The organism is Paraburkholderia unamae, from assembly GCF_003096875.1.
Lineage (GTDB): Bacteria > Pseudomonadota > Gammaproteobacteria > Burkholderiales > Burkholderiaceae > Paraburkholderia > Paraburkholderia unamae.
Genome location: NZ_QEOB01000010.1, coordinates 114204 through 170770, shown reverse-complemented (window position 1 = coordinate 170770; position 56567 = coordinate 114204). Strand labels below are relative to the sequence as shown.

Annotated in this window: 57 protein-coding genes (2 of these 57 cut by a window edge); 32 read left to right on the top strand and 25 right to left on the bottom strand. The window is 65.8% G+C overall.

From position 1 onward, the window contains the following. The 5 genes from C7402_RS21680 to C7402_RS21660 form a co-directional block, all read left to right on the top strand. Window positions 1-534, top strand: partial view of a pirin family protein gene (locus C7402_RS21680; RefSeq protein ID WP_116612041.1) — the 3' portion only. The gene continues 165 nt to the left of window position 1, outside the view; 534 of the gene's 699 nt are visible here — the last part of the coding sequence; its start codon lies beyond the left edge, outside the window; it ends in the stop codon at window positions 532-534. A gap of 54 nt (window positions 535-588) precedes the next feature. After that, window positions 589-1011: a DoxX family protein gene (locus C7402_RS21675; protein ID WP_112171681.1), complete on the top strand. Its 423-nt coding sequence runs from the start codon at window positions 589-591 to the stop codon at window positions 1009-1011. Window positions 1012-1117: 106 nt separating this feature from the next. Next, on the top strand, window positions 1118-1483 hold the full coding sequence (locus tag C7402_RS21670; protein ID WP_116612040.1) for a nuclear transport factor 2 family protein: 366 nt from the start codon (window positions 1118-1120) through the stop codon (window positions 1481-1483). Window positions 1484-1548: 65 nt separating this feature from the next. Next, entirely contained in the window at window positions 1549-2148 is a 600-nt protein-coding gene (gene wrbA, locus C7402_RS21665; RefSeq protein WP_116612039.1) for an NAD(P)H:quinone oxidoreductase, read from the top strand. Window positions 2149-2268: 120 nt separating this feature from the next. Continuing rightward, on the top strand, window positions 2269-2484 hold the full coding sequence (locus C7402_RS21660; RefSeq protein ID WP_112171684.1) for a DUF3820 family protein: 216 nt from the start codon (window positions 2269-2271) through the stop codon (window positions 2482-2484). A gap of 315 nt (window positions 2485-2799) precedes the next feature. On the opposite strand, the gene C7402_RS21655 is transcribed toward C7402_RS21660, so the two are convergent. Genes C7402_RS21655 through C7402_RS21630 form a run of 6 tightly spaced genes read right to left on the bottom strand, consistent with a single transcriptional unit; the run spans window position 2800 to window position 7826 of the window. Beyond that, the gene (locus tag C7402_RS21655; RefSeq protein WP_116612038.1) at window positions 2800-3132 is read right to left on the bottom strand and encodes a 4Fe-4S binding protein; all 333 of its coding nucleotides are present in this window, start codon (window positions 3130-3132) and stop codon (window positions 2800-2802) included. Between the two features lie 13 nt (window positions 3133-3145). Further along, window positions 3146-4702, bottom strand: coding sequence for an FAD-dependent oxidoreductase (locus C7402_RS21650; protein WP_112171686.1), 1557 nt, complete (start codon window positions 4700-4702; stop codon window positions 3146-3148). After that, window positions 4699-5562 (bottom strand): ABC transporter permease subunit, encoded by an 864-nt coding sequence (locus C7402_RS21645; RefSeq protein WP_116612037.1) that lies wholly within the window; start codon window positions 5560-5562, stop codon window positions 4699-4701. Before C7402_RS21645 ends, C7402_RS21650 begins: the two co-directional genes overlap by 4 nt. Then, the gene (locus C7402_RS21640; protein ID WP_425273794.1) at window positions 5559-6344 is read right to left on the bottom strand and encodes a taurine ABC transporter ATP-binding protein; all 786 of its coding nucleotides are present in this window, start codon (window positions 6342-6344) and stop codon (window positions 5559-5561) included. The genes C7402_RS21645 and C7402_RS21640 overlap by 4 nt, the downstream gene beginning before the upstream one ends. 15 nt (window positions 6345-6359) lie before the next feature. Continuing rightward, entirely contained in the window at window positions 6360-7367 is a 1008-nt protein-coding gene (gene tauA / locus C7402_RS21635; RefSeq protein WP_116612035.1) for a taurine ABC transporter substrate-binding protein, read from the bottom strand. A gap of 51 nt (window positions 7368-7418) precedes the next feature. After that, window positions 7419-7826, bottom strand: a complete 408-nt coding sequence (locus tag C7402_RS21630; RefSeq protein WP_116612034.1) for a RidA family protein — start codon at window positions 7824-7826, stop codon at window positions 7419-7421. Between the two features lie 120 nt (window positions 7827-7946). On the opposite strand from C7402_RS21630, the gene C7402_RS21625 reads away from it, so the two are divergent. The 14 genes from C7402_RS21625 (at window position 7947) to C7402_RS21560 (ending at window position 21648) form a co-directional block, all read left to right on the top strand. Then, the gene (locus C7402_RS21625; RefSeq protein ID WP_116612033.1) at window positions 7947-8765 is read left to right on the top strand and encodes a GntR family transcriptional regulator; all 819 of its coding nucleotides are present in this window, start codon (window positions 7947-7949) and stop codon (window positions 8763-8765) included. A gap of 433 nt (window positions 8766-9198) precedes the next feature. Further along, window positions 9199-9741, top strand: a complete 543-nt coding sequence (locus C7402_RS21620) for an ANTAR domain-containing response regulator (RefSeq protein WP_224043116.1) — start codon at window positions 9199-9201, stop codon at window positions 9739-9741. Between the two features lie 416 nt (window positions 9742-10157). After that, complete coding sequence (gene urtC / locus C7402_RS21615) at window positions 10158-11330, top strand: urea ABC transporter permease subunit UrtC (protein ID WP_112171693.1); 1173 nt, start codon at window positions 10158-10160, stop codon at window positions 11328-11330. After that, window positions 11327-12064: an urea ABC transporter ATP-binding protein UrtD gene (urtD, locus tag C7402_RS21610; RefSeq protein ID WP_116612031.1), complete on the top strand. Its 738-nt coding sequence runs from the start codon at window positions 11327-11329 to the stop codon at window positions 12062-12064. The genes urtC and urtD overlap by 4 nt, the downstream gene beginning before the upstream one ends. A 2-nt stretch (window positions 12065-12066) precedes the next feature. Next, window positions 12067-12756: an urea ABC transporter ATP-binding subunit UrtE gene (gene urtE / locus C7402_RS21605; RefSeq protein ID WP_112171695.1), complete on the top strand. Its 690-nt coding sequence runs from the start codon at window positions 12067-12069 to the stop codon at window positions 12754-12756. Between the two features lie 72 nt (window positions 12757-12828). Then, window positions 12829-13869, top strand: coding sequence for an aliphatic amidase (locus tag C7402_RS21600; protein WP_112171696.1), 1041 nt, complete (start codon window positions 12829-12831; stop codon window positions 13867-13869). Between the two features lie 6 nt (window positions 13870-13875). Next, window positions 13876-14409, top strand: a complete 534-nt coding sequence (gene ureE / locus C7402_RS21595; protein WP_116612030.1) for an urease accessory protein UreE — start codon at window positions 13876-13878, stop codon at window positions 14407-14409. Beyond that, complete coding sequence (locus C7402_RS21590) at window positions 14351-15079, top strand: urease accessory protein UreF (protein ID WP_165841946.1); 729 nt, start codon at window positions 14351-14353, stop codon at window positions 15077-15079. Before ureE ends, C7402_RS21590 begins: the two co-directional genes overlap by 59 nt. 37 nt (window positions 15080-15116) lie before the next feature. Further along, window positions 15117-15815: an urease subunit beta gene (locus C7402_RS21585; RefSeq protein WP_116612028.1), complete on the top strand. Its 699-nt coding sequence runs from the start codon at window positions 15117-15119 to the stop codon at window positions 15813-15815. Between the two features lie 9 nt (window positions 15816-15824). Further along, window positions 15825-17528, top strand: coding sequence for an urease subunit alpha (gene ureC / locus C7402_RS21580; RefSeq protein WP_279635568.1), 1704 nt, complete (start codon window positions 15825-15827; stop codon window positions 17526-17528). 51 nt (window positions 17529-17579) lie between these two features. Continuing rightward, a complete protein-coding gene (gene ureG, locus C7402_RS21575; protein WP_341869254.1) occupies window positions 17580-18245 on the top strand; it encodes an urease accessory protein UreG in 666 nt (221 codons plus the stop codon). Continuing rightward, window positions 18235-19149 (top strand): urease accessory protein UreD, encoded by a 915-nt coding sequence (locus C7402_RS21570; protein ID WP_165841945.1) that lies wholly within the window; start codon window positions 18235-18237, stop codon window positions 19147-19149. Before ureG ends, C7402_RS21570 begins: the two co-directional genes overlap by 11 nt. Continuing rightward, window positions 19146-19976: a CbbQ/NirQ/NorQ/GpvN family protein gene (locus C7402_RS21565; RefSeq protein ID WP_116612025.1), complete on the top strand. Its 831-nt coding sequence runs from the start codon at window positions 19146-19148 to the stop codon at window positions 19974-19976. The genes C7402_RS21570 and C7402_RS21565 overlap by 4 nt, the downstream gene beginning before the upstream one ends. Window position 19977: 1 nt before the next feature. After that, window positions 19978-21648: a nitric oxide reductase activation protein NorD gene (locus C7402_RS21560; protein ID WP_116612024.1), complete on the top strand. Its 1671-nt coding sequence runs from the start codon at window positions 19978-19980 to the stop codon at window positions 21646-21648. Here the strand turns inward: C7402_RS21560 and C7402_RS21555 are convergent. The 8 genes from C7402_RS21555 to C7402_RS46345 form a co-directional block, all read right to left on the bottom strand. After that, window positions 21638-21937, bottom strand: a complete 300-nt coding sequence (locus C7402_RS21555) for a hypothetical protein (protein WP_112171705.1) — start codon at window positions 21935-21937, stop codon at window positions 21638-21640. The genes C7402_RS21560 and C7402_RS21555 overlap by 11 nt on opposite strands. A 34-nt stretch (window positions 21938-21971) precedes the next feature. After that, the gene (locus tag C7402_RS21550) at window positions 21972-22616 is read right to left on the bottom strand and encodes a tetratricopeptide repeat protein (RefSeq protein ID WP_116612023.1); all 645 of its coding nucleotides are present in this window, start codon (window positions 22614-22616) and stop codon (window positions 21972-21974) included. Next, entirely contained in the window at window positions 22613-23578 is a 966-nt protein-coding gene (locus tag C7402_RS21545; RefSeq protein ID WP_116612022.1) for a Rieske (2Fe-2S) protein, read from the bottom strand. Before C7402_RS21545 ends, C7402_RS21550 begins: the two co-directional genes overlap by 4 nt. 18 nt (window positions 23579-23596) lie before the next feature. Beyond that, the gene (locus C7402_RS21540; RefSeq protein ID WP_116612021.1) at window positions 23597-25993 is read right to left on the bottom strand and encodes a N,N-dimethylformamidase beta subunit family domain-containing protein; all 2397 of its coding nucleotides are present in this window, start codon (window positions 25991-25993) and stop codon (window positions 23597-23599) included. Between the two features lie 98 nt (window positions 25994-26091). Then, a complete protein-coding gene (locus C7402_RS21535) occupies window positions 26092-26532 on the bottom strand; it encodes a N,N-dimethylformamidase alpha subunit family protein (RefSeq protein WP_112171709.1) in 441 nt (146 codons plus the stop codon). Between the two features lie 388 nt (window positions 26533-26920). Further along, the gene (locus C7402_RS21530; protein ID WP_116612020.1) at window positions 26921-27520 is read right to left on the bottom strand and encodes an ANTAR domain-containing response regulator; all 600 of its coding nucleotides are present in this window, start codon (window positions 27518-27520) and stop codon (window positions 26921-26923) included. After that, window positions 27517-28692, bottom strand: coding sequence for a transporter substrate-binding domain-containing protein (locus C7402_RS21525; protein WP_112171711.1), 1176 nt, complete (start codon window positions 28690-28692; stop codon window positions 27517-27519). Before C7402_RS21525 ends, C7402_RS21530 begins: the two co-directional genes overlap by 4 nt. Further along, complete coding sequence (locus tag C7402_RS46345; protein ID WP_133254520.1) at window positions 28665-29102, bottom strand: hypothetical protein; 438 nt, start codon at window positions 29100-29102, stop codon at window positions 28665-28667. Before C7402_RS46345 ends, C7402_RS21525 begins: the two co-directional genes overlap by 28 nt. Here C7402_RS46345 and urtA point away from each other — a divergent pair. The 3 genes from urtA (at window position 29101) to C7402_RS21510 (ending at window position 32887) form a co-directional block, all read left to right on the top strand. After that, the gene (gene urtA, locus C7402_RS21520) at window positions 29101-30294 is read left to right on the top strand and encodes an urea ABC transporter substrate-binding protein (RefSeq protein WP_112171712.1); all 1194 of its coding nucleotides are present in this window, start codon (window positions 29101-29103) and stop codon (window positions 30292-30294) included. The genes C7402_RS46345 and urtA overlap by 2 nt on opposite strands. A gap of 74 nt (window positions 30295-30368) precedes the next feature. Beyond that, entirely contained in the window at window positions 30369-31271 is a 903-nt protein-coding gene (gene urtB, locus C7402_RS21515; protein WP_112171841.1) for an urea ABC transporter permease subunit UrtB, read from the top strand. 62 nt (window positions 31272-31333) lie between these two features. After that, complete coding sequence (locus C7402_RS21510; protein WP_116612019.1) at window positions 31334-32887, top strand: amidase; 1554 nt, start codon at window positions 31334-31336, stop codon at window positions 32885-32887. Between the two features lie 80 nt (window positions 32888-32967). Here C7402_RS21510 and C7402_RS21505 read toward each other — a convergent pair whose 3' ends face one another. Next, on the bottom strand, window positions 32968-33615 hold the full coding sequence (locus C7402_RS21505; protein WP_116612018.1) for a glutathione S-transferase family protein: 648 nt from the start codon (window positions 33613-33615) through the stop codon (window positions 32968-32970). Window positions 33616-33709: 94 nt separating this feature from the next. Next, window positions 33710-34606 carry a LysR family transcriptional regulator gene (locus C7402_RS21500; protein WP_116612017.1) on the bottom strand — a complete coding sequence of 299 codons (897 nt, stop codon included), beginning with the start codon at window positions 34604-34606 and terminating at the stop codon, window positions 33710-33712. Between the two features lie 98 nt (window positions 34607-34704). On the opposite strand from C7402_RS21500, the gene C7402_RS21495 reads away from it, so the two are divergent. Genes C7402_RS21495 through C7402_RS21485 form a run of 3 tightly spaced genes read left to right on the top strand, consistent with a single transcriptional unit; the run spans window position 34705 to window position 37702 of the window. Then, the gene (locus C7402_RS21495) at window positions 34705-36009 is read left to right on the top strand and encodes a CitMHS family transporter (protein ID WP_116612016.1); all 1305 of its coding nucleotides are present in this window, start codon (window positions 34705-34707) and stop codon (window positions 36007-36009) included. An 18-nt stretch (window positions 36010-36027) separates the two neighbouring features. Further along, window positions 36028-37401, top strand: coding sequence for an acyclic terpene utilization AtuA family protein (locus tag C7402_RS21490; RefSeq protein ID WP_116612015.1), 1374 nt, complete (start codon window positions 36028-36030; stop codon window positions 37399-37401). Further along, on the top strand, window positions 37388-37702 hold the full coding sequence (locus C7402_RS21485) for an AtuA-related protein (RefSeq protein WP_116612014.1): 315 nt from the start codon (window positions 37388-37390) through the stop codon (window positions 37700-37702). The genes C7402_RS21490 and C7402_RS21485 overlap by 14 nt, the downstream gene beginning before the upstream one ends. Before the next feature lie 10 nt (window positions 37703-37712). Here C7402_RS21485 and C7402_RS21480 read toward each other — a convergent pair whose 3' ends face one another. After that, on the bottom strand, window positions 37713-38615 hold the full coding sequence (locus tag C7402_RS21480) for a LysR substrate-binding domain-containing protein (protein ID WP_116612013.1): 903 nt from the start codon (window positions 38613-38615) through the stop codon (window positions 37713-37715). A gap of 186 nt (window positions 38616-38801) precedes the next feature. Here C7402_RS21480 and C7402_RS21475 point away from each other — a divergent pair, with 186 nt between their 5' ends. The 5 genes from C7402_RS21475 to pdxR all read left to right on the top strand — a co-directional run bounded on the left by C7402_RS21475 (window position 38802) and on the right by pdxR (window position 44618). Further along, complete coding sequence (locus tag C7402_RS21475) at window positions 38802-39698, top strand: transketolase (RefSeq protein WP_116612012.1); 897 nt, start codon at window positions 38802-38804, stop codon at window positions 39696-39698. Continuing rightward, window positions 39695-40696: a transketolase family protein gene (locus C7402_RS21470; protein ID WP_116612011.1), complete on the top strand. Its 1002-nt coding sequence runs from the start codon at window positions 39695-39697 to the stop codon at window positions 40694-40696. The genes C7402_RS21475 and C7402_RS21470 overlap by 4 nt, the downstream gene beginning before the upstream one ends. 19 nt (window positions 40697-40715) lie before the next feature. After that, window positions 40716-41561, top strand: a complete 846-nt coding sequence (locus C7402_RS21465; RefSeq protein ID WP_116612010.1) for an NAD(P)-dependent oxidoreductase — start codon at window positions 40716-40718, stop codon at window positions 41559-41561. Between the two features lie 114 nt (window positions 41562-41675). Continuing rightward, a complete protein-coding gene (locus tag C7402_RS21460; RefSeq protein ID WP_116612009.1) occupies window positions 41676-42983 on the top strand; it encodes an MFS transporter in 1308 nt (435 codons plus the stop codon). 132 nt (window positions 42984-43115) lie between these two features. Beyond that, a complete protein-coding gene (pdxR, locus tag C7402_RS21455) occupies window positions 43116-44618 on the top strand; it encodes a MocR-like pyridoxine biosynthesis transcription factor PdxR (protein ID WP_244314898.1) in 1503 nt (500 codons plus the stop codon). Here pdxR and C7402_RS21450 read toward each other — a convergent pair. From C7402_RS21450 to C7402_RS21435, 4 genes are all read right to left on the bottom strand, one after another. Continuing rightward, entirely contained in the window at window positions 44602-45966 is a 1365-nt protein-coding gene (locus C7402_RS21450) for a spinster family MFS transporter (RefSeq protein WP_116612008.1), read from the bottom strand. The two genes, pdxR and C7402_RS21450, sit on opposite strands and share 17 nt — an antisense overlap. Before the next feature lie 28 nt (window positions 45967-45994). Continuing rightward, complete coding sequence (locus tag C7402_RS21445) at window positions 45995-47494, bottom strand: amidase (protein ID WP_116612007.1); 1500 nt, start codon at window positions 47492-47494, stop codon at window positions 45995-45997. A gap of 64 nt (window positions 47495-47558) precedes the next feature. Further along, window positions 47559-48998, bottom strand: coding sequence for a carbohydrate porin (locus tag C7402_RS21440; RefSeq protein ID WP_116612006.1), 1440 nt, complete (start codon window positions 48996-48998; stop codon window positions 47559-47561). A 308-nt stretch (window positions 48999-49306) separates the two neighbouring features. Next, entirely contained in the window at window positions 49307-50731 is a 1425-nt protein-coding gene (locus C7402_RS21435; RefSeq protein ID WP_116612180.1) for an NAD(P)/FAD-dependent oxidoreductase, read from the bottom strand. 259 nt (window positions 50732-50990) lie between these two features. On the opposite strand from C7402_RS21435, the gene C7402_RS21430 reads away from it, so the two are divergent. Together C7402_RS21430 and C7402_RS21425 are read left to right on the top strand one after the other, a co-directional pair. Continuing rightward, the gene (locus C7402_RS21430) at window positions 50991-51374 is read left to right on the top strand and encodes a nuclear transport factor 2 family protein (RefSeq protein WP_116612005.1); all 384 of its coding nucleotides are present in this window, start codon (window positions 50991-50993) and stop codon (window positions 51372-51374) included. Then, window positions 51371-52261, top strand: coding sequence for an EamA family transporter (locus tag C7402_RS21425; protein WP_116612004.1), 891 nt, complete (start codon window positions 51371-51373; stop codon window positions 52259-52261). Before C7402_RS21430 ends, C7402_RS21425 begins: the two co-directional genes overlap by 4 nt. Window positions 52262-52297: 36 nt before the next feature. Here the strand turns inward: C7402_RS21425 and C7402_RS21420 are convergent, their stop codons facing one another. The 4 genes in view from C7402_RS21420 to C7402_RS21405 are tightly spaced (at most 32 nt apart) and all read right to left on the bottom strand, a layout consistent with a single transcriptional unit that may run on beyond the window. After that, window positions 52298-53686, bottom strand: a complete 1389-nt coding sequence (locus tag C7402_RS21420) for an LLM class flavin-dependent oxidoreductase (RefSeq protein WP_116612003.1) — start codon at window positions 53684-53686, stop codon at window positions 52298-52300. Continuing rightward, window positions 53683-55407: a dipeptide ABC transporter ATP-binding protein gene (locus C7402_RS21415; protein ID WP_116612002.1), complete on the bottom strand. Its 1725-nt coding sequence runs from the start codon at window positions 55405-55407 to the stop codon at window positions 53683-53685. The genes C7402_RS21420 and C7402_RS21415 overlap by 4 nt, the downstream gene beginning before the upstream one ends. Window positions 55408-55431: 24 nt before the next feature. Beyond that, window positions 55432-56364 (bottom strand): ABC transporter permease, encoded by a 933-nt coding sequence (locus C7402_RS21410; RefSeq protein ID WP_116612001.1) that lies wholly within the window; start codon window positions 56362-56364, stop codon window positions 55432-55434. Window positions 56365-56396: 32 nt separating this feature from the next. After that, window positions 56397-56567 carry the end of an ABC transporter permease gene (locus C7402_RS21405; protein WP_116612000.1) on the bottom strand. The gene runs 777 nt beyond the window's last position, so only the last 171 of its 948 coding nucleotides appear in the window; its start codon lies off the right edge, out of view; its stop codon occupies window positions 56397-56399.

Below are 56567 nucleotides of genomic sequence, written 5' to 3'. Positions count from 1 at the left end.
ATGCACGGGCATCGCGACATGGAAATCGTCACCTACGTGCGCCAGGGCGTTCTCGGTCATCGGGACACGCTCGGCTCCGAAGGCACGATCCGCGCGGGCGACGTGCAGGTCATGAGCGCGGGCACGGGCATCCGCCACGCGGAGGTCAACCAGGGCGACGAGCCGCTCAAGGTCTATCAGATCTGGCTGCGCCCGCGCGAAGCCGGGGGCAAACCGGCATGGGACACGAAGCCGTTTCCGGCGCACGACCGCTCCGGGCGCTTCGTCGTGCTCGCGAGCGGTTTTCCCGGCGACGCAGGCGCGCTGCCGATCCAGGCGGACGCACGTTTGCTCGGCGCGACGCTGGAGGCGGGCGAGCGCTTGCGCCACGCGTTGCCGATATCGCATCGCGCGTATCTCGTGGTCGCCTCGGGACGCATCGAGGTGAACGGCGAGCGCATGGACGCGCTGGACGGCGTCGCGATCTCGAACACGCACGCGCTTGAGATCAGCGCTATCGAAGATTCTGAACTGGTGATGGTGGACGCCGGTTGAGCGTTTCTCTTTTCATTTTCCACCACCGGGTTGTATTCATTTCTGGAGAATTTCATGGATCGTTACAAGTTTCTGCCCTTGCTCGGGCGTGTCCTGATCGGCGCCCCGTTCCTGATGAGCGGGCTGGGCAAACTGGCCGCGCATGCCGCGACCGTCGGGTATATCGCGTCGGCCGGGCTGCCGGTTCCGTCGCTCGCCTACGTCGTCGCGGTGCTGGTGGAGGTGGGCGGCGGCCTGCTGTTGATGTCGGGCTATCGTGCGCGCTTCGTGGCGGTGGCGCTGGCGGTGTTCTCGGTGATGACCGCGATCTCCTTTCACCACAACTTCGCCGACCAGAACCAGATGATTCACTTCCTGAAGAACGTGATGATGGCGGGCGGCCTGCTTCAGATCGCGTACTTCGGCGCGGGTGCGTTCAGTCTGGACGCGCGACGCGAACGCGCGCTCCCGCATGCGGCCGCGTTGAGCGCGGGCTGAGGCGACGCAGGCCGGGAGCGTGCCGGTTCGGCTTGCCGGAGTCGATCGATTGATCAGGATTGGGAAATAAATGTCAGGCGATAACACATCGCAAAGGGAGCCCGTCATGGACGAACGGATTCACGACCTGCTGTATCGCAATCTTCAGGAGGTTTTTGGCGAGGGCGACGCCGCGCGACGTCGCGCGGCCATCGAGGCGCTTTATACCGAAGACTGTGTGCTCCATGTGCCTCCGGGCGAATACACCGGGCACGACGCGCTCGACAAGTTTGCTGGAGCGCTTCGCGCGACGCACCCGCATTTTGCCTACACGCCGCACAGCAAGGCTCAGGCGCTCCAGAACGCAGGCCGCCTGGCATGGGGCTCGGGACCGCGCGGCGAGGCGCCCGAGTACACGGGCGTGGATATGATTATCGTTCGGGACGGAAAAATTGCGGCACTCTATGTGTTGCTGGATTCCACGCCTTCCTGACTACATTATGTTGTCCATGGCTTTTTAACGGCGGTCTCGCCGCCTGCGTGTAAAAGGAGAGGGAAATGTCGAAAGTCCTGGTGCTGTATTACTCAACGTACGGACACGTCGAAGCGCTGGCGGACGCCGTGGCCGAAGGGGCGCGATTGACCGGCGCCACGGTCGATGTGAAGCGGGTGCCGGAAACGGTGCCGGAGGAGGTGGCCAAAGGCGGCCACTTCAAGCTCGACCAGAAGGCGCCGGTTGCGAGCGTCAATGATCTCGCCGACTACGACGCGATCGTGATTGGCACACCGACCCGTTTCGGCCGTATCTCGTCGCAGATGGCGGCGTTTCTCGATCAGGCGGGCGGCCTGTGGATGCGCGGCGTGCTGAACGGCAAGGTTGGCGGCGCCTTCACCTCGACGGCCACCCAGCACGGCGGGCAGGAAATGACACTGTTCTCGGTCATCACGAACCTGCTGCACTTCGGCATGACGATCGTCGGGCTGCCGTATAGCCACCAGGGGCAGATGACGCTGGACGAGATTGTCGGCGGCGCGCCCTATGGCGCGACGACCATCGCCGGGGGGCAAGGTCAGCGGCAGCCGAGCGTCATCGAACTGGAGGGCGCACGTCATCAGGGCGAACTCATTGCGAAAACCGCCAACAAGCTGTTTGGTTGAGCTTCGATGCGCTAATCGTTGTGTTGGCGTGTGAACGGGACGCTCGCATGCTCGGCGAGCGCCGTCCCGTGCGCGGGTGCCGGGCTTTCCGGTGTGGGAAACCGTGCAACAATATGCGACATGCAACTTCCAGACCTTGAACGCCTCGTCACCCTGGCCATGCCCTTCGGCAAATACAAGGGCCGGCTCATTGCCGACCTGCCAGGGCATTACCTCAACTGGTTTGCCCGCGAAGGCTTTCCGCAGGGCGATATCGGCCGGCTGCTCGCGCTGATGCACGAGCTGGATCATAACGGGCTGAGGGAACTGCTCGAGCCGTTGCGCAAGCGCGGATAGGAGCGGGGCAGACGCACGCTTCGAGAGCAACCGTGCGTGAGTTTTGAACCGCCTTGAATTGAACGTCGCGCTCCAAGCCGTCTTTCAGACAAAGACGGTCGAGCGCCTCGGCAGCCGACGGCCCGCCCGTCAAAGCCGGGCGGAATCCGTTCGGTTTGCTAAATGATGAGCGACGACCTCACTCACTTATCGATGTCGTAATCGAAGTATTTCTTTTGCAGCGGGTCATACGTCCCATCTTTGCGGATCGCTGCGATTGCAGTGTCGATGCTCTCGGCGGCCGTGCTGGCCGCCGAGAGCACGAGCCTCAAAGCCTCAAGTCACCCCAATCTCAAACAACCGATGTGTCTCATCGCGTTCCGTACCGCCGGCGCGCGCCCGCACCCAGCCGAGCGAACGGCCGTAGCCGCCGAGCGACCCGCCTCGCACGAGTTGCGCTTCGTCCACGGCAACGTGCGCGTCCGCGAACGGGTGCACATACAGCGCGTCAGCCGGGCAATACAGCTCGCACATGAAGCAGGTCTGGCAGGCGTCGGGGCGTGCGATGACGGGAATGCCTCCCTTCACCGCATCGAAGACGTTGGTCGGGCAGACATCCACGCAGCGGTCGCAGGCGGTGCAGCGCGATTCACTAAGGAGTTCGATCAAAACAGTCGTCCGGTCAGTTGGCGGCGGATTCGGCAACGGCACGCCAGCGCACCGCAGGTTCCTGCACGCCGCCGATCAGCAGGCGGCGGGCGTCGTCGCTGCATAACGGAAAGTCCTCGCGCCGGTGCAGGCCTCGTGTCTCGCGCCGCGCCAGCGCGCTCGTGTACGACAGCTTCGCCACGTAAAGCAAGGCGCGGGCGCTGCGGCGAGCGGCAAGCGACGTGTCGACGTCGGGACGCGCAACGAGCGCATGGTCGATGGTGCGCAACGCGGCGGCAAGCCGCCGTTCGCTGCGAAACAACTGCACGGCGATCGGGCGCACCTCGCGTTCGAGCGTCTCGGCGGCGGCGTGCGGATCGCTCGTCGCGAGTTGCGCATAGTGAGCATCGAAGTCGATAGCGCGGGTTTCGCCAAGCGTCTTCGCGAAGCGGCTGGCCGCCTCGCCCGTCCAGCTTCCCGTGGCAATGGCCCACGCCCCGTTCGGCGAGCCGCCGCCCGTGCGCGCCCCGACGATCGCTTCGCGCGATGCCGCATCGCCCGCCGCATAGAGGCCGGGCACATCGGTGCGTCCATCGGTATCGACGAGACGAATGCCGCCGGTGCCGCGCACCGTGCCTTCGAGCCGCAGGCCGACAGGAAAGCGCGTGCGGAACGGGTCGATGCCCATCCGGTCGTACGGCAGGAAGGCATTGGCCTGGCCCGAGCGCAGCCAGCGTTCGATGTCGGGTGTCGCGCGGTCGAACACGGCGAACACGGGCTCGTTGACCAGCGTTCTCGCCACGGGAATAAAGGCGTCTTCCTCGTCGATATGAACCGGCCTGCCGTCGCGCGTCGAATAACTCGCCCACACGAACGGCAGCCCCTTCGTGACCGACGAGAACGCCGCCGTGAGCCCGTACTGGCTGGAGAATTCCATCCCCGAAAAGAGCGCGCCTGCTTCCGCCGCCGCAAGATGGCCGTCGCCCGTGCAGACGTTGGTGCCGAGCGCGCCGCCCAGAAACGCGCAGCCGCCGGTTGCGATCACGCAGGCGTTCGCGCTCACGTGCCAGCGCGACCCATCGCGACGCACGCCGAACGCGCCCGTCACGCGGCCTTCGCGCTCGTCGCGCACGAGCCCGAGCAGCGGCGCGTGGTCCAGAATCGTGACGCCGGCGCGTTTGATCTGCTGACGCATGAAACGCATGTAGTCGGGACCGCGCAACGTGGCGCGGTTGGGCGTGCCGTCGTCCTTGCGCGCAAAGGGATAGCCGAGGGTTTCGAGCCGCTGCAACTGGCGCGCGGAGGTTTCGAGCACGCGCGAGGTCCACGACAGTTCGCTCAGTGCGCCGCCGCTGCGATAGCGCTCCTCGAAATGGCGCGCATGGTCCTCGGGGTCCGGCACGTACCAGACGTTGTTGTTCGACGCGGCCGCGGCGCCCGACGTGCCGCAATAGCCCTTGTCCGCGAGCACGACCGTCGCGCCGCTGCGTGCCGCCGTCAACGCGGCCCACGTGCCCGCCGGACCGCCGCCCGCGATGAATACGTCGGCGCGCAAGGCGATGTCGTTCGCCGGATCGTGTGATGCGCTCATGCGTGTCCATCCCATGGCACGAGTGCCTTTTGTACGCGCCGCAGACCCCATTCGATCGAGGCCGCGATCAGCGCGATCACGATGATGCCCATGATGACCACGTCGGTCTCCAGAAATTGTCCGGCGGACTGGATCATGAAGCCGAGTCCGCGCGTGGCCGCAATGAGTTCGGCCGCGACGAGCACCGACCAGCCCACGCCCAGTCCGATGCGGATGCCCGTGAGCACGTCCGGCGCGGCGGAAGGCACCACGACGTAGCGCACGATCTGCCAGCGCGTGGCGCCCAGGGCTCTGGCGCCGCGAATGCGTCCGGGCTTCACCCGGCGCACGCCCTGTTGCGTTGCGATCGTGAGCGGCGCGAAGATCGCGAGCCAGATGAGCAGCACTTTCGACGGCTCGCCGATGCCGCACCAGATCACGATGAGCGGCAGATAAGCCAGCGGCGGAATAGGCCGGTAGAACTCGATCAGCGGATCGACGATCGCCTGCGCGACGCGGTTCATGCCCGTGAGAATGCCCACGGGGATCGCCGTGACGATCGCGAGCAACAGCGCCGCGAGCATGCGATCCAGGCTCGCGAGCGTGTGCTGGAGCAGGGTGGCGTTGCTGGAGCCGTCGGTGGCCACCGTCACGAACTTCTGCGCGACGGCCGCGGGCGACGGCAGGAACACGGGGCTCACGAGTTGCAGGCGCGCGGCGAGCGCCCATGCCGCGATCAACACGACCACGGTGGCCGCGCTGATGCGGCGCGATCCTGCGAAGGCGCCGCGCGGCGCTCGCGGCACGCGGTGCGCGCCGGTGGGCGCCGCGGCCTGCGCCAAAGCGGACGGCGCGCGCGCCGGATGATCCGCTGCATTCATATCTTTTCTCCCTCGTCGGCGAAGAACGCGGTTTCGAGTTCGTCGCGCAGGCGCCCGAACGCCGGATCGTTACGGATTGACCGCGCGCTTTCCCCCGCCGCGAAACGCTGCCCGAAATCGAGCGCGCACACCGACTCGATGCGGCCCGGACCGCCTCGCATCAGCACCAGGTCGGTCGCCATGAAAAGCGCTTCTGTGATGTCGTGCGTGATCATCAGCATGCCCTTGTCGTAACGCGTCCAAAGCTGCAACAGATACTCCTGCATGCGCTGGCGCGTGAACGCATCGAGTGCGCCGAGCGGTTCGTCGAGCAGCAGGTAGCGCGGGTCCACGGCCAGCGAGCGCGCGAGGCTCACGCGCTGGCGCATGCCGCCCGAGATCTTCCACAGCGGGTAATTCGCGTAGCTGGCGAGACCGGTCAGCGCGAGCAGCGAGTCGACCTTCTCGCGTTGCGCGTCGCGCGGCACGCCGCGAAGCTGCAAGCCGAATGCGATGTTCTGGGCGACGTTCTGCCAGGGCAGCAACGCGTCGTCCTGCGAGACGACGCCGCGATCCGCGCCCGGTCCCGTAATGGCGACGCCATCCAGCGTGACCTTGCCCGCCGTGGGCGCGATGAACCCCGCGATCACGTTGAGCAGCGTGGTCTTGCCGCATCCCGAAGGACCGAGCACGACCGTGAAACTGCCGTCGCGCAGATCGAGATCGATATTCGAGAGCACTGTGTGGTGCGCCGGGCCGGCTTCAAAGTCGACGCAAACGGATTCGACGCGGATCATCGCTATGTCTTTCGCCTGTGCTTACTGTTTGATCGCCTGCTGCACATAGGCGGCAGTGACGGTCGGACGATAGTCGGGCAGCAGCGTGTCGAGGCGCTTCTGGCTCTTGAGGAACTTCGACGTGTCCGCGAGCGCGGTTGCCGTGCCGCCGCCGAGCAGCGTGCTGCCGGGTTGCTCCGCGAGCAGCGGATACGTTGTACCGTGCAGCAGCGGCGGCACGTCGGCCGGGTCCGAGCCGCTCACGCGCGCGATCGCCGCCACTTCCGGCGAATTCGCCGTCCAGTTCGCGCCGTTCTTGCGGTAGTCCTCGTTCACCTGACCCGTCACCCTGGCGAAGCTCACCAGAAAGTCGGGATGCGCCTGGGCGAAGTCCTTGCGCGCGACCCACGCGAGGAACGTGGGCGCGCCCCACTTGCGCACCTCGGCCGAGGTGGTGAAGATCTTGCCGGTCTTCTGGATCTTGCCGAGCGCGGGCTCCCACACATACGCGCCGTCGATGTCGCCGCGCTGCCATGCGGCCGCGATCTCGGGCGGCGCGAGGTTGAGGATCGTTACGCGATCCTCAGGAATATTCCAGTGCTTCAGCGCGGCGAGCAGGCTGTAGTGGGTGGTCGAGACGAACGGCACGGCGATCTTCTTGCCGATCAGGTCCTGCGGCGTATTGATGTTGCTGCCGTTGCGCACGACGAAGGCTTCGGCGGAGCCGATTTCCGCCGCGACGAAGAACGTTTCGATCGGCAGGCCGCGCGTGACCCCGGCGGCCAGCGGACTGCTGCCCGTGAAGCCGACCTGCACGTCGCCCGAAGCCATCGCGGCGATCACGTCGGCGCCCGTGTTGAATTTGCGCCAGTTGATCTGGTAGCCGCTGTCCTTCTCGTAGCGTCCGCTGGCCTGCGCGATCTTGGATGGCTCGATGTCGGTCTGATAACCGATGGTGACCGTCTTGTCGGCCGCGTGCGCAGGCGACAAGCCAATGAGCGCCGTGGCAAACAGCGGAGCGACGAGTCGAGCGAAAAGCCGTGTATTCATTGCATGAATTCCTGATGGATAGGCAAAGGCCGTTTGAGCGCGGGGCAGCCCTCAGCGCGCGGAGTACAACACGACATCGATCTCGACACGCGCGTCGCGGCCCAGTTGTGCAACGCCGATCGTGGTGCGCGCGGGCAGCCGCGCCGCGTCGCCGAAGTGGGCGTCATAAACGCGGTTGAACCCGGTGTAGTCGCCGTTGAAATCGCGCAGGTAGATGCGCACGAAGACCGTATCGGCCAGCGTAAAACCCGCGTGCCCGACGATCTGCACGATGTTGCGAAAGCACAGTTGCGCCTGGGCCTCGATGCTTTCTGGCAAGGGCTTTTCCGGCGTGTCGGGATCGACGGGAAGCTGGCCGGTCACATAAAGCCATCCGTTGGCTTCCACCGCATGGCTATAGCGCGCGGACGGCGGCGGCGGGGCGGCGGCGGGCGACTGATGAAACACGATGGCAGACATGACTTTCCGGCTCCCCGAGCGGCTTGAATGCGGCGTTACGGTGACGTCGTTGTTATAACAACGCGACGATGAGGCGAGTATAGATTTGCCTCTTTTGGCCCCCAAGCGATCACTTCTGACATGCTTATCTGGCCATCGGGTTTGGATGTTTGGCACAATGGAACACGCATTCCTGTATTGCCCCTTTCACCTGCTTACCTATTGATGACACGAACCCGAAAATCGACCGGCCCGCTTTATGAGCACGTTAGCGAGACCTTGCATGCGCGGATTCTCGACGGCACCTATGCACCCGGCGCGCGTTTGCCAACCGAGCATGCGCTGTGCGAGGCGTATGGCGTCAGCCGCATCACGGTGCGCCAGGCGTTGGAGCGACTGCGCCAGGAAGGACTGGTCGAGAAGGTCCACGGGCAGGGCACCTTCGTGCGCAGGTCGCGCGCGGCGCAGAATATCGGTGCGCTGCAAAGCTTCTCGGAAGCCATGACGCCGCTCGGACACCGCGTGTCGAACCGGGTCGAGAGCGCGCGGTTCGTGTGCGTCAACAGCGAGTTGACGCGCCGTCTTCAATTGGGCCAGGCAACCCAGGTGGCGGAAATCCAGCGTGTACGCATGCTAGACGGGGCAGCGGTGTCGTTCGAAGTGACGTACGCCGCGCGCGAAGTGGGCGAGACGTTGATCGCCGCGGATCTCGACGCTCGCGACATCTTTCATGTGATCGAGGACAGCGGTGTGCGAATCGGTCACGCCGATCTGTCGATTCGTTCGATGCCTGCCAGCGAAGCGGTTGCAGCGGCGTTAGGCGTGGAACCCGGCAGTGCATTGCTCGGAATCGAGCGACTCGTGTACGACCGTGACGGTGCGCCGGTGCTTTTCGAGGCGCTGAGCTATCGCGGCGATGCGTTCCAGTATCAGTTGCGGATCGATCGCGCGAAGCGCTAGCCGTTGCGTGCCGCTTCGCGTTGGCATACGAACCGATCATCACATTGCTTATGCTAGATCATTAGCGTAAACAGCGGTTCGCGGGGCCTTTCGCAAGTCGTCGCCATACCCCGAATTAGTGTTGCGTCCGATTTACGTCCTGTGCATACTACGCGCTGATCGAACGGGGCGCTTCGCCCGCGCCCGAGAGGTCGATTTCACAACGATCTCGCGCAATTCCGCGGTTTTGTACTGCCATCGAATCGGAAGCGGAAAGCGTCGCGCAGCCTCGCAGCATGTTTGAAGCATGCCGCCGAGGCCACATCGAACGAACCGCGGCCGGTTGTCGGCGCTTTGCGCCACTTGCAGTTCGTCCTGAGGTGCACCGATGAAGCGCCATCCTTCGCCAAACACGTCTCAAGGTCTCCGTGATATACGCTCGCTGAAAGCGGTCGTGGTGCATCCGCTGGATCAGGACGGCGAGGAGTTGATGGCGCAGCTTCGGCGCATCGGCAGCCGCGTATGCCGCTTCTGGCCCGCGCCCGATGCGTTGCCCGAAGGCACCGACATCGTCTTCATGGCAATCCGGCCCGAAACGATTTCGAAAGCGTTGCCCTGGCTCGAAGGGCCAGCCGCGCATCCCGTGATACCCGTCGTCAGTTACGAGAACCCGATCTTCATCGAGATCGTGATCAAGCTGAATGCGTACTGTGCCGTGCCGTCGCCGGTTCGGTCGTCGGGCGTGTTGACGGCGATTGCGGTATCGCTGCATCAGCACAAGAGCCGCGTCGCGCTGGAGCGCTACGCGCAACGCGTGACCGAGAAGTTCGCGGATCAGCGCAAAATTCAGCGCGCGAAATCGATATTGATGGAAACGCGCAATCTGACCGAGCCCGAAGCGCACGATCTGTTGCGCACGCGCGCGATGGGTCAGCGGCAATCGCTCGAAGCCGTATCGGACACGATCATCAAGGCGCACGAAGCGTTGAACTTCTGATGGGAAGCGGTGGCCCGTGCTGTTCGCAAAGGATGCACCGTGCACGATAAGTGTGCTTCGTATCGCCATGATGGGGAGCGCGGGATTTGATTGACGGCGTGATTGACCACGCAAACCCATGCGGTATGGCGTTCAGCCAATTGGCACAGCTTTTGCGTCTAACCCGTTACTCATGTGAGATGTGAGGCTACGCAGCCTCGCACTTGCAGTTGCATTCCGTCGTACACGACAAAGGCGTCGTGGGCGACACAGGCCACACAAGCCCGACAGCCAGACTCGCTCTGGCTTCGGGCTTTTTTTTCGCCCGCGCTCAGGCAGGCACCCACAGACATGCGGGGCACGGGCGTCGCACGACGTTGATTCATCTGATCCGAAGGAATCGATATGGACTCTTTGCAACGAGGCATCGCGGCGACATGAAAAACCTTCCTCTTTCTTCCGCGTCCGGTGAGGCCGGCAATGCGCCGGTTCCGACCGCGCCGGGCGCCCGTATTGGCTTGCTGGTCGAGCGTCATTCGGTCTTGATTCTCGCGCTGCTGCTGCTGATCGCCGTGCCCGCCTTGACGGGCGCTTTCCGGCTCGGCCTGTTCGCGAAGTATCTGAGCTTCGCGTTCTGCGCGGTCGGTCTCGTGCTGACATGGGGCTACGGCGGTATTTTGAGCCTCGGACAAGGCATTTTCTTCGGCCTCGGCAGCTACATGATGGCGATGTACATGAAGCTGGAGGCAAGCGCGAACGACCCCGCGGCGGCCGTATTCGGCGGGGGCGCCACGGTGCCGGACTTCATGACGTGGAACAGCATCGACAAGCTGCCGTGGTGGTGGGTGCCGTTCGAACACGCCTGGTTCACGCTGCCGATGATCATCGTGTTGCCCGCCCTGGTCGCCTTCGTGCTGGGCTACGCGAACTTTCGCAAGCGCGTGGGCGGCGTGTATTTCTCGATCGTGACGCTGGCGCTCGCCTCGATCATGTCCATCGTGATCATCGGCCAGCAAGGCTATACGGGCGGCGTGAACGGCATCACCAATCTGCCGACGTTCATGGGCTACAGCGTGCAGAGCAACACGGCGACACTCGTGATGTACTACGTGACGGTTGTGCTCCTGCTGTGCGCGGTGCTGGCCGGCCGCTTCATTCTGAAAAGCCGTCTCGGCAAGGTGCTGATCGCGATTCGCGACCGCGAAGACCGCATCCGCTTCTCGGGCTACGACCCGGCGCTGTTCAAGGGCTTCATCTTCGCGGTGGCCGCCATGTATTCGGCGATCGGCGGCGCGATGTTCACGCTGCAAGTGGGTTTCGCATCGCCTTCGGTGTGCGGCATCGTGCCCTCGATCGAAATGGTGATCTATGCCGCGGTGGGCGGGCGTCTTTCGCTGGTCGGCGCGGTGTACGGCACGGTCATCATCGGCGCGGCGAAGAGCTATCTGTCCGAGAACTTCGTCGGTTTCTGGGTGTATTTCATCGGCGCGCTCTTTATCTTCGTGCCCATGCTGCTGCCCAAGGGGCTTGCCGGGGTGGTCGACTGGCTGCGCGAGCAGCGGCCCGCGCGTCGCAACGGTGCGCCCGGCGCGCAGGAGGCCACGCAATGACGTCGATGATCCTGGCCGTCGAGGGCCTCACCGTATCGTTCGACGGCTTCAAGGCCGTGGACGACCTCAACTTCTATGTCGAGGAAAACCAGTTGCACGTCGTGATCGGCCCCAACGGAGCGGGCAAGACGACGCTGCTCGACATGATTTGCGGCAAGACCAAGCCGACCTCGGGCACCATCGAATTCAAGGGCATGTACCTGGAGAAGATGCTCGAATATCAAATCACGCGGGCGGGCGTGGGACGCAAATTCCAGAATCCTATGGTGTACGAAGATCTTACGGTTTCGGAGAATCTGGAAATTTCCTATCCGCGCAAGCGCGACGTGATCGGCAGCCTGTTCTTCCACCGCAGTCAGGCGGTGATCGACGAAATCGACCGCGTCGCGCAGATGATTTTCCTGAGCGACCAGCTCGATCGCAAGGCCGCGTTGCTCTCGCACGGCCAGAAGCAATGGCTCGAAATCGGCATGCTGCTCATGCAAGACCCTGAACTGCTGTTGCTCGACGAGCCGGTGGCGGGTATGAGCGCACGCGAGCGCGAACTGACGGGCGAATTGTTGAAGACGATCGCGCAAGGGCGCTCGGTCGTCGTGATCGAGCACGACATGGAGTTCGTGAAGTCCGTTGCGCACAAGGTGACGGTGCTGCATCAGGGCAAGACGCTGGCCGAAGGAAAAATGGACGTGGTCCAGAACGACCCGCGCGTGATCGAAGTGTACCTGGGACATTGACGATGCTGAAGATCGACAACCTGAATGTCTTTTACGGCGAAAGCCATGTGCTGCACGATCTGAGCTTCGACCTGTCGCCCGGCGAAACGGTCGCGGTGATGGGCCGCAACGGCATGGGCAAGACCACGCTGCTCAAGTCGCTGATCGGCATGATCGCTACCCGCAGCGGCAAGATCGAGCTCAACGGGCGCGAACTCGCGAAGGCGAAGAGCTACGAGCGCGTGGCCGCGGGCTTCGGCTTCGTGCCGCAAGGGCGCATGATTTTTCCGTACCTGAGCGTCGAGGAAAACATTCTCTCGGGCATGGACCGGTTCAAGCGCGCGGAGATTCCCGAGTACATCTACGACGCCTTTCCCGTGCTTTACGACATGCGCGCGCGGCGCGGCGGCAACCTCTCGGGCGGGCAGCAGCAGCAACTGGCTATCGCGCGTGCGCTCGTGTCGGAGCCGAAGGTGCTGATTCTCGACGAACCGACGGAAGGCATCCAGCCGTCGATCATCAAGGACATCGCACGCGCGCTCAATCGCCTGAAGAAAGAGCGGGATTTCGCGCTGATCGTGTCCGAGCAGGTGCTCTCGTTCACGCTCGACATCGCCGACCGTTTTCTCATCATCGAAAAAGGCCGCTTCGTGCATAGCGACACGCGCGCGAACGTCGACGCGGACCGCATTACCCGTTACCTGACAATCTGAAGCCGTTTGAAGCGGTTGCAGCGCCGCCGGCGCACAGGGCAACAAGTCCTCCAGTCCATCCAGGAGTCAAGCATGCAGCATGGTGACATTTCGAGCAGTCTCGACACGGTCGGCGTTGCCGTCGTGAACTACAAGATGCCGCGTTTGCATACGCGCGCCGAAGTGCTCGCGAACGCGCGCAACATCGGCGAGATGGTCAAGGGCATGAAAACGGGCTTGCCGGGTCTCGATCTCGTCGTGTTTCCGGAGTACAGCACGCACGGCATCATGTACGACCAGCAGGAGATGTACGACACGGCCAGCGCGATCCCTGGTGAGGAAACCGAAATTTTCGCCGAGGCTTGCCGCAGCGCGAAAGTCTGGGGCGTGTTTTCGCTCACGGGCGAGCGGCACGAGGAGCATCCGCAGAAGGCGCCGTACAACACGCTGATCCTGATGAACGACAAGGGCGAGATCGTGCAGAAGTACCGCAAGATCATGCCGTGGGTACCGATCGAAGGCTGGTATCCGGGCAACTGCACGTATGTCTCGGAAGGGCCGAAGGGGTTGAAGGTGAGCCTCATCATCTGCGACGACGGCAACTACCCGGAAATCTGGCGCGATTGTGCGATGAAGGGCGCGGAGCTGATCGTGCGCTGCCAGGGCTACATGTACCCCGCGAAAGAGCAGCAGATCACCATGGCCAAGTCGATGGCGTGGGTCAACAACGTCTATGTCGCGGTCGCGAACGCCGCGGGTTTCGACGGCGTCTACTCGTATTTCGGCCACTCGGCGCTGGTCGGCTTCGACGGCCGCACGCTCGGCGAATGCGGCACCGAGGAAATGGGCATCCAGTATGCGGCGCTCTCCAAGAGCCTGATTCGCGACGCGCGCAAGAACATGCAGTCGGAAAACCATCTGTACAAGCTGCTGCATCGCGGCTACACGGGCAAGATCAACTCGCGCGAAGACGCGAACGGCGTTGCCGAATGTCCGTTCGAGTTCTACTCGAAGTGGGTCACGGACCCCGAAGGCACGCGCAAGATGGTCGAGGCGCTCACGCGAAGCACGCCCGGCACGGAGGAATGCCCGATTCCCGGCATTCCGAATCCCGCCGATCTCGCCCACCGGTGAGCGCCGATGATCACTTACACGTCGATCATCGGTAGCGCATCGGAGCCGCGCATCGCCGAGCGGCTGCATGCGCTCGAACATCGCGGCAAGGTCGACACGCTCACGCTGAGCGGCGACGACATCCGCCGCCGCCGGCTGCGCGCGAGCAGCGACGCGGGCATTGAGTGCGGGATCGCGCTGGACCGGCAGGCGCAGCTTTTCGACGGCGCCGTGCTGCACCTCGACGGCGACGCGGCACTGGTCGTGCGCACGGCGCGCACGCCATGGCTGTGCATGACGGCGCGCGATGCGGCGGCGGCGCTCGAACTCGGCTATTTCGCGGGCAACATGCATTGGGCCGTGCGCTTCGACGGCGCGGTGCTCGCCATCGCCGTCAAAGGCCGCGTCGAGGACTATCGCGCGCGGCTCGCCCCGTTGCTTGAGTCGGGCCGTATCCGCGAGGTCGAAGCGCCGGAAGCGAACCACGGACATCACGCGCCTCTTGCCCCTCACGCTCACGACCACCATCACGCACACGACCACGACCACGTTCATGGCTGACGCGATGGGATGGCTCGCCGGCCTGCAACAGGCGGACAGTTTCTTTCCGGGCGGTTCGATGGCGTTTTCCTGGGGCCTCGAAGCGCTGCAACATGCCGGCTACGTGAAGGACGCGGACTCGCTTGCCGTGTTCGTCGAGGCGCAGGCGCTGGAGCGCTGGGCGTCGCTCGATCAGGGCATCGTGTGCGCGGCGTGGCGTGCGGAATCGTTCGATGCGTGGTGCGAGGTCGACGCGACGGCGGAAGCCGTGACGCTCGCCGCGCCGATGCGCGAGGGCGCGCGGCGCCTGGGCCGCACGCTCGCCGACGTGCATGCGCGGCTCGGCTTGCCGCTCGCCGCGCAGATTCGCGCGGCGATAGGCGAAGGCCGCACGCCGGGGCATTTGCCCGCCGTGCAGGGCGCGATCTGGCGCGTGCTTGGCATCGGCGAGGATCACGCGCGCGCGATCTCGGCGCACACGGCCTGCACGGGCGCGGTGAGTTCGGCGGTGCGGCTTGGCATCGTCGGGCACCTCGACGCGCAGCGCGTGCTGAGCGGCCTGCGCCCGCAACTGGCCGCCGTGCTCGACGCCCCCGCGCCATCGCTCGACGCACTGTGGTCCAACACCTTCGCCGCCGACATTGCCACGATGCGCTGGCAACGTCACGACGCGCGGCTCTTCGCCAACTGACCCCAACGGACCCATACGGACCCATACGGATGCGCGAATGCTTCTGACACCGACCGAATACGAGCGCCTGACGCTCTACACCGCCGCTGAACTCGCGCGGCGTCACCGCAACAAGGGGCTCAAACTGAATCATCCCGAAGCCGTCGCGATCATCGCCGACGACATTCTCGAAGGCGCGCGCGAAGGTCGCAGCGTCGCGGACCTGATCGCGTGGGGCTCGACGCTGCTCACCGAGGACGACGTGCTGCCGGGCGTGGCCGAACTGCTGCCGGTGCTTCAGGTGGAAGGCTCGTTCCCCGACGGCACCAAGCTCGTGACCGTGCATCAGCCGATCCGGCCCGGCGTCGCGCCGCGTCCCGTCGACGCGGTGGTGCCCGGCGAACTGGTCGCCGCGCAAGGCGATATCGAACTGAACGCGGGCCGCGCGAAGGTCGTGCTGAGCGCGATGAACACGGGCGACCGGCCGATCCAGATCGGCAGCCATTTTCACTTCTTCGAAGTGAACCGCGCGCTGCGCTTCGATCGCGCGGCGGCGTGGGGCATGCGCCTCGACATTCCGGCCGGCACGGCCGTGCGGTTCGAGCCGGGCGACAGCAAGGAGGTGACGCTCGTGGCGATCGCGGGCACCCGCGAGATTTACGGGCTAAACGGTTTGACGGACGGCGCGCTCGACGAGCCGGGACGGCGCGAAGCCGCGCTCGCCCGCGCCGCCGCACACGGTTTTCAGGGAGCCTGAATGGTCACGATGACACGCAAGGCCTACGCCGAGATGTTCGGCCCGACCACGGGCGACGCGATCCGGCTGGGCGACACGTCGCTATTCGCGCAGATCGAGCACGACTACGCGGTGCCCGGCGAAGAATGCCTGCACGGCGGCGGCAAGACGTTGCGCGACGGCATGGGCCTGAAGGCCGGCCACGACAGCGCAGACGGCGCGCCCGACATGCTGCTGTGCAACGCCACGGTGATCGACCCCGTGCTCGGTGTCGTGAAGGGCGACATCGGCATCAAGGACGGGCGCATCGTCGCCATCGGCAAGGCGGGCAATCCGCAGGTCATGGACGGCGTGCACCCGAAGCTCGTGTGCGGCGTCTCCACCACGGTCAGGGACGCGGAAGGGCTGATCGCGACGCCGGGCGGGATCGACGTGCATGTGCATTTCGATTCGGCGCAGCTATGCGAGCACGCGCTCGCCTCGGGCCTCACGACGCTCATTGGCGGGTCGCTCGGGCCGATCACCGTCGGCATCGATTGCGGGGGCTCGTGGAACGTGGGCCGCATGATGCAGGCATCGGAACACTGGCCGCTGAACTTCGGCTTTCTCGGCCGCGGCAATTCGAGCAAGCCCGGCTCGTTGATCGACCAGTTGCGTGGCGGCTGTCTCGGCTTGAAGATCCACGAGGACTGGGGCGCGATGCCCGCTGTGATCGATACGTGCCTGAGCGTGGCCGATCAATACGACTTCCAGGTGCAACTCCATACCGACACGCTCAACGAATCGGGCTTTCTCGAAGACACCGTCGCGGCGATGAAGGACCGCACGATCCACATGTATCACACGGAAGGCGCGGGCGGCGGCCACGCACCCGACATCATCGCGGTCGCGGGGCGGCTGAACTGTCTGCCCTCGTCGACCAACCCGACCAATCCGTACACCGTGAATACGTTCGACGAGCATCTCGACATGATCATGGTGTGCCATCACCTGAATCCCGCCGTGCCCGAAGACGTCGCGTTCGCGGAGTCGCGCGTGCGTGCGCAGACCATCTCGGCGGAAGACATCCTGCACGACCTGGGCGCGATCTCGATGCTCGGCTCCGATAGCCAGGGCATGGGGCGCATCAACGAAGTGATCTGCCGAACGTGGCAGCTTGCCTCGAAGATGAAGGACCAGCGCGGACGGCTCGACACTGAACGCACGACGCTCGGCGACAACGAGCGCATCAAGCGCTACATCGCGAAGTACACGATCAACGCGGCGCGCACGTTCGGCATTGCCGACACGATCGGCTCGCTCGAAGACGGCAAGCTCGCCGATATCGTGCTGTGGCGGCCGGCGTTTTTCGGCATCAAGCCGGAAGTGGTCATCAAGGGCGGGTTTATCGCGTGGGGCGCGATGGGCGACTCCGCCGCGTCGCTGATGACCTGCGAGCCGATCGCGATGCGTCCGCAATGGGGCGCCTTCGGGCGCGCGCCTGCGGCGCTTTCGGTGAACTTCGTGAACCAGCTTGCGATAGAAGCGGACGCGGCGCGGCGGCTCGGGCTCGCGCGGCAACTGGTCGGCGCGCGCGGCACGCGCAACCTGAGCAAGCGCGACATGCTGCACAACGACGCGTGTCCGAACATCACCGTGAATCCGCAGACATTCGAAGTCTTTATCGACGGCCAGGTGCTGCGTTGCGACCCGGCGCGCGAGGTGCCGCTGTCGCGGCGCTACATGATGCGCTGATCGAGTCGCCCATCGTCCGATAACCATTGAATTGAACGGAAGAGATTCGCCATGCACGCTCTCACGATGTTTCCCGATTTTTCCGCAGCGCCGCTCGCGACGTTGCCTCGCGCCGCGCGCGTCGGCATAGGCGGCCCGGTCGGCTCGGGCAAGACGCGCCTGCTCGAACGGTTGATTCCGCGCTTCGCCGCACGCGGGATCGAGCTCGCCGTCATCACCAACGACCTCGTGACGCGCGAGGACGCCGAACGCGTGCGGCGCAGCGGTCTGATCGATCCGGCGCGCGTGCTGGCCGTCGAAACGGGTGCCTGCCCGCATACGGCGATCCGCGAAGACCCGACGTTGAACCTTCAGGCCGCCGACGAACTCGACGCGCAGATCGACGGCCTGCAACTGGTGCTGATCGAATCGGGCGGCGACAATCTCGCGTCGTCGTTTTCGCTCGATCTGGTCGATTACTGGATTTTCGTGATCGACGTCGCCGCGGGCGACGATATCCCGCGCAAGCGCGGGCTCGGCGTGCTGTCGTGCGATCTGCTGGTGATCAACAAGTTCGATCTCGCGCCCCATGTGGGCGTGGATCTGGACCGGATGGTGCGCGAGGCGCATGAGGTGCGCAACGGGCGCGCCGTTGCGTTGACGAACTGCGCGACGGGTGACGGCGTGGATGCCGTCGTGGACGCGATCATGGCGGACGTGCTGTTCGATGCGCATTGACGCCATGCCGCAGCCACCGCAATCCGGCGTGAACGAGCCGCAACTCGATCTGTGCTTCACGCGCGGGCCCTCCGGCGCGGTGTATCTGTCGCGCCAGCGGGCCGGCTATCCGTTTCACGTCGGGCGCATGCTCGACGCGGCGTCGGGCGGACGCGTGATCGTGCAATCGACCTCGGGCGGCCTGTTCGAGGGCGAGGACGTGGCGCAGCATGTCGTCGCGACGCAGGGCGCGCAGGCGCGCGTGGAAACGGCGGCGGCGACCATCGTGCATTCGATGACGCACGGCATGGCGCGCTCGCGCGTGCGCCTGGAGGCGATGCCCGGCGCGCAGATCGAATGGCTGCCGCAGCCCTCGATTCTCTTTCCTGGTGCCCGCCTCGTGAGTCACATCGACGCCGTGTTGCATCCGGGCGCGCGCATGCTGTTGATGGACAGCTACATGAGCCACGATCCTTCGGGCGGCGCGCAACCCTTCGGCGTGCTCGAAGCGTCGATCGACGTGCGCAGCGCAGCGGGGCGGCTGCTCGCGCGCGACGCCTTTCGGCTTGCCGGGTCGGCCTCGCGGCCTTCCGGCGCGGTCTTGCGCCCGCTGGGCGGCGTGCGTGCGCCGTTCGCGGTGCATGGCGGACTCATGGTGCTCACGCTCGACGCGCACGAAGCCACAGCCGCGTTGCATGCGCTCGAAACGCTTGCGCGTCACACGTGCTATGCGGGCGCGAGTCTATTGCCGAACGGCTGCGGCGCGTTCATGCGTTTGCTCGCCGTGGATGGCCAGACGATGCGCGCCGCGATGCAGCAGGCAGTGGAGGCTGTTCGCGAACGCATGATGGAAGCGCTAACGTCGACACAAGGCGCGGGAAATGCGCCCATTCCCAACATCGCCCGCGACAAGGAACGCGCATGACGAGGCCACACGCCACCGACCACGCTTTGCCGATCGACGCCTGGCGTCTCGCCCAGGCGCCCTGGTACCGCCCGTCGGGCGACGAGGCCGACTGTTTCGCGGCGGCCTGCGCGGCGCGCCTGCCGATCCTGCTGAAGGGGCCGACGGGCTGCGGCAAGACGCGCCTCGTCGAACACATGGCATGGACGCTCGGGCGTCCGCTCGTGACGATCGCCTGTCATGAGGACATGACGGCGGGCGACCTGATCGGCCGCTATCTGCTCGACGGCAACGGCACCTACTGGCAGGACGGCCCGCTCACGATGGCGGTGCGGCACGGCGCGATCTGTTACCTCGACGAAGTGGTCGAGGCGCGCAACGATACGACCGTCGCGATCCATCCGTTGACGGATGCACGCCGCTTCCTGCCGATTGACAAGCATAACGAAGTGATTGCCGCGCACCCGGATTTCCTGCTCGTGATGTCGTTCAATCCGCATTATCAACACCGGTCGAAGGATCTGAAAACCTCGACGCGACAGCGCTTCGTCGCGCTCGACATGGGCTGGCCCGATGCGCAGGCGGAAGCGCAGATCGTCGCGCACGAATCGGGCGCCGACGCGGCGCTCGCGCGGCAACTGGTCGAACTCGGCGCACGCACGCGCACGCGCGCGGCGGCCGCGTTGCAGGAGGGCGCATCGACGCGCCTGCTGATCTACGCGGCGACGCTGATCGCGGGCGGCATGGATGCGCGCACCGCATGCCGTGTCGCGGTGATCCAGCCGCTCTCGGACGACGCGGACCTGTGCGCCGCGCTGAGCGCCGTGGTCGACAGCCTGTTCGCCTGAGATGACGGCCGCGCGAACCTTCGACGCCGCCGCGCGAGCGCTCGCGCTGTATCTGGAAGCCGGATGGCAAGTGAGCCCGAAGCTGTTGCCGCTCGCGGTGCCGGACGACGATGCGTGGTCTAACGCGCGCACGGCCGTGACGGAAGGTGCGCTGCTGCTTCCCGAGGCCGCGCGCGTCGAATCGTCCGGCGATGCTTCGCGCTTTTATCTTGCCTGCGCGGCGCACGCGGCCGCGCATCTGACATGGTCCACGCAGCCGTTCGAGCGCGGCAAGCTCACGCCGTTGCAGATCGCGCTGGCTGGCACGATCGAGGACGCACGCGTGGAACGTCTCGCGATGCGGCGCTTTCCCGGCTTGCGCCGCTGGTGGCGGCCGTATCACACGACAGGCCCGGACAGCGCGCGCACCGCGAGCGCGCTCATCGCCCGCCTCGCGCGGGCGCTGTTCGACCCTGAGTACAGCGATAGTGATGGATGGGTCGGCAAAGGGCGACGCCTTTTCGAGGAGGCGTTTGCGAGGACGAGCGGCGCGGATGCGTCGATCTCCCGGCACATCGGCAATCTGCTTGGCAACGACCTCGGGCAGATGCGCGTGCAGTTCAATGCGAAGACCTACGTGCAGGAAGCGGCGTATCGCGACGACAACGTATTCCTGTGGGTGGCCGAGCCGCAGCCCGTCGCGCCTGCGCCTGCCGATGCGAACGACGCACGCAGCGTGGCGACGAACGCCGTTCCGTCCGGCGGCGGCGAAATGCGCGAGGACGAACCGGAGCCGACGCAAGCGGGCGCGGTAGCGGTTTCGGTCGCCCGGTATCGCGAATGGGACTACCTGATACGCCGCTACCGCAACGACTGGTGCCGCGTCGAAACCTTGCGCGCGGCGGCGGCCCACGCCACGTTCGCCGCGTCGCACGCGAGCGCATTGCAGGAGCAACGGATGCGGGGATCGTTGCGCGCCGCGCGCCGACGCATGCGTGCCGGGACAACACGCGCCCATGAAGGCGACGCCATTGACCTCGACGCGTGCATTGCCGCGCGCGTCGAAGCGCGGCGCGGTTTGCAACCGGATCTGAAGCCATTTTTCGTGGCGAACTGGCGGGCGCGACCGCATCCGGTTGCGGTGCTGCTGGATCTTTCGGCATCCTCAGGGTTCAGCGGAACGATGAATGGCGCACTCGCCCTGGGTCGCGTGCTCGGCCGCGCACTGGGTGCCGACGCCTGGCCTTTCGCCATGTACGGTTTTCACTCCGATGGCCGGCAGCGCGTGCGCTTTCACGTCTTCAAGCCCTTCGACGAACCCTGGAGCGAATCGACCGAAGCCGCGCTGCGCGCCGCGCAACCGGGCTTGTCGACGCGTTTCGGCGCCGCGCTACGCCATCTCGCGACGCAACTCACGCCCGAAATGCACGACGACATGCGCGCCAGCGTCATCGTCGTGTCGGACGGCGAGCCGTTCGACGTCGACAGCTTCGATCCTCGCTATTTGCGCGAAGACATGCGTTGCGCGTTGCGTGAACTCGCGGCGCAGCGCATCGATTGTGTGTGCCTGTCGCTCGATCCGGCGTCGACTGGCGTGGCGGCGGAGATGTTCGGCCGCACGCGCGCCGCCGTGGTCGGCGGCGAAGACGGCGCGGCCGACGCACTGCGCCGCGTGCTTGCCTTCACGAGCTAGCGCGCGTGCGATAGAGGATCACGAAGCGCGCCGGCCCGTCGCCCGCAGGCAAGGGCGCGCGCGTGAGGCGATAGCGCGACGTCATGAAATCGACCACGGTTGCGGCGGCGGCGGCGGACTGAGCGGGCTTCCACATCCAGATGTCGTCGCGCCGGTCGATTGCGCAGGCGTTGAAGAGGGCGCGCTCGGGGTCGCTCGTCACGCCGATCACCCACTCTTCCATGCGCGCGCCGAACTCCTTGATATAGCTGAAGCATTCGAACTTGATCTGTTGCACGCTGTAGTTCATGACGTTCTCTCTTGCGATGGAATTGCGCGCCCGCTCAGGCCGCTGCGGGCGTCGCGCGCGAGCGCCATTGATCGAACAGACTCGCCCCCGCGCGCTTTTCTTCGGCGGACATGTCGCCGAGCACGTTTTCCAGCGCGTTCAGCGCATTACCGACGCCATGCTGGGCCGCAAGCGAAAGCCACACGAACGCCTGCACGCGGTCGCGCTCCACGCCGCGCGCGCTCGCGTAGCAGAAGCCAAGCCGCGCTTGTGAGGGGTAGTGTCCCTGTTCCGCCGCACGCCGCAGCCAGCGCGCGGCGGCCGCGTCGTCCTGCGCCACGCCGCGGCCTTTCGCATGGAGATTCGCGAGATTGGCCTGCGCAAAGGGATCGCCGTTTTCCGCCGCGCGCTGAATCCAGAGCACGCCTCGCGCCTCGTCGTGCGCGACGCCGGGCGACGAGATGAGCATTGCGCCGAGATTCGCTTGCGCGAGTGCGTGGCCTTGCTGGGCGGCCTTTTCGTACCATTCGAGCGCGCGTGAGGCATCGGCCTGGGTGCCTTCGCCGTTTGCATGGAGGGCGGCGAGCCAGGCCTGCGCGTTGGCGTCGCCTGCCTCGGCGAGCACGGAAAAGGCTGCAAACGCGGCCTCGAACTGGCCTTTCGAATAGCAGTCCACGGCTTGATCGAGTTCGTTGTTCATAGTCTCTGTGAGTAGGATGACGAAGCCGCTTGCGGCGCGAAGTGCGCGATGCGCGCCGCAAGCGCGGTTTCGAACCATTGAACGGCATCGGAATGCATGTTGGCATCTGCATCGGCAATCGCCGCGCGCCGTTGCAGCAGGTCTTGCCAGTGCGCGAGCGAATGCGCGCCGTACGTGCTGATGCGGCACAGCACGCTTTGCAGCGCGGTGGGTTGCAGCACCACGAAGCAACGGCTTGTGCTGGTGCGTAAGTCGAGCAGGTTCGGATAACGCCACGTAACGGTCAGCGTCTCGTCCGCGTGTCCAGCGTGTCCTATGCGATCGCGGCTTTCGAACACGGCTTGCACGTCGTTCGCCTCGCCTCGCTGAACGCCGGCTGCAATACGCTGTCCCGCATGCTTCCAGTTCACGTCGAGTTCGAGCCAGGCATGCTCGCGCCGTATGCCTGGCGGCGGGTCCGCGAGCGACGGCGCGAACGCGTTGGCGGCCGGATCGAGATGGACGAAGATCAGCGGACCGTCGCGCGCCACGCGCACGCCGAGCAGTCGCTCGGGCCGCAGCCCGAGATACTGGTACATGCCCTCGGAAGGCGCGCCCGTTTCCGTCGCCTCCAGCGGTGCACTGTCGCGGCTGTAGCCGCACGACGTAAACGAGCACGACGTCTTCGCGCCTTGCCTGCATTGCAGCGGCACGACCCGGCAGCCGCCGTGCTGCGCCAGATTGAAACGGCCGGCCAGGCGCCCGCCCGGCATCCGCTGCACATGCACCGCATGATCGCCCGCTGTGAACGGCAACAGGTCGCCCTCGCGACGAAGATCGTCGATCACGCCGATGCAGATCCACTCGCGCGTCCACAGCACGTCGTCTTCCGTTTTGGCGAAGGCGAGCGTGCGGTAGGCGTCGGCTCCGAGTACGGACGCGCTCGCGCCGTGCGTGAGGGGACTTTCGACGATGGCATTCATCGCGTGGGCTCCCTTGCGTCAGGCGGTCGTGACGACGGACGGCGACTCGTAATCCGCGCGCCCGCGATGCTTGTGCGCGCTGGAAGGCGCGGCGGGCAGCGGGCCGTCCGCGGCGAAGCGGTCGAGCACGTTCTTCGTGAGGCGCGAGATGTTGTTGTCGCAGTCATTCCACGGCAGCGAACCGCAATAGGCGATCGAGCTGAACGCGAAACATCCACCGCCGTTCGGCGTTTCGTGGAACGTGATGTCGGCGCGCACGCGCGGGTGTACCGTGCCGTCAAGCCCTTGCTGGTTGAAGCCGAAATCCTCCATCACGAGCAGATACGCTTCCGTGTGCCGTCCCGCCGAGGTCGCCACGGTCAGGATATGCGGCGGCGAACCCAGCATGGTGTCGACGATATCGAGTTCGAGGCCCGCCGCGCCGCCGCCCACGAGCCCGAAGTTGCCGAGCTTCTCGTCGTAGTCGATGCCTTCGAACGCCCACGCGACGCGCTCGTCGAGACTTTCCGGTGTGCGCGAGAAGTAGGTGGAAATATCAAAGCCTTCCGACGACATGCCCGTGCCCGCCACCGAATGCAGATAGCGCCCGCGAAAGCGCCACATGCCACCCAGTTCGCCCGTTCCCTGGTGATAGTACTCGCCGGGATCGGCGCGCCACGTGCGAATGCCCGATTCGCAGCGGCGCATTTCCGTGATGACGCCACGGCCCACGTCGTCATACGCGGGATGATACGAATGGACCCAGTACCAGCCGTCCGCGCCCATATACATGATGCGTCCGCCGCGCTGCGTGTAGTCGTGCAGCGCGTCGAGCTGCGCACCGGAATTGTGCTCGGGGTGCGAGCCCGTGATGATCACGTTGTAGTCTTCGAGCCGCGCGAGGCCGTCGTAGGTGAGGTCCTCGTCGGTGAACACGTCGTACTCGTAGCCGAGCGTTTCGAGCCAGCAGATCAGATGCAGGTCGGCGGGATATTGCCACGGCGCCTGCGCGAGGAAGTGATCGTATTTGGGCCGGATGCTGAGAATGGGGCGCAGCCGCGACGACAGGCAGATGCCGCTGCCGTCCGTGTGCGTGTCGTAGATCGAGCCGGCGTATTCGCGATGCTCCGCGAGAAACATGTTCTGCTGCTGCATGATGGGCACACGGTAGACGAACAGTTCCGCGCCGCCCGCGTTGCACGCGACGTGTTCGTTCGCATAGGCCATGTAGCTGATGGTCGGCACCATGACCGCGATCTTCGACTTCTTCGCGTCGAGTTTCGGCACGATCCAGAAGGGGATATAGTCCTCGTCGCCTTCGGCGGTCGTGAGCTTGGCCGCATAGAAGCGGCTCTTGATATCGTCCGGCACGGTCCATTCGAAGCTCACGTCCCAACGCGCATTGTCGAGATCGTCGTCGTGAAAGTGGATCGCGCCATATTCGCCTTGCGCGTGCTTCCAGTCGAAATTGCGGCCCGCCCAGTTGAAGCCCGTCATCGCGCGAGTGGGGCAATTCACGAGCTTCGCGTCGAATTTGTAAGGGCCGTGGTCGCGGCATACGATCGTGTCGATGCCGTCCGAGAAGTCCCACGCGGCCACGATGCATTCGGATAGCGGCCCGGTCGGTCCCGAATGGCGGCGCTCGCTCAAACCGGGCTGCACGCCGGCCTTCATCGTTTCGATCTCGAAGCGCGAGAGCGCGCGATTGCACAGGCGCGGGCTGTCGATCTTGCCGTTGTAGTGACCGCCGATCAGCACGCCTTGCGGCAGCGACGATCGGCCGAGCGGGCCGGGCTCCAGTCCCTTGACGTAGCCCGCGATCACGAGCGGCGCGTCGTCGTGCTCGACGGGGCCCGCGTATTGCGCCTCCACGGGGGCGATCGCGGGGTCGAGCGCATAGACGATCTGCGGTTCGTGATACAGCGTGACGGCGCCCGTTTTCGCGTCGTAGGTCGCCGCGAGAAAGTGCCAGGCGTGATCGCGCAGGCGCACGCCCGTGGTGAACGTTCGGTCGTTGATGCGCAGTTCCGCGCAGCCGTCGGCGTTGATGAACAGGCCATAACCCTTGCCTGCGGACCATTTGGTGACGAGCCCCTGTTCGCCGTGCTTCCAGTAGCGTGCGTCGGTGCGCGGCGTGGTCGGCCAGATCCAGCATTGGAGCGTGAAGCTTTGCACGCGCAATTGCGGGGCGTCGTCGACATAGCCGTACGAGCCGCCGTAGACGGCTTGCGCGCGGCCGTCGTAGGTCGCTTCGCAATCGGCTTCGACGGGCTTTTCGATAAAGCCGGGGCCGCGCGGGTTGGTGTCGCCGTTGATCATCTGCACGATCGACGCGTGATACTGCGAAGGGCCGTCACAGTTGACGTAGAACCGGATCGTTTCGCCGGGATGAACGCTGAATCGGTCCGCGTACCCGGTGAGTCGCATTGCACACATGGGGAGTTGCTCCTGCCATCAAGCCGCGCAGTGACGCGGCGGTCGTCGGGATTGCATGCGCCAGGCGGCGCACGAAGGAAGGGAAGGCCTCGCGTGGTTCAGGTGACGGGCCAGTTGTCGTCGCGGCGCTTGTAGCCTTCGGTGTAATGCTCGGGCATGCCGTCGGTCTCCGACATTTCGTCCAGACGCATCAGGAAAATGGCGTGCTGGATATCCTGTTCGCTGGTGTAAACGTCGTCGGTGGCGAACACGGGCGGCACGCCGCGAATGCCCGAGAGGCGGCCGATGCGCCACGTTTCATCGACCTTCGTGCAGATCACGACGAGCTTGCCTTTGGGCGAAGCGCCGCGCATGCGCAGCAGCACGCGGCGCAGATCGTGGTGTTCGTGCGTGCCGCCCGTTACCACGGTCGTGTCGCCGGGCGTTTCGCACTTGAGGACGGAAAAGCCCGCGACACCATGCATCGAGTCAGTACATTCCTTGTGCAGCGCGATCAGCCGTTCGCGCTCGGGCGTACCTTTTTTGGGGATCGGAATCATGAAAAGAACCTCATCACGAGTTGGACAATGTGCTCGCGCTACAGTCGAAAAAAAAGCCCGGCATCCCAGCGTGTGCTGGCATGTCGGGCTTTTTGGCCTTGGGCGGCGAGCAACGTCTTTGTCGCTCGCCGCTATCGAATCGGTTTCGGTTGCGCGCCTGACGCAGGCGAGCCGTTCAGGCGGAACGCGAAAATGACTGAAGCGACGGTTTAAATGCAACAAGCGTGCCTGTGAATGCGATTCGAGTGGCGACGGCTTGTGTGGACTGCGTTTGCAGGTAATTCGGACAACTGGACAACGTTATGTGACGCTCGAAAAAGAAAGAAGCGCGCACTGGCCGTGTGCCCGTTCGCGCATCGACGGTGCGCGGCGCACAGCCTGTGGGCGCTCAATGTCGCAACGCGCCCACTCTGACCACTTCGCTCGCCACGGTTTCGATCAGCGCCTGGTCGTCGCGCGCGCGCGAGCAGAGCACGCGATAGGCCTCGTCGTCGGACAACTGGCGCGTCTTCATGATGATCGACTTCGCCAGTTCAATGGTGCGCTGACGCGAGGCCTTGTCTTCGGCGCGCTGAATGAACGACTGCAACGACTTGCGCTTCTTGTGCTGCGCCATGGTCAACGCAATGGCGGTCAGCACGCCGGAAGAACGAACGGGCGACGGTATGAAACCGAACGCGTTCAACTGCATGACGGCTTCGATCACCACCGGGTTCTCGTAAGTGATGACGGGAACGATGGGCGGCGCGTTCGCGTCGTCGAGCCACGCGTGATGCGTCGCCATCGTCTGCGGTGTGACGGCCATGACGACCAGATCGGTTTCGTCGAGCGCGGCGTCGAGTTCGGGCCAGCAGACCCGAACCTTGCAGCCGATCCGCTTCAAATGCCCGAGCAGTTCCTCGCGGTCCTGGTCGTCCGGATGCAGCACGGCAATGCGCAGCGACCGGATCGCCTGAAGCGATTCGGGTGTCGGCGGCTTGCGCGTCATGACCAGCCCCCGGCGGCGATTCCGTAGCCGGGGCCGGTGCTCGCGCCGTCCGCCGGCGTGTGGGCAATCACGAAAGGATCGGCGCGCACGCGTTCCGGCGACGCGCTCACGATATCGAACTGGCCCGTGCGATCGGTACGCCCGATGCGCGTGTGCAACCACGTGTGGTGATTCTCGTCGTCGATGCGCACGCGGCCCTGCGGCGCGTCGTATTCCATGCCGGGGATCGCGCGCAGCAGGGCGACGGGATTGTCGCTATTCGTCTTGCGCATCGCATTGGCCAGCACATGCATCTGGAAATACGCGGCTTCCCAGCACATGTTCGTGACGACGTCGCCGCCCATGAAGCGTGCGTAGTTGGCGATGCACGCGCGATTGGCGGGTGAGTCGATCGACTGGAAATAGGAAGCCGAAGCAAAATGCCCTTCGCCGAGGTGCGCGCCCATGGCCGCAATCTCGGCTTCCGAGGTGGTGACGCTGGCAATCGGCGTGCGGCTGGGGTCGAGGCCGCTGCGCGCGAAGCTGCGATACAGGCGCTCGACACCCACGCCCACCACCGTCGAAAACACGAAGTCGGGCGCGAGCGCGGCAATGCGCGCGGCAATCGCGCGATAGTGCTCCTCGGGCGCATCGAGCGGGACGTAGGTTTCCTCGACCGTTTCGCCGCCGCGCTCGAACACGAAATCCTTCATGATGCGGTTGGTCTCGTACGGATAAATATAATCCGAGCCGATCATGAATACGCGTGAGCCGAAATTTTCGAGCATGTAATCGGCGAGCGGCACGCAGGTCTGATTCGGCAGCGTGCCCGTGCAAAACACGTTGCGGCTGTACTCGAAGCCTTCGTAAAGCGTGGGATAGAAAAGCAGCGCGTTGTGACGCTCGACCACCGGAATCACCAGCTTGCGCCCGCTCGACATATAGCAGCCGACGATTAAACGCACGCCCTGCTCGACAATGAGTTCTTCCGCCATTGCCGCATAGTTGGCCGCAACAGAACCGGGGTCGCGCACATACAGTTGAATCTCGCGGCCGTTCACGCCGCCTGCCCGGTTGATTTCATCCGCGGCAAAAAGCGTGGCGCTTTGCTGCGACGATTCGATGAGGCCGGTCACGCCGCTCGTCGAATACAACACACCGATTTTCACGGGTTCATGCTTCGCTGAAGCCATATTGATTTCCCTGTTACGCCGATGCGTTCTTCGAAGCGCCATCCACCAGACTTGTGCATGCCACGCGCATGTCGCACAGCCAGCGTGCATGTCTGCTGCAAGTTGGCGTGTCGATCGAATGCGCGCAACGCAGCGGGCGAGGCTTCGAAAGCCGGTTGCATCGACGTTGACTCAACATATAAGGCGATGCCGGAAGTGTCGGGGCCGACAGCCGCACCGTATGGCATGGACCTTGCTCGTTCTCGTTCGTGATCAGCAGCAGTGCGCCAGTCCTGCACGACGATCATAGTGAATTCCGCCGCGTCTGACAAAGGTGTCATATACGGCGAAAGGCCAAAAAGCCCGCCAGTCAAGCCTTGCTTGGCTGCGGGCTTTTTTTTGTCCAAAAACTTTATAGATAAAGCCACCATGAAGAATTCTCGTCGCGACTTTCTGAAACAGGCAGTTGCCGCAACAGCCGCCACCGCGCTGCCGGGTTCGATGTTGCTGGGCTCGAATTCGGCGCAGGCCGCGGAACCCATCAAGGTTGGCATTCTGCATTCGCTCACGGGCACGCTGGCGATTGCGGAAGCACATGTCGTGGACGCGGAGAAACTGGCGATCGAAGAAATCAACGCGTCGGGCGGCATTATGGGCCGCCAGATCACGCCGATCGTCGAAGACGGCGCAAGCGACTGGCCGACGTTCGCCGAAAAGGCGCAAAAGCTCGTGGAAAGCGACAAGGTCGCGGCGGTATTCGGCTGCTATACGTCGGCGTCGCGCAAGGCAGTGCTGCCCGTGTTCGAGCGTTATAACGGACTGCTTTACTATCCGACGTACTACGAAGGTCTGGAGATGTCGAAGAACATCATGTACACCGGACAGGAAGCGACACAGCAAACCATTCCCGCGGTCAACTGGCTCGCGAAGAACAAAGGCAAGAAGTTCTATCTGATCGGCTCCGACTATATCTGGCCGCGCACCACGAACCGTATCGCCAAGGCCGCGATTGCGAAGGCGGGCGGCACCGTGCTCGGTGAAGATTATTTCCCGCTCGGCGCAACGGAATTCTCATCGGTCATCAACAAGATCAAGGCGGCCAAGCCCGATGTCATCCTGTCGACCATCGTCGGCGGCTCGAACGTCGCCTTCTACAAGCAGTTGAACTCGCTCGGCATTACCGGCAAGAATCAGCCGATCATGGCGCTGGCCGTGACCGAGGAAGAGGCGATCGGTATCGGCAAGGACAATCTGGTCGGCGTGTATTCGTGCATGGGCTATTTCCAGAGTGTGAAGAACCCGCAGAACGACAAGTTCGTCAAGGCGTTCAAGGCGAAATACGGACAGGACCGCGTGCTCGGCGACACGCTCGAAGCGGCTTATACGGCGGTGTATCTGTGGAAGCTAGGCGTGGAGAAAGCGCAGAGCACGGACGTGCCGAAGGTGGTTGCGGCGTCGTCGGGGCTCGCGTGGGGCGCGCCTGAAGGCGACGTGCATTTCCACGTGAGCAATCACCACTTGTGGAAGCACTCGCGTATCGGCGCGTTCCGGCCGGACGGGCAGGTGGACATCGTCTACGAATCGCCGCTGGTCGAGCCGAATCCGTTCCCGAAGCTCGGCTAAGCACGCGAGACTCGCTGCAAGGCGGGGGCCGCGTGCACGCTGCACCCGCGACAACATTCAACAAGGTCGCGATCATGTCTCTCGATGTGTTCCTCGTACAGGTATTCAACGGCCTGTCGCTCTTTACCGTGCTGGCGTTGATGGCAGTCGGGCTGGCTATCGTGTTCGGCCTGATGGGCGTGATCAACATGGCGCACGGCGAGTTGATGGCGCTGGGCGCGTATATGACGTATCTGACGTCGCTCGTGTTTCAGAAGCTGTTTCCTTCGCTGATGGGCGCGTATTTGCTCGTCGGCATTCTGGTGGCCTTCGTGGTGACGGCGGCCGTGGGTTTCGTGCTCGAACGCGTGCTGATCCGCCGGCTCTATCACCGGCCGCTCGATACGATGCTCGCCACATGGGGCCTGTCGCTCGTGCTTCAGCAGGTGTACCGGCAGGTTTTCGGGCCGATCGACGTGAGCGTGCCCACAGTGTCCTGGCTGCGCGGCGCCTGGAACGTCACGCCCAATATCGCCTTGCCGCTCAGCCGCATCTTCATTCTGTTTCTCACGCTGGTCGTGGCGCTCGCCGTTTATCTGTTCCTGTTTCGCAGCCGCTGGGGCCTGCGTATCCGCTCGGTCATGCAGAACCGCGCGATGGCGGGCGCGGCGGGCATCGACACCGAGCGTGTCGACGCCGTCACGTTCGCCGTGGGATGCGGACTGGCGGGCATCGCGGGCAGCGCATTGACGATGCTGGCGTCGACGGGGCCGGTGACGGGCCAGCAATACATCGTCGATACCTTCATCGTCGTGGTGTTCGGCGGCATCGAAAGTTTGCTCGGCACCTTTCTTTCCGCGTTTGCGATCGGCCAGCTTCAGTCGATGTTCGAACTGCTGCTCAGCGGTTCGATGGCGAAGGCGAGCATTCTTTTGCTGGTGATCGTGGCGCTGTATTTCCGTCCGCAAGGGTTGTTCGCGCTGAAGGTGCGGCGCTGATGCAGGCCTGACGTGCAACGCCGCTGGATCGACCGTACCCGTACACGTGGGAGAGTTTCGACATGAGTGAACCGCAGGCAGTGACGCAGCAAATGGATTTCGATCTGGACAATCTGACCATCGCGAGCGTGCAGGAAGGCTTCGCGCAAGGGCGCTTCACGGCGGAGTCGCTGGCCGCCGCGTGCTTCGACAGAATTGCGTCGTACAACGAATCGTATAACGCGCTGGTGTTCCTCAACCACGCCGCGCTCGACGACGCGCGCGAGATCGACCGCCGCCGCGCGGCCGGCGAAGTGCTCGGGCCGTTGGCGGGCGTGCCCGTCGTGATCAAGGACCCGATGGACATGGTGGGCTTTCCGACCACGGCGGGCTGGTCGCTGCTCTACAGCAAGACGGGCGGCGTCGATCTGATGCCCGCAACCGATTCGCCCGTCGTCGCGCGAATGCGCGCGGCGGGCGCGGTGATGCTCGGCAAGACCAATGTGCCCGTGCTCAGCCACACCGGCTCGCACGCGAACGATAGCTGGGCGGGGCCGACGCTCAACGTGACGATGCCCGACCGCGTGCCGGGCGGCAGCAGCGCGGGAACGGCATCGGCCGTCGCCGCGGCGATGGCGGTGCTCGGACTCGCGGAAGAAACCGGCGGCTCGATCCAGAACCCGGCGTCGGCGCAGGATCTCGTCGGCATCAAGCCGACCATCGGGCTCGTGCCGAACGCGGGCGTCGTGCCCTTGTCGGGCAATCGCGACGTGGTGGGCCCCATCGCGCGCAACGTGCGCGACGCGGCGCTGTGTCTCGATGTGCTCGCCGGGTATTCGCCGGAGGACCCCAAGACGCTCGCGGGCGTCGGCAAGACGCCGCAGGGGGGCTACGCGGCGAATCTGCGCGGCGATGCCCTGAAGGGCATGCGGATCGGCCTGTATGGCCCGGGGTGGCGCACGCAGCCGCTTTCGGAGGAGGCGTCGCAACTCTACGCGCGCGTGCAGCGGGAATTGCTGGAAGCGGGCGCGATTCTCGTAGACGATCCGTTCGCGGGCTCGGGCTTCGCGGACCTGCGCGAGCCGACCGCGCCGCTCGCGAATTTCGATGCGCGGGGGCTGGAGTCGATTCCCTACGATGTCGAGCAGTATTTACGCCGTCTGGGTCCGAACGCGGCGCTCAAGACATTCGCCGACTTTGCGAAGGCGACGGAATCGCAGGATGCCTTCGGGCCGAATGGCGTGCTGAGCTTCATGCACAGCCTGCCACAGTTCGCGGCTGCGCTGGCCAATCCCTCGATGCCGCCCGACATTTCGGAATTCATCGAACTCAAGGCGAAATATCTGCGCATTTTCGACGCCGTCATGACGGAATACGCACTCGACGCGCTGGTGTTTCCGCAGATGCGCTGCGAGCTGCCGGCGCTGCACGGCAAGGAGACGATCCAGGAAACCACGGTGGGCGAGATCAATATCGCGGGCCTGCCCGGTGTCACGGTGCCGGCGGGATACTATGCGTCGGGCTCGCCGTTCGGTGTCATTTTCGTGGGACGGCAGTGGGATGAGGCCGCGTTGATCGGGTTCGCGTACGCGTACGAACAGGCGACACATCATCGCAAAGCGCCTACGTTGATCTGAGCGGCGCCTCGTTGCGGGAGACCGGAAGCCGTGCCGAACCCGCAACGGCTCGCCGGTCTCGATCGAGGTTCACGTGACGCTCAAGGGCTCGCGTTCTGCCACTCCGTCAATCCTTCGCGCTTGTTGAGTTCCAGGAATGACGGCGTGGCGCGCAGCCGCTCCACATAGCGCGCAAGATTCGGCCACGACGTAGCGGGGCGCGGCATATTGCGGGTCCAGCGCATGAGCATGAGGGCGAGGAAGTCGGCGGTGCTCAGGCGATCGCCGACCAGATACGGACGTCCGTCGCCAAGTGTCTTGTCCAGGCGCTCCATCGACGCTTCGATCTGCCGGCGCGCAAACTCCTTGATTGCCGTAGCGTCTGCCGGTTCACCGTCGGTCGCGGCGTAGAACCAGCTCCGCATGGCCGGCAACAGCGCGTTGGCCAGATAGATCATGGTCTCGAACCACTCCGGGCGTTCAGTGGCATTTGGCAGCGGGGCAAGCCCGGACTCGGGATGCCGTTCGGCAAGCAGCATCAGCAATGCCGTCGATTCGCCGCGCGGCGTGCCGTCGATCACGAGTGTCGGCACGCGACCGGTGGGATTCAGGCGCAAGTATTCGGGAGCGTGCTGTGCGCCTGCGTCGATGTCGACGAGCCGCGTTTCGAAGGGTACTCCCAGTTCCAGGAGCATCCAGTGCACCGCCATGCTTGCCGCACCGGGGCTGTAATAGAGAATGTAGGACATGATGGGGTTCCGGTATCAGGTTGCGCTGCCAGTCATACGCCCGCCATGTTAGCAACGAAGGGCGAGCGGCGGCGCGGCGAGCGGCATCGCCAACTCACGCCGCCGTCTTGCCGCCCAGATCGATCGCACCGACAAAGTCCTCGGTCACGCGTGGCAGCGTCCGGCCGCGCTTCTTCACGAGCGCGATCGGGCGCACGAACGCCGGATCGTCGATCGCCCGCGTGACGAGCCCGCGCTCGGCATGCACTTCGCGCGCGGATTCGGGCAGCACCGAGATCCCCAGGCCGCCGCGCACCATCGCCACCGCCGTCATCATGTACATCGGCTCGCACGCGATATCGGGCGTGCAGCGCGCGTTCGACAACGCGGCGTCCACGACCGCGCGCACGCTGGTGCCCGGCGCGGTCAGCACGAGCGGCATCGCGGCGAAGTCGTCGACCGTCACGGTGCGCTTGCGGGCAAGCGGGTGCGTTTTCGGGCACACGATCACGAGCCGGTCCTCGCCCGTTTGCAGGACGTCGAGCGTCGCATCGACGCTATGGCCGCCCGTCAGGCCGATATCCACTTCCTCATTGCGCACGAGCGCGTTGACGGCGCTCGCAACGACGTCGCGCACCTGAAACCGCGCCTGCGGCACGCGCTTGCGAAACGCCTGAATGAGTTCGGGCAGCGCGCTGGCCGCGAAGGTCGGCAGGCACGCGAGGCGCACCGTGCCGCTCGAACCGTCGCCGAGTGCGCGCGCGTCGCGCAGGGCCTGCTCCATATCGCTTAGCGAGCGCGTGAGGATAGGCAGCAATTCGCGGCCCGTTTGCGTGAGCGCCACGCTGCGGCTGTTGCGATCGAACAGGCGCGCCCCGATCGTTTCCTCCAGGCGGCGAATCTGCACCGTGAGCGCGGGTTGCGACACATGCAGCCGCGCCGCCGCGCGCGTGAAATTGCCCGCCTGCGCCACGGTCACGAAAGCCCGAATATCGCGAAGATTGAGATCCATAACAAAGAGTGATAGCTGCAATCAAATCATTTCAATTGTGTTATTGCAGCGCCGAACTTACGCTGATCGGCACTAAAAGACAAGACTGGAGACACACCATGCTGGCTTTGCTGGGGCTCGTGACGATCGGGGTGCTGCTGGCCGCGATTCTTTCGAAGCGCATGTCGCCGCTCGTCGCGCTCATCATCGTGCCGATCGTCGCGTCGCTGATCGGCGGCTTCGGGCTGCAAACGAGCAAGTTCGTCATCGACGGATTGAAGAGTCTCGCGCCCGTCGTCGGCATGTTCGTATTTGCGATCCTGTATTTCGGCACGATCACGGACGCGGGCACGCTCGATCCGATCATCGATCGCATCCTGCGCACAGTTGGCACCAAACCCACGCGCATCGTCATGGGCACGACGCTGCTCGCGCTGCTCATTCACCTCGACGGCTCGGGCGCCGTGTGCTTTCTCGTCACGATTCCCGCCATGCTGCCGCTCTACGAGCGCCTGAACATGGACAAGCGCGTGCTGGCCGCGGCCGTTTCGATGGCGGCCGGCATCAACTTCCTGCCGTGGACGGGGCCGATGATCCGCGCGTCGGCGTCGCTGCATCTGCCGATTTCGGCGCTGTTCAATCCGCTGATTCCGGTGCAGATCGTCGGCCTCGTGTTCGTGTTCGGCATGGCCTGGTGGCTCGGTCGGCGCGAGGAAAAGCGCCTCGGCTATTCGTCGGCGAGCGGCGCCGTCCCGCTGCCCAGGCGCGAGTTGACGCCCGAGGAACAGGCGCTGCGCCGCCCGAAGCACTTCTGGTTCAATATCGTGCTGACGATCGTCGTGCTCGGCACCATGGTCGCCATGGGCGAGAAGATTCCGCCCGCGATCATGTTCATGGTGGGCCTGTGCATCGCGCTGATGGTGAATTACCCGAACGTGGACATGCAGCGCAAGCGCGTGGACGCGCATGCGCGCGCCGCGCTGATGATGGCCGGTATCCTGCTCGCAGCGGGCGTGTTCACCGGCATCATGCAGGGCAGCGGCATGCTCAAGGCGATGGCGCAGGCGGCGGTTGGCTTCGTGCCGCCCGCGTTCGCGGGGCACATTCCCGTCGTGCTCGGCATGCTGTCCATGCCGCTCTCGATGCTTTTCGACCCCGATTCGTTTTATTTCGGCGTGCTGCCTGTGATTGCCGAAGTGGCGTCGCAGCTCGGCGTGCCGGCGGTGCACATCGGCCAGGCCGCGCTGCTCGGCCAGATGACCACCGGCTTTCCCGTGAGCCCGCTCACGCCCGCGACCTTTCTTGTCGTCGGCCTGTGCGGAATCGATCTCGCGGATCATCAGAAGTTTACGTTTCCGCTGCTGTTGGGCGCCTCGATCGTCATGACGATCGCGTGCGTCGTGCTGGGCGTGTTTCCGCTGTAAAGAGGAGTTGTTGACGTCATGAACCGGACCGAATCATCAAGGCGCGTGCGCATCGGCGCGGGCGCGGGCTACTCGGGCGACCGCATCGAGCCCGCCGTCGAACTCGCGGAGCACGGCGCGCTGGACTACCTGGTATTCGAATGCCTGGCAGAACGCACCATTGCGATCGCCCAGCAAACGCGCCGCCACCATCCCGAACTCGGCTATGACCCGTTGCTCGAAGCGCGCATGCGCGCGGTGCTGCCGGTCGCCGCCCGCAAGCGCGTGCGGATCATTTCGAACATGGGCGCGGCCAATCCGCGCGCGGCGGCGATCAAGACCGCGCAGATCGCGCGGGAGCTAGGCCTGCACGGCCTGAAGATCGCCGCCGTCACGGGCGACGATGTGCTCGACGTCCTGATGCAATCCCCGCTGCGCTTCGAAGAATCCGGCGACGATGTGAGCGAGTACGCGGCGCGCATCGTCTCGGCCAATGCGTATCTCGGCGCGACGCCCATTGTCGAGGCGCTTGCGGCGGGCGCGGATATCGTGCTGACCGGCCGCGTGGCGGACCCGTCGTTGTTCGCCGCGCCGCTCATCCACGAATTCGGCTGGCGCATGGACGACTGGAACACGCTCGGGCAGGCGACCGTGGTCGGACATCTGCTCGAATGCGCGGGTCAGGTCACGGGCGGCTATTTCGCCGACCCCGGCTACAAGGATGTGCCCGATCTCGCGCGCCTGGGCTTTCCCATCGGCGAAGTGAGCGCCGACGGCAGCCTCGTCGTGACCAAAGTGGCGCACGCGGGCGGCTGCGTGACCGAGGCGACGTGCAAGGAGCAGTTGCTCTACGAGATTCACGACCCGCAGCGCTACTTCCAGCCCGATGTCGTCGCGGACTTTACCGGCGTGCGCGTGGAGCAGGAAGCGCAAGACCGCGTGCGCGTGACGGGCGGACGCGGCCGCGCCCGCACGCCAACGCTGAAGGTGTCGGTCGCGTATGTCGACGGCTACATCGGCGAAGGACAGATTTCCTATGGCGGACCGGGCGCGCTCGCTCGCGCGCGCCTCGCGCTCGACATCGTGCGGGAGCGGCTGGCGCTCACGGGCGTGGATACGAGCGAACTGCGCTTCGACCTGATCGGCGTGAATGCGCTTTACGGCGACGCGCTCGCCGCGAATCGCGATGCGCCGTACGAAGTGCGCGTTCGCGTGGTGGGGCGCACGGCCGATGCCACGCAGGCGGCGCGCATCGGCAACGAGGTCGAAACGCTCTACACCAACGGACCCGCGGGCGGCGGGGGCGTTACCAAAACGACTCGCGAAGTGCTCGCCGTGCAGTCCGTGCTGCTGCCGCGCGACCAGGTGAATCCGGTCTTTCAATGTGTCGAGGCAAGCGATGAAACTGCGTGAACTGGCCCACGGCCGCACCGGCGACAAAGGCAATACGCTGAATATCTCGGTGATCTGCTACGACCCGAAACACTACGCGCATTTGCGCCACGTCCTGACGCCGGAGCGCGTCAAGGCGCATCTCGCCGACGTGGTCAAAGGGGACGTCGCGCGCTACGAACTGCCGCTTCTGGGCGCGTTCAATTTCGTGCTCGCCAACGCGCTGGGGGGCGGCGTCACGCGCTCGCTCGCGCTCGACGCGCACGGCAAGTCGGTGAGCATGGCGCTCCTCGATATTGACGTGGGCGATCTGCCCGGGTGAGCAACACGCCTCAAGATGGCACAGAGGCGTCCTCGCCGATACCCAGCGCTTTCAGGAGCCACGCCTTGAAGGTCTCGAAGGCCTCGTGGCGGTGCTGCCTGCGCGGGTGCACGAGATAGTGCCCCACGTATTCCACCTCGCGCGTCGTACCGGCGAGCGGGCGCACCAGTTCGCCGCGTTGCAGTTCGCGCTCCGAAAGCAGCGTCGATTCGAGTACGACCCCAAGGCCGTCCACGGCGGCGGCAATCGCCATTGAGCTGCGGTCGAAGCGCAGGCCATAGTGCGTCGGCGGGGGAAGCTGGTTGGTTTCGAACCAGCCTTTCCACTGGTACATCTGCACCTCGCACTGGATCAGCGGCAGGTGATACAGATCCTCGGGCTTGCGGATACGCTCCGCGAGCGCCGGGTTGCACAGCGGCGCCAGGCCCTCCAGCGCGAGCGGAATTTTCTCGTGCGGCGAAGGCTTCGGCTCGCCGTAGACGATATCCAGGTCGAAGTCATCGTCGAAACGTGCGTATTCCGTGCTCGCGGAAAAACGCAGGTCGATATCCGGATGATCCCTCACGAACCCCGCCAGGCGCGGCAGCAGCCATTGCGTCGCAAAGCTCGGCGCGGTGTGCAGCCGCAGCGGCGTGCGCTCGTTGCCCGCGAGCAGCGCGAAGCCGCGCTGGATCTCGTCCATCCCGCGCTGAATGTGCTCCATGAGCATCGCGCCCTCGCGCGTGAGGCGCACCTCCCGCGTGCTGCGCTGGAACAGCCGTTGGCCGAGTTGCTCCTCCAGCTTGCGCACCGAATGGCTCACGGCGCTCGGAGACAGATTCAGGTCGCGCGCGGCGTCGGCGAAGGAAAGGGTCCGACCGGCCGCTTCGAAGACGCGGATATACGCCAGCGGGATCTTGCGAAAGATGTCCATGAGGGGGGGATTCGTGAATGGCATTCACGAGCTAGTGTAATCTTTTCTTTTGTCAGGCGCCCTGGAGACCGATACATTGGGGTCACCTCGTGCCCACACCGGTCCGATTGCTGAACAGGAGACAACTGCGGCAATCGACGGTTATCGGGGACTTTTCTCCCGTCTTCCGCTGGAAATGCCATGACAATGATTACGGAGGCCGTGCCGCAAAGCGGCTCGACATCGGTGCCACTTTCGAAAATCGCCGATCACGCGTATCGCATCCGCCGCTTCGCGCTGCGCATGGGCGAAGTGCAAGGCCAGGGCTACATCGGCCAGGCGCTCGGACTCGCCGACGCGCTCGCCGTCACCTGGTGCCACGCGATGAACCTGCGCCCCGAAGATCCCGAATGGGAAGGGCGCGACCGCTTCCTGCTCTCGCACGGTCACTACGCCATCGCGCTGTACGCCGCGCTGATCGAAGCGGGCGTCATTGCGGAAGCGGAACTGGAAACCTACGGCTCCGACGACAGCCGTCTGCCGATGTCGGGCATGGCGACCTATACGCCCGGCATGGAAATCTCGGGCGGCTCGCTCGGCCAGGGCCTGACGATCGCGGTCGGCATGGCGCTCGGCCTGCGTTTGAAGGGCAATCCGGCGTTCGTCTACAACTCGATGTCCGATGGCGAGCTCGACGAAGGCGCCACGTGGGAAGCCGCGCTCTCCGCCGCGCACCACGGCCTGGACAATCTGATCGCGCTCGTCGACATCAATCGCCAGCAGGCGGACGGCCCCTCGCACGACGTGCTCGGCTTCGAGCCGCTCGCGGACAAGTTCGCGTCGTTCGGCTGGCATGTGGAGCGCGTGAACGGCAACGATCTGCCCGCGCTCGTGCAAGCCTTCGACCGCGCCCGCGTGCTCAAGGAAGCGAAACCGCGCGTGATTCTGCTCGACACGCTGATGGGCAAGGGCGTGCCGTTCCTCGAAACGCGCGAGAAAAATCACTTCATTCGGGTCGACGCGCAGGAGTGGCAGCAAGCCATCGCCGTGCTCGACGAGCATCACCAGCAAGCCCGGCAAGCCCGGCAAGGAGACGCGGCATGAGCGCCGTCATCGAAAAGAAGCCGCGCCTGACGACCTCCGCCATGATTGCGTCGATCGCCTCGGAAGGCCAGCAGACGCGCCCCGCGCCGTTCGGCCACGCGCTCGTGGCCGAGGCCGAAAAGCGGCCGAACATCGTCGGCTTGACGGCCGATCTGTCGAAGTACACGGACCTGCATATCTTCGGCCAGGCGTTCCCCGAGCGCTTCTTCCAGATGGGCATGGCCGAACAGTTGTTGATGGGCGCGGCGGGCGGCATGGCGAAGGAAGGCTTCATTGCGTTCGCGACGACCTATGCCGTGTTCGCCACGCGCCGCGCGTATGATTTCATCCATCAGATCATCGCCGAGGAAAATCTCAACGTGAAGATCTGCGCCGCGCTGCCGGGTCTCACGACGGGCTATGGCCCGAGCCACCAGGCGACCGAAGACGTCGCGCTGATGCGCGCCATTCCCGGCATGACCGTGATCGATCCGTGCGACGCGCTGGACACCGAACAGGCGGTGGCCGCGATCGCCGCGCACGAGGGCCCGGTTTACATGCGGCTGCTGCGCGGCAAGGTGCCCGTGGTGCTGGAGGACTACGATTACCGGTTCGAACTCGGCAAGGCGAAGATGCTGCGCGACGGCACCGACGTGCTGATCATTTCGTCCGGAATCCTGACGATGCGCGCGCTCGAAGCCGCGCAGGTGCTGGACGACGGTTCCGCGAGCGTGGGCGTGCTGCACGTGCCGACCATCAAGCCGCTCGACGAGGCCACGATCATCGAGCAATGCCGCAAGCCCGGCCGCCTCGTGATCGTCGCGGAAAACCATAGCGTGATCGGGGGCCTGGGCGACGCCGTGACGAGCGCGCTGGTGCGCCATCGCGTGATGCCCGAGTTCCGGCAGATCGCGCTGCCCGACCGGTTCCTCGACGCGGGCGCGCTGCCCACGCTCCATGACCGCTATGGCATCTCGACGGCGTCGATCGTCGACAACATCAAGACGTGGCTCAAGTGACCCAGGAGACGCAGCGAAAATGAACGTGACATTCATCGGTATTGGCGCCATCGGTTTGCCGATGGCTTTGCAGGTCAAGGGCGCGGGCCACAGCGTGACGGGCGTCGATCTGTCGAGCCATGCGCGCGAACTCGCGCAGGAAAACGGCCTCGCCGCCGTGGACAGCTTCGCGGCCGCGCCTGCGCCCGACGTGGTCGTGGCCATGGTCGCGACGCCGCAGCAGCTTGCCGGGCTGGTCGACAGCGTCGGCACGCAGCTTCACGGCCAGACGTGGGTCATCATGTCCACGGTCGGCCCCGACGCCGTGCGCGAGCAAGGCGAGCGCCTCGCGGCCGCCGGCGCGCGCGTGGTCGATGCGCCCGTGACCGGCGGCACGGCGCGCGCCAAAACGGGCCAGCTCGTGATCTTCGCATCGGGCGCGCAAGGCGATATCGATTCGGTGCGCGCGGTGCTCGACGCGATGGGCAGCGTGCGCGTGACCGGCCCGAGGCTCGGCGACGGCCAGGCCATCAAGGTCGTCAATCAGCATCTGTGCTCGGTGCATATCGTGGCGGCGGCCGAAGCGCTCAATCTGGCGCGCTCGCTCGGCCTCGATCCGGCGGCCGTGCTCGAACTGGTCGAAAAGGGCGCGGCCGGATCGTGGATGCTCTCGGACCGCGGTCCGCGCATGCTGCAAGGCACCGACGTGACCGTCACGAGTTCGATCAACATCTTCGTGAAGGACAGCGACCTGGTCGCCGCGGCCGCGCAAGCGTGCGGCGCCGAGGTGCCGCTGCTGTCCGTCGCGAACGCACGCTATCACGAGGCGGCGCAAGCGGGCCTAGGCCTGCGCGACGACAGCCGCGTGATCGAAACCTGGCGCTGATACACCGCAGCGGTAGAGACTATTCAGGTCGTGTAAGACGCTCGACGAAAGCGCGACACGATCCGGCCGCCTGCACCACAGGCGGCCGGGCACCAGCAGTGGAGACAACTCACGATGAGCACCAACAACGAAGGGCGCGCGGTCAAGGTGGCCGTTGCGTCGATGATCGGCTCCGCAGTCGAGAGCTACGACTTCTTTATCTATGGCACCGCCGCCGCGGCGTGGTTCGGCAAGATCTTCTTTCACGCCACCGAACCGATCATCGGCATTCTGGCTTCGTTCGCCACGCTCGCCATCGGCTTCCTGATGCGCCCGCTCGGCGGCTATCTGGCGGGCCACTACGGCGACAGCCTCGGCCGCAAGGCGGTGCTGTTCTGGTCGCTCGTCGGCATGGGCGGCGCGACCGTGCTGATCGGCGCATTGCCGACCTATGAGCAGGCGGGCGTGCTCGCCCCGATCCTGCTGATCCTCCTGCGCATGGTGCAGGGCGTCGGCTTCGGCGCGGAATGGGGCGGCGCGGTGCTCATGGCGTGCGAGCACGCGCCTGAAAAGCGGCGCGGCTTCTTCGGCGCGGTCCCGCAACTCGGCATTCCGCTCGGCCTGCTGCTCGCCAACGGCGCGTTCCTGCTCTCGGGCGCACTGTTCGAAGGCGACTGGATCTGGCGCGCGCCCTTCCTGCTGTCTTTCGTGATGGTCGCGATCGGCATCTTCATCCGGATGAACGTATCGGAATCGCCGGAATTCGAAGCGATCAAGGCCGAGAACAAGGTGGTGAAGCAGCCCGCGCTCGAAGTCATCAAGAGCGACTGGCGCAGCATCCTGAAGATCGTCGGCCTGCGCATGGCGGAAACGGGCGGCTATTACATCACGACGAGCTTCATGCTCTCGTATGTGGCGCTCGCGCATGTCTCGACCACGCGGCACATTCTGTGGGGCACGCTCATCGGCTCCGCCATCGGCCTCGGCAGCCATCTGTTCTACGGCGCGCTCAGCGACAGGATCGGCCGCCGTCCGGTGTTCATGTTCGGCGCGATCTTCACCATCGCGTTCGGCGTGCCGATGTTCATGCTCATCAACACGGGCGCGGTCATCATGGTGATCGTGGCGGTGGCGCTGTCGCTGCTCTTTAGCCACGATCCGATTTTCGCGGTCGAGGCGAGCTGGTTCTCCGAGCAGTTTCCGGCCAACGTGCGCTCGTCGGGCATATCGCTGGGCTACAACGGCGCTTCGGTGATCGCGGGACTGCTGCCGATCGTCGCGACGGGAATGTACGGCGCGTTCGGCTGGATCGGGCCCGCGCTGATGTTCTCGGCGCTCGGCGTGGTTTCGACCTGGTGCGCGCTCGCCATGAAAGAAACGGCCCCCGCCGTGATCGAGAAAAACAAGCCGAATCCCGGCACGGAGCGCCGCTTCGCCGCCTGAAAGCCGGATTCGCTCCGAACTCGCCACGGATTATTGTCGTCTCGCGCGCCGGCCGCCAATGTCCCACAATGGCGGCACGGCGCGCGAATCGCAGCGATGCGTGCCTGACGATTGACGAACACGGGGCACGACGTGGAAGAGACGGAACTGATGTGGCGGCAACTGCTGAAACTCGACAGAAGTCCCGGCACGGCGTTACAGATCCAGCTTCGCTCCTCACTCGCCAACGCGATACTCGACGGCCGTCTGCCCGACGGCCTGCGCCTGCCCTCCAGCCGCGATCTCGCGCGCATTCTCGACATCTCGCGTAACACGGTCTTGCTCGTGTACGAGCGGCTCGTTGCCGAAGGCCACCTCGAATCGCGCACGCGCGAAGGGCATTTCGTGCGCGCCACGATCAAGCGCACCGGCGTTGCGCCGCTGGCCGCCGAACCCGTCTCGCGCCTGCCCGCGTGGGAGCGCCATTTCAGGCAGGCGGGGACGTTTCGCTGGCTCGACCGGCCGAGCGGCTGGCAAAAGTACCGCTACGCATTCGTGTACGGCCAGTTCGATCCGAAGCTCTTTCCGCTTTCCGACTGGCGCGAATGCAATCGCCTCGCGCTCGAAGTGGGCGCGGTGCGTAACTGGGGCCAGGATGACGTGGACGGCGGCTCGGGCATGCTGATCGATCAGCTCATCCGCACCGTGTTGCCGCGCCGGGGCATTTCGGCGAGACCCGAAGAAGTCATGCTGACGATGGGCACGCAGCACGGCCTCTACATGCTGTCGAAGCTGCTCTGCACGCCGGGGCGCATGGTGGGCGTGGAGGACCCTGGCTACATGGACGCGCGCAACATCTTCTCGCACGACGGCGCGCGCATCGTGGCGCTGCCCGTCGACGAAGAGGGCTTGAGCATGACGCCAACGCTTGGTGCTTGCCAGTTCGTCTATTGCACGCCGAGCCATCAATGCCCCACCGGCGTCACCATGAGCACGCAGCGGCGGCTCGAACTGCTCGACCATGCGTCGCGGTACGACCAGCTGATCATCGAGGACGACTACGACCCGGAAACGCAATACGTCGGCCAGCCGCTGCCCGCATTGAAGGCGATCGACAAGTGCGACCGCGTGATCTATCTGAGCAGTCTCTCGAAGCTGCTTTCGCCGGGCTTGCGCGTGGGCTTCATCGTGGCGCCGGCCGTGGTGATCGAGCGCCTGCGCGAGTTGCGGCGGCTCATGATCCGCCAGGTGCCCGGCAACAACGAACGCACCGCCGCGCTGTTCATTCGCCACGGCCACTACGACCGGCTGCTGCACAACACGCGCGAATCGTTGCGGCAACGCGCCGGACTCCTCACCCATGCGCTGCGCGAGACGCTGCCCGACCTGACGTTTGGCGAGCCGCAAGGCGGCGCGTCGCTATGGGTGACGCTGCCGGGCCAGATCGATCAGCGCGCGCTGTTCGGGGCGTGCAGCGCGAACGGCCTGCTGTTCGACCCCGGCGAGCCGTTCTTTCACGAGCCTTCGCACCCGCCGTGCGTGCGCCTGGGCTTTTCGGTGATCGACGCCGAGCGCATCGTGCCCGGCGTCGAGGAGTTCGCGCGCCACGTCAACGCGCTGCGCAGGCGGCCGGGCCGCGCTACGCGCGCGAGGTAGCGGCGGCGCGCGGTTTCACGCCGTGCGGCGCGGCGTGCGGCTGCGCCGCGATCGCGCGGGCAAACGCGCCGGCCGCGCTTGCGAGCAGCAACGCCGCGAGCACGTTGGCCGCCGAGACGATCGCGAGCGCCCAGCCGAGCGTGTCGTGACCGAGCGCTTTCGAAAGCGTGTCGTTGATCGCGCCCGTGACGATGGGGCCGAGTCCCGCGCCGATCGCAAGGATGCCGAAGTTATACATCGAGACGATGGTCGCGCGCCGGTCGGCGGGAAAGAGCTGCGTGACGGCGGCGTAGGTCGGCGCCATCCACCACATGCCGAACACGGACATGCCCAGAATGAAGAGGCCGACGAGCGGAACGCTCATGTGGCCCACAGGCAGCGCGAGATGCGCGGGCGTCAACGTGAACGCCACGGCGAACGGAAAGGTCAGCAGCGCGCCGAGCACCGGCACGCCGATTTGCCAGCGTGCGTCGCGGTGCGTGAGGCGGTCGGCGAGCCAGCCGCTCGACAGCGAGCCGATCACGGCGCCGGGCCCCGCCGCGATGCCCATCAGCGTGCCCGCCTCCTTGATGTTCATGCCGTGCGCGCGCACGAGATACGCCGTGCTCCAGGTGCCGAACGCGTAGCCGGAGAAGGCGAGCAGCGCGCCCGCCGCGACGATCATCGCGAACGGGCGGCAGGCCAGCGCGTCGCGCAGCACGGCTCGCGTGGATGCGGGCGCGAGCGTGTTCGGCTGCGTGTGCGTGTTCTGCTGCGCGGCGTCGTGCGTGCGCGCGGGCTCGGCAACGGTGAGCCGCAGCAGCAGCGCGACCGCGAGCCCCGGCAGGCCGAGCCAGAAGAAGGCCGCGCGCCAGCCGTGATACCAGGTGAGCCACGCGCCCACGGTCATGCCGATCAGCGCGCCCGCGGGCGCCGAAAGCATCAGCACGCTGATCGCCCGCGCGCGGCGCTGTGGCGGGTAGAGATCGGCGAGCAGCGACATGGAAGGCGCATTGCTGCCCGACTCGCCAACCGCCACGCCCATGCGCGCGAACGCCAGTTGCCAGTAGCCCGTGACCGTGCCGCAGACGAGGGTCATGCAGCTCCATGCCGCGCAACTGAGCGCGACGACGTTACGGCGATTGGCGCGGTCGGCATGGCGCGCGATGGGAATGGCGCAGCAGCAGTACACGGCGGCGAAGGCGAGGCCCGTGAGCAGACCCATGGCCGAATCCGATACGGCGAATTCGCGCTTGATCGGCTCGATGACGACGCCCATCACCTGGCGGTCGATCATGTTGACGGTGGCGATGGCGAAGAGCAGCAGCAGCGTGTAGTGCCGCCGCGCGCCGGTGGGTTCCTGTTTCATTGCATCGTGTCTCCAGGGAGGGCGCGCCTCAGGCGCGGCCGGCGGTGGCGAAGTCGAGCGTGGGCAGCGCCCACGGCCACGCGCGTTCGAGCTGGCCCGCGAGCGAGAACAGCAGGTCCTCGCGGCACAGCCCCGCCGTGAACATCATGCCGACGGGCATGCCATCGGCGGCGAAGCCGCTCGGCACCGACATGGAGGGCTGACCGCTCACGTTGGCCACCACGGTGAACGCTGCGCTGTTCATCATCTTCGCGGCGTACGACTCGAACGGCTGGCTCAGCACGAGTTCGCCGATGTGCGGGGTCTGTCCTGCCGTGACCGGCGAGAGCAGCACGTCGTAGCGCTGCATCAGCGTTTCCATGGCGAGTGAGATCTGCTCGAACGCGCGGCGCGCGCGAAAGAGCGCTTCCGATGTGGCGAGCCGGTTGCGCGCGTAGATGTGCAGCGTGATCGCCTCCAGGTCCGCCTCGGTGGCTTCGCGGCCCAGTGCGGTCTCGCGCTCGCGCAGGGCGGTGACGAGCGCGGCGCCGCTTGCCGTGCCGTGCGCGGTGAAGAGGTGTTGCGCATCCACGGGCAGCGTGACGGGCTCGATCGCATGGCCGAGCGATTCGAGGCGGCGTGCGGTTTCGTCGAGCACGCGCTGGATTTCGGCGTCGAGCGGCACACCCGTGAGCGAGGCCGTGACGAGGCCGATGCGCAGCGGCTGCGGGTCGCGTTCGCAGCATTGCGCGTAGGGTGTCGGCGGGGCGGGCAGCCAGTAGGGACTGCCGTGCTCGTGACCGTGGCTCGCGTCGAGCAGCCCCGCCGAGTCGCGCACGCTGCGCGAGACGACGTGAGCGCAACTCGCGCCGAACCAGCCTTCGAAGGCGGCCGGTCCTTGCGGTGTGCGATAACGCGTGGGCTTGAGGCCGAACACGCCGCACCACGCGGCGGGAATGCGGATCGAGCCGCCGCCGTCCGTCGCGTGCGCGGCCGGCACGATGCCCGTCGCGACGGCGGCGGCCGCGCCGCCCGACGAGCCGCCCGCGCTGCGCGCGAGGTTCCACGGGTTGCGCGTGGCGCCCCACAGCGCCGATTCGGTGGTGGTGGCGAGGCCGAACTCGGGCGTGGTCGTCTTGCCGAAGATCAGCATGCCCGCGTCGAGATAGCGTTGTGCGAGCGTGCTCGTGTACGAGGCGGGATCGCTGCCCGCGAAGAAGCGGCAGCCGTTCGTGGTGACGGTGCCCGCAAGCGCGGTGTTGAGGTCCTTGAGCAGCATGGGCACGCCCGCGAACGGGCCTGACAATGCGCCCGCGGGCGCGGCGTCTCGCGCCTGCGCGAGGCTTTGCAGGGCGAATGCGTCGTGCCGCAGATTGACGGCCTGCACGAACGGATCGACGGCGTTGCAGCGCGCGATGGCGGCGCCCAGCAGGTCGGCGGGCGCGAGTTCGCCGCCGCGCACGGCGGCGGCCATGGCGGTGGCGTCGAGCGAAAGATAGTCGGCTTGCGTGAGCGAAGCGGCCGGAGCGAGGGATGGGGTAGCGGACATGGCGATAGTCAAACGATAGCGGTGAGGGGCCGGCCGCGCTTGCATCGAAGCGCGGCCGGTGCGTTCAGAATGTGAAGGTGAGTGTTTCCTGGAGCAGCAGCGCATCGGGATGATGCGGCGCGAACACGGGGTTCTTCGTATAGGTGAGGCTGCTGATGAGGTACGCGCCGCGAATCACGCGCGCCGCGTACGAAGCCGTATAAGCCATCGTGTAGGCGGCCGGATCGGCGTGATACGACGCGTAGACGTCGCGCAGCACGCCGCTGTACAGGCTCTTTGTGATGCCCACGGCGAGCATGTCGAACGGGCGGCTCGCGAACGGGCCGATATAGAACGCCGAAACCTGCACGGCGCGGTTGAGCGCGTTGCGGTCGGCGGGCGACCAGTCGAACTTGGAATCGACATAAAGCCCGCGCGCGTCGTGCCAGGGCCGCGTGAGCTGCCAGGTGCCGGCCACGTAGAACTCGTAATTGTTGCTCGACGGCGTGGCCGAATTGAAGCGCGTATAGCTGCTCGTGTTGTAGAGCGTGCCAAGGCGCAGCCACATCGAGCTTTCGGTGGGCGAGGCGGCGCGCTTGTAGCCGAGCTCATTGATGAAGAGCGCGCGTGCGCCGGGCACCGAGAGTCGGAAGCCCGAGGGGTTGTAGTCGATGTCCTTGAGGATGCCCTCGGGGCTCATGCTGCGCGTGACGGCGAAACTGTCGTAGAAGCGCAGCGAGGGGCTGCGCATGATCACGTTGAACGTCGGCGTGGGTTCCGAGGCGGACATGCCCGCCTGGAACGGCACCACGCTCTGCGGCCCGAGCGCGGAAGTCGAGGCGTTGCCGCCGAGCGTCATGCCATAGAAGAGGCGAATGCCGGGAATGAAGCCGTAGATCAGCTCGATGCGCCGGTCGAACAGCGGCTGGTCGATGCCGAAGATCGTCATCGTCGCCACGTGCGGATTCGCGGACCGGTAAGTCGAGGTGGCCCACGACCCCGAGAGCGTGAACTGCGCATTCTGGCTGAAGCCGATGCGCGAAAGGTCGTAGGTCAGGTAGACGTTGGTCGTCTGGTTGTACGTGGGGTCCTGGCCGTTATAGGCCTGTTTGGGCGCGTTATTGCCGTTCAGGTCATAGGCGTAGCCCAGCATGGAGACGAGGCCGAAGCCGAAGCCATGCTCGGCCATCGCGCCGCGCACGCCGCCAAGCTCGGGCGCGACGCGCAGGCACACCGGAAGCGGCACCGTGGCCACTTCGATGCGCGTGGTGTACTGGCTGTAGCCCACGCAGGGCGGCGGCGCGGCGCTTGCCGCGGCGGCGGGCGTCAACGAAGGCGCGGTCGCCATCGAAGACGTCCCCGCGCCGTTCGCGGGAAACGCCGACTGGGCGAGGCTCGCCGCAGCGGGCGCGCGGGTGTCGGACGCGTTGGCCGGATCGGCTGCGTATGCCGTCTGCGCTGTCTGGAAGACGATCCCCGCCGCGACGGCCAGCGCCGTTTTATATAGGTAAGACTGTGTGCTCACTGATGACGTCCTTTGTTCGAATAGTAAGGGAAGGCGTAGCGGCGAAAAAAATGCAGGTTTCAGACCTGTCGATGGAGCCAGCAGCGGTTATCTCCAGGGCCAGCGCGCCGGCGGGGCGCTCGCCGGGCCTGGCTGGCGACTTCCGTTGCGGGCTCAACAAATCTCGCTCGGCCGTCGGTGTTCAATCCGGTGCGCGGGCACTGTCTGCGGGCGTCGAACATGCACCACGAAGCACCGCCATTTCAATTCGGATCGCTAATTAACCAGCATGGTTTTCGCCGCTTGTACGCCCGCACCGCCCCCTGCACTTAGAGCACTTCGTCGTTCAGGTGATACCAGCGATAAAGGAAACGCTGGCCAATGCGCCGGAACGGCGCGAACAAGGGCGAGCGGACGCTGCCGAAAATATTCGGGTATTGGAGCCCCGAGTCGTAGATCGGCAAGTCGAATGCCGCAGCGGGCTTGCCGGCGATGCGCTGCGCCATGCGCCGCCCGGCATGCGCCGAAAACGACACGCCATTGCCGCCGTAGCCGAGCGCGTAGAACACGTTGTGATTGCGCTCGGGCTGGGCGATGCGGGGCATCATGTCGTGGCTCACGTCCACCCATCCCCACCACGAATGATCGATGCTCACGTCGCGCAACGCGGGAAACTTGCGGTGCAGGCCGTTGACGAGCACGTCGAAATGCTTCTGGCGCGTGGCGTCGGCGCCCGTGACCGAACTGCGGCTGCCGATTTGCAGGCGATAGTCGGGCAGCAGCCGGTAATAGAAGCGCAGCGTGCGCGTGTCCGTGATGACCTGGTGCGTGAGGAAGTTGGTCGCGCGCCGCTCGCTTTCGGTGAGCGGGCGCGTGACGAGCGAGTTCGAGAGGATCGGCATGATGCGCGAATCGAGCCGCCGGTGCAGGCCGTTGCTCGTATAGCCGCCCGTGGCGAAGGCCACGGCGCGCGCGCGCAGCACGCCGCCCGGCGTGCGCACGTCATAGCCGCCGCCGCGCGCCTTGACGTCCAGCACGGGGCTCGCGGGATGAATCTTGACGCCCAGGGCACGCGCCATGCGCATATAGCCGAAGGCCAGCTTGAGCGGATGCACGCCGATGCCGTCGGGCTCGTGCAGCGCCCCGCAATTTTCGGCGTCGTTCACGTAGTGGGTGCGCACGTCCCCGGCGCTGAGCATGCGTGTGTCGTAGCCGAACACGTCGCGCATGACCTTCGCCTCGTGGCGCAGGAAGTCGAGCTTCTTCTCGCGGTGCGCGATATACAGATGGCCGCCGGGCTGCGGGTCGCAGGGCACTTCGGCCACGAGGCTCTTGAACGTCTCGAAGCCCTCGCGGATCTCGGCGTCGAGGCGCAGCGCCGTTTGCTTGCCCCAGCGCTCGATCCACTGCGAGCGGTAGAGGCGTCCGCTCGCGTTTTGGCCCTGGCCGCCGTTGCGGCTCGTGCAGCCCCAGGCCACGCGGTTGGCTTCGAGCACGGTGGCGCGTATGCCGTGCTCGCGCGCGAGAAAGAGCGCCGTGGCGAGGCCCGTGAAGCCGGAGCCGACCACCACGACGTCAACGTCGGCGCTGGCGCGGATCGGGCCGTCGTCCTCGGGGGGCGCGCCCGCGCTCGCCACCCAGTAAGTCGGCGCGTAGTCCACGCCGTGGCCGGGGTTCGCGGCGACGAGCGGATCATAGGTGGGATCGTAGGGCGCAAGGGGCTCGCTCGCGGCAAGTCCGGCAAGCGTTTGCATGGGGTTCATGAGCGGGTTCCGTTGGGTGCCGATTGGGATGGAACCATCTTGCAACGAAAGTCCGCAGGCTCATGGTGCCAACAAAATAAGGCGATGGTGCCAGCGGCGCGGCGGGCTTGCCGGGGCGGGCTGGCTCCATCGCTGGACAGGCCTGGTACCACGGACCGCGCCCGGCATTGTTTAAGATGGGCGTTTTCGAACCGGGCCGCCGGCACCACGGCGGCAACGGACAGTTTGACCCTCTGACGAGTACCGACTCATGTCATCGAATTCCATCAATATCGCATTCCTTAATGATTTTTCCGGCGCCTGGAATCGCCACGATATCGACGCGTTGATGCGTTTCATGCACGACGACTGCGCGTTTCACGCGGTGGCGGGACCGGACGTCATGGGCCGCAGTTTCATTGGGCGCGATGCGGTGCGCGCGGGCTTCCAGCTTGCCTGGGAGACGTTTCCCGACGCGCGCTGGCTCGACGCGGATCACTTCGTGGCGGGCGCGCGCGGCGTGACCGAGTCGACGTTCCACGGCACGCGCGCGGACGGCAAGCGCGTCGAGGCGCGCATGGTGGACGTGTTCACGTTTCGCGACGGCAAGATTCTGGTGAAGAACGCGTTTCGCAAGGACCGGCCCGCCGCATGAACCGCGCAACGTTGAGCCGGGGCGACCTCGCGGCGGCGGCGGCGGTCGTGGTGATCTGGGGATTCAACTTCGTCGCCATGAAAGTCGCGCTGCGCGATTTCACGTCGATGCAGTTAGGCGCGGTGCGCTATGTGTTCGCCGCCTTGCCGATGATCCTGCTCGTGAGGAAGCCGGCCGTACCGTGGCGCTGGATCGTGGCGTATGGTCTGGTGCAGGGCGTGGGCCAGTTCGGCCTGCTATTTCTGGCGCTGCGCCTGGGCATGACCTCGGCGCTCGCTTCGGTGCTGCAACAAACGCAGGTGTTCTTCACCGCGCTGCTGGCGGGCGCGTTTCTCCACGAAAAGCTGAGCCGTCCGGCCAAGGTCGCGCTCGTGCTGGCGGCCATGGGGCTCGGCTGCTTTGCGATGAACGTGAGCGCCACGGGAGCAGGCTCCGGCTTGACGCTCGCAAGCCTGTTGCTGAATCTGGGCGCGGCGGCGATGTGGGCCGTCGCCAATATTTTCGCGCGGCAGTTGCAGCGGCGCTTTCCCGGCTATTCGCCGTTCGAGTTCGTCGTGTGGTCGAGCCTTGCGCCCATCGCGCCTTTCGTCGCGCTGAGCCTGTATTTCGACGGCGCGGCGGTGTGGCGCGACTGGTCGCACGTTTCGGTGGCGGGATGGGTGGCCGCCGCCTATCTCGGCTGGCTCGCCACGCTCGCGGCCTATGGCTTGTGGACCGGCCTGCTCGCGCGGCACCCCGCCAACCGCATCGCGCCATTCAGCCTTGGCGTGCCGGTTGTCGGGCTGGTTGCGGGCATTCTCGTGCTGGGCGAGTCGATCACGCTGTGGCAGGGCGCCGGTGTGGCATTCGTCGGCGCCGCGCTGGTGTATTTGCTGTTCGGGCGTTAGCGGCTTATCCGGCTTCGGCCGAAGGCTCGCGCGCGCTCAATGAACCGGCTGCGCCACGCCGCGCCGCACGGCGTCGCGCAGGGCGCGCGCCGGATGGTGATCGGGCAGGTTCGGGCCGCGTCCGTGAATCTTTTCGCGCAGCGTGCCCGGAGCGTACTCCGTTTGCATCAGGCCGCGCTTTTGCAGCACCGGCACCACGTGATCGACGAACTCGGTCCACCAGCCCAGCGTCGTGACCGGCACCACGTTGAAGCCGTCCACGCCCGCGTCAGCGTAGCGCTGCACTTCGTCGGCAATCTGTTCGGGCGTGCCCGCGAAGCGCCCCGACACCGTCTCCTTCAGCAGGTCGCCGAACGTGACCGTGCGGTCCGGCGCGGCCTCGATGAAAGCGCGCACGTTGCCGCGCACATGGTTGGTCAGCAGCAGTTCGGAAAGCGGCCGGTTCGGATCGATGTCGGACAGATCGACGCCCAGGCTGCCGCTATAGAACGCCTGGAGCGCTTCGAGGCTCAGCCATTCCTTCAACTCGCGGCGGCGCGCGTGCGCCTCCTGTTCCGTCGCGCCGATCACGGGCGCGAGCGACACGATGATCTTCAGTTCGTCCCCGGCGCGGCCGAACGCGCGGGCGCGCGAGCGCAGGTCGGCCACATGCTTCGCGGCGCTCTCGGGTGTGCGCGCCGCGATGAAAGTCGCTTCCGCATGGCGCGCCGCGAACGCGCGGCCCGCTTCCGAGCCGCCCGCCTGGAACAGCAGCGGCGTGCGTTGCGGCGAGGGCTCGGCCAGATGCGGGCCCTCCACGCTGTAGCGCGCGCCGCGATGCAGGATCTTGCGCACCTTCGACGGCTCGGCGAATACGCCGCTTTCGAAGTCGGCGACGAGCGCGTCGTCCTCCCAGCTTGCCTCCCACAGCTTGTAGACGACCTCGACGTACTCTTCGGCCCAGCGATAGCGCTCGTCGTGCTCTTCGAGCTTGTCCTGGCCGAAATTACGCGCGGCGTTGTCGAGGTACGAGGTGACGATATTCCAGGCAATGCGCCCGTCGGAAAGATGATCCAGTGTGGACATGCGGCGCGCGAAGTCGAACGGATGATCCTGGATCACCGAACTCGTCACCGCGAAGCCAACGTGCTCGGTGGCCGCCGCGAGCGCCGAAACGAGACTCGCCGGGTCGAGGCTCGGAAATTGCATCGCAGTGCGAATGGATGTGTCGCCGTTGCCGCGAAAGCGGTCGTACACGCCCACCACATCGGCCAGAAACACCGTATCGAAGCGGCCGCGCTCCACGGTCTTCGCGAGTTCGATCCACGGCTGCAAGCGCTTGTATTCCAGTTGGCCACGCCCTTGCGGATGCCGCCAGTAGCCGTGACTATGATGATTGGGCGTGACGTGGGTGAAGGCGTTGAAGATCAGACGTTGGCGGCTCATGAAGACAGTTCCGTAAGCAGGGCGCGCGACGCCGGTGCGGCCACGCGCACGGGCAGCACCGCGTCGAGCAGGCGCAGCGTCGAGGGGTGCCGCGCGTTGGCGCGCAGATTGGCGGCGTCGAGTGTTTCGATAATGCGTCCGCGCTCCATCACGGCCACGCGGTCGCACAGGAATTCGATCACGGGCAGGCTGTGCCCGATGAAGAGATAAGTGAGGCCGAGCGATTCGCGCAACGCCAGCAGCAGGTTCAGGATCTGCGCCTGGATGGAGACGTCGAGCGCGGACGTCGGCTCGTCGAGCACGATGAATTCCGGCTTGACGACCAGCGCGCGCGCAATGCCGATGCGCTGCCGCTGGCCGCCCGAGAAGGCATGCGGATAGCGGTTCAGATGCCGCGCTTCGAGGCCCACGCGTTCGAGCGCTTCCTGCGCCAGCTCGCGCGCGTGCTCGCGGTCGCGCGCGACGCCGAGGCGCAAGGCGGGATCGGCGAGTTGTTCGAGCAGCGTGCGGCGCGGATTGAGCGACGAGGCGCTGTCCTGGAACACGAACTGGAAGCGTCGGCGAAATGCCTTGAGCGCGCTGCCGTCGAGCTTGGCGAGGTCCGCACCGTCGAAGCGCACCGTGCCTTCGCTCGCGGGAATCAGGTGCGCAACGACGCGCGCGAGCGTCGATTTGCCCGAACCGGACGCCCCGATCAGCCCGAAGATCTCGCCGCGCCGCACCTCCAGGCGGGCGTCGACCACGGCATCGAAGCGCCGCGCGCGCGAAGGCAGCCACGATCTCGCGGTGACGAACGTGCGGCGCACGCGGCGCGCTTCGAGCAGCACGGGGGCGGCGTTCGCGGGCGCGCTCGTGTTCGTCCCGGCAGCGCTGCGCTTCTGGCCGCCCGCACCGGCAGCGCCGAGCCGCCGCGAAGGCGACGGGTCGAGCGCACGCAAGCCGATTTCCGGCACGGCGTCGATCAGGCTGCGCGTGTACGCGTGCTTCGGGGCCGCGAGCACGTCCGCGGTGCGCCCCTGTTCGACGATCCGGCCCGCGCGCATCACGGCCACGCGCTGGCTTAGCTCCGCGACCACGCCGAAGTCGTGCGTGATGATCAGGATCGCCACGCCGTGCTCCTGATTCAGGCGCTTGAGCAGGCGCAGGATGTCCTTTTGCAGGACGGCGTCGAGCGCCGTGGTCGGCTCGTCGGCGATCAGCAGGCGCGGGTGATTGAGCGTGGCGAGCGCGATCATCACGCGCTGGCGCATGCCGCCGCTCAACTGGTGCGGCCACGCGCGCAGCGTGCGCGCCGGATCGTCGATGCCGACCTCCGCGAGCGCCTTGGTTGCGCGCGCAAGCGCCTGCGCACGCGTGAGCGGGCGGCGCAGCCGCGCCGTCACGGCGAGTTGGTCGCCGATGCGCATGGTCGGATCGAGCGCGCTCAGCGGGTTCTGGAAGATCGTGGCGACACCCGTGCCGCGCAAGCGTTCGAGTTGCGCTTCGCCGATGCCGACGAGCGGCCGGCCGTCGAAAGCGATGCTGCCGCGCACGCGCGTGACGCCGCGCGGCAGCAGGCCGTTGATCGCGGCGGCCGTCACGCTTTTGCCGGAACCGGACTCGCCGACGAGCGCGACGATCTCGCCCGCTTCGAGCGAAAGCGTCACGCCGCGCACGGCCGGTTCGGCGCCGCGCGGGCCGACGAAATCCACTTCGAGTTGTTCGATATCGAGCAGGGGCATGATGAGCGAAGAGGAGGTGGCGTGTCAGCCTTGCGGATCGAGTGCGTCGCGCAGGCCGTCGCCGAGCCAGTTGAACGCCACCGAGACGGCGACGATCGCGAGGGCGGGCAGCGTGGCGACGTGCGCGCCGCCCGTGAGCATCACCTTCGCGCCTTCGCTCACCATGCGGCCCCAGTCGGGCATGGGCGGCTGCACGCCGAGGCCGAGATAGCTGAGCCCCGCGAGAAACACGATCATCCCGCCGCACAGCGTCGTGCCGTACACGACGAGCGGCGTGAGCACGTTCGGCAGGATTTCGCGCGCGACGATGTCGAACGTCGACGCGCCCAGTGCGCGCGCCGCTTCGACATACTCGCGCTCGCGCTCGGCCCGCACGTTCGCGTACACGACGCGGGTGAGATAGGGCAGGGCGCTGAACAACACGGTCACGCCCGCCGTGAACGGACCCGCGCCGAACGCCGTGGCGAGATTGATGGCGAGCAGGATCATCGGGAATGCGAACAAAAGGTCGGTTGCGCGCATCACGGCGATGGCGGCGAGACCCCGCGAGTAGCCCGCGTAGAGTCCGAGCGCGAGGCTCGCCACGCAGGCGCCGAGCACCGAAACGACCACGATGGCGAGTGACGTGCGCCCGCCCCATAGCAGGCGGCTCGTCATGTCGCGCCCCTGTGCGTCGAGGCCGAGCCAGTGGCCGGGCGTGCCGACGCCTGCGAGGCGCGCGGCCGGTTCGGCATGGTTCGGGTCGTACGGCGCGAGCCAGGGCGCGGCCAGCGAGACGAACACCGCGAGCGCGATGATGACGACGCCCGCCACGGCCAGCCGGTTGGCGGCGAGCCGCGCGAGCGCGTCGCGCCAGCGTGGCGGCTGCCAGTGCGCATCTTGCGCATCGCTCGCATCGTGTGGGGAGGCGCCGTACGCGTCGTCGATCGGCGCGGCGGAGAGATCGGCTTGCGGCATGGAGATTCCTTGATATGGCGTCGCGCCGGGCCTCAGGCTCGCAGGCGCGGATTCAGCAGGTCGAGCGTGATGTCGGTGACGAGGTTGGCCACGACAAAACACGCGGCAACAAGCATGACGCCCGCCTGTTCGAGCGGATAGTCGCGTCCCGCCGCGGCCACGTAGAGCTGCGAGCCGAGACCGGGCCACGCGAACACGTTCTC

Coding starts and splice junctions, on each gene's coding strand:
- C7402_RS21430 (WP_116612005.1), top strand. CDS start 50,991: ATGTCATCGAATTCCATCAATATCGCATTCCTTAATGATTTTTCCGGC.
- C7402_RS21450 (WP_116612008.1), bottom strand. CDS start 45,966: ATGAAACAGGAACCCACCGGCGCGCGGCGGCACTACACGCTGCTGCTG.
- C7402_RS21500 (WP_116612017.1), bottom strand. CDS start 34,606: ATGGATCTCAATCTTCGCGATATTCGGGCTTTCGTGACCGTGGCGCAG.
- C7402_RS21670 (WP_116612040.1), top strand. CDS start 1,118: ATGGACGAACGGATTCACGACCTGCTGTATCGCAATCTTCAGGAGGTT.
- C7402_RS21540 (WP_116612021.1), bottom strand. CDS start 25,993: ATGTGTGCAATGCGACTCACCGGGTACGCGGACCGATTCAGCGTTCAT.
- C7402_RS21530 (WP_116612020.1), bottom strand. CDS start 27,520: ATGACGCGCAAGCCGCCGACACCCGAATCGCTTCAGGCGATCCGGTCG.
- C7402_RS21555 (WP_112171705.1), bottom strand. CDS start 21,937: ATGAACTACAGCGTGCAACAGATCAAGTTCGAATGCTTCAGCTATATC.
- C7402_RS21410 (WP_116612001.1), bottom strand. CDS start 56,364: ATGCCGCAAGCCGATCTCTCCGCCGCGCCGATCGACGACGCGTACGGC.
- C7402_RS21505 (WP_116612018.1), bottom strand. CDS start 33,615: ATGTCCTACATTCTCTATTACAGCCCCGGTGCGGCAAGCATGGCGGTG.
- C7402_RS21490 (WP_116612015.1), top strand. CDS start 36,028: ATGAACCGGACCGAATCATCAAGGCGCGTGCGCATCGGCGCGGGCGCG.
- C7402_RS21550 (WP_116612023.1), bottom strand. CDS start 22,616: ATGAACAACGAACTCGATCAAGCCGTGGACTGCTATTCGAAAGGCCAG.
- C7402_RS46345 (WP_133254520.1), bottom strand. CDS start 29,102: ATGGTGGCTTTATCTATAAAGTTTTTGGACAAAAAAAAGCCCGCAGCC.
- C7402_RS21495 (WP_116612016.1), top strand. CDS start 34,705: ATGCTGGCTTTGCTGGGGCTCGTGACGATCGGGGTGCTGCTGGCCGCG.
- ureE (WP_116612030.1), top strand. CDS start 13,876: ATGATCACTTACACGTCGATCATCGGTAGCGCATCGGAGCCGCGCATC.
- C7402_RS21460 (WP_116612009.1), top strand. CDS start 41,676: ATGAGCACCAACAACGAAGGGCGCGCGGTCAAGGTGGCCGTTGCGTCG.
- C7402_RS21600 (WP_112171696.1), top strand. CDS start 12,829: ATGCAGCATGGTGACATTTCGAGCAGTCTCGACACGGTCGGCGTTGCC.
- urtB (WP_112171841.1), top strand. CDS start 30,369: ATGTCTCTCGATGTGTTCCTCGTACAGGTATTCAACGGCCTGTCGCTC.
- ureG (WP_341869254.1), top strand. CDS start 17,580: ATGCACGCTCTCACGATGTTTCCCGATTTTTCCGCAGCGCCGCTCGCG.
- C7402_RS21465 (WP_116612010.1), top strand. CDS start 40,716: ATGAACGTGACATTCATCGGTATTGGCGCCATCGGTTTGCCGATGGCT.
- C7402_RS21650 (WP_112171686.1), bottom strand. CDS start 4,702: ATGAGCGCATCACACGATCCGGCGAACGACATCGCCTTGCGCGCCGAC.
- C7402_RS21425 (WP_116612004.1), top strand. CDS start 51,371: ATGAACCGCGCAACGTTGAGCCGGGGCGACCTCGCGGCGGCGGCGGCG.
- C7402_RS21565 (WP_116612025.1), top strand. CDS start 19,146: ATGACGAGGCCACACGCCACCGACCACGCTTTGCCGATCGACGCCTGG.
- C7402_RS21445 (WP_116612007.1), bottom strand. CDS start 47,494: ATGTCCGCTACCCCATCCCTCGCTCCGGCCGCTTCGCTCACGCAAGCC.
- C7402_RS21475 (WP_116612012.1), top strand. CDS start 38,802: ATGATTACGGAGGCCGTGCCGCAAAGCGGCTCGACATCGGTGCCACTT.
- C7402_RS21660 (WP_112171684.1), top strand. CDS start 2,269: ATGCAACTTCCAGACCTTGAACGCCTCGTCACCCTGGCCATGCCCTTC.
- urtC (WP_112171693.1), top strand. CDS start 10,158: ATGAAAAACCTTCCTCTTTCTTCCGCGTCCGGTGAGGCCGGCAATGCG.
- C7402_RS21420 (WP_116612003.1), bottom strand. CDS start 53,686: ATGAGCCGCCAACGTCTGATCTTCAACGCCTTCACCCACGTCACGCCC.
- C7402_RS21485 (WP_116612014.1), top strand. CDS start 37,388: ATGAAACTGCGTGAACTGGCCCACGGCCGCACCGGCGACAAAGGCAAT.
- C7402_RS21630 (WP_116612034.1), bottom strand. CDS start 7,826: ATGTCTGCCATCGTGTTTCATCAGTCGCCCGCCGCCGCCCCGCCGCCG.
- C7402_RS21525 (WP_112171711.1), bottom strand. CDS start 28,692: ATGGCTTCAGCGAAGCATGAACCCGTGAAAATCGGTGTGTTGTATTCG.
- C7402_RS21560 (WP_116612024.1), top strand. CDS start 19,978: ATGACGGCCGCGCGAACCTTCGACGCCGCCGCGCGAGCGCTCGCGCTG.
- C7402_RS21435 (WP_116612180.1), bottom strand. CDS start 50,731: ATGCAAACGCTTGCCGGACTTGCCGCGAGCGAGCCCCTTGCGCCCTAC.
- C7402_RS21545 (WP_116612022.1), bottom strand. CDS start 23,578: ATGAATGCCATCGTCGAAAGTCCCCTCACGCACGGCGCGAGCGCGTCC.
- C7402_RS21675 (WP_112171681.1), top strand. CDS start 589: ATGGATCGTTACAAGTTTCTGCCCTTGCTCGGGCGTGTCCTGATCGGC.
- C7402_RS21470 (WP_116612011.1), top strand. CDS start 39,695: ATGAGCGCCGTCATCGAAAAGAAGCCGCGCCTGACGACCTCCGCCATG.
- C7402_RS21570 (WP_165841945.1), top strand. CDS start 18,235: ATGCGCATTGACGCCATGCCGCAGCCACCGCAATCCGGCGTGAACGAG.
- C7402_RS21510 (WP_116612019.1), top strand. CDS start 31,334: ATGAGTGAACCGCAGGCAGTGACGCAGCAAATGGATTTCGATCTGGAC.
- C7402_RS21585 (WP_116612028.1), top strand. CDS start 15,117: ATGCTTCTGACACCGACCGAATACGAGCGCCTGACGCTCTACACCGCC.
- wrbA (WP_116612039.1), top strand. CDS start 1,549: ATGTCGAAAGTCCTGGTGCTGTATTACTCAACGTACGGACACGTCGAA.
- C7402_RS21625 (WP_116612033.1), top strand. CDS start 7,947: ATGCTTATCTGGCCATCGGGTTTGGATGTTTGGCACAATGGAACACGC.
- C7402_RS21415 (WP_116612002.1), bottom strand. CDS start 55,407: ATGCCCCTGCTCGATATCGAACAACTCGAAGTGGATTTCGTCGGCCCG.
- tauA (WP_116612035.1), bottom strand. CDS start 7,367: ATGAATACACGGCTTTTCGCTCGACTCGTCGCTCCGCTGTTTGCCACG.
- C7402_RS21480 (WP_116612013.1), bottom strand. CDS start 38,615: ATGGACATCTTTCGCAAGATCCCGCTGGCGTATATCCGCGTCTTCGAA.
- C7402_RS21535 (WP_112171709.1), bottom strand. CDS start 26,532: ATGATTCCGATCCCCAAAAAAGGTACGCCCGAGCGCGAACGGCTGATC.
- urtA (WP_112171712.1), top strand. CDS start 29,101: ATGAAGAATTCTCGTCGCGACTTTCTGAAACAGGCAGTTGCCGCAACA.
- C7402_RS21645 (WP_116612037.1), bottom strand. CDS start 5,562: ATGAATGCAGCGGATCATCCGGCGCGCGCGCCGTCCGCTTTGGCGCAG.
- ureC (WP_279635568.1), top strand. CDS start 15,825: ATGACACGCAAGGCCTACGCCGAGATGTTCGGCCCGACCACGGGCGAC.
- urtE (WP_112171695.1), top strand. CDS start 12,067: ATGCTGAAGATCGACAACCTGAATGTCTTTTACGGCGAAAGCCATGTG.
- urtD (WP_116612031.1), top strand. CDS start 11,327: ATGACGTCGATGATCCTGGCCGTCGAGGGCCTCACCGTATCGTTCGAC.